We start from the raw sequence: 56,614 nt of genomic DNA on the forward strand, positions 1-56,614 counted from the left end.
AAATCGCCTACGCCGGTCAGGCCGGAAAAGGTGAGCGGATTTCCGCCCATCTTTGTGCCGAGTCTGGCGATTTCAGCAAGACCTCGGGTGATTAAGGCCGCTTTTGCATTATCTCCGTATCCCAATCCATCTGTAATCCCCGCTGCAAGAGCGATGATATTCTTTAACGCTCCCCCTATTTCAACACCGATCATATCCGGATTTGTATAGACGCGGAAATGCTGGTTCATGAATAAATCCTGAACCGCTTCTGCAGCCTTGATATTTTTTGAAGATGATGTAACAGTCGTCGGGTGTCTTAATCCGACTTCCTCAGCGTGGCTCGGCCCTGAAAGCACGACGATGTCTTTTCTGTACTCCTCAGGCAGCTCCTCTTCCATTAATTCTGAAATGCGGAGAAGCGAATCCGGCTCAATTCCCTTGCTGACATGAACAAAAATCGATTGTTTCGGGATGTACGGCAGAGCCTTTTTCAGCACTTCCCGAATGGCTTTTGTCGGAACTGCCACAATGATGAAGTCAGCTCCTTTTAAAGCCTCGCTTAAATCGGCTGTCCCGATGATAGAACTTGATAGCTCCACACCCGGCAGGTAATCTTTGTTTTCATGCAGTTCGTTGATTTGATCGATCAATTCGGCACGGTGTCCCCACATCATAACTTGATGTCCGTTATCAGCCAGCACTAAAGAAAGTGCAGTGCCCCAGCTTCCCGCTCCAAGCATTGCCACTTTTTTCATCTCTGTATCACACCTTTTTATTTTCTTGCTCTTGCAAATATTTTAATTGGCGTACCTTCAAATCCGAAAGCGTCCCGGATTCGGTTTTCTAAAAAGCGTTCATAAGAAAAATGCATCAGTTCCGGATCGTTGACAAAAACAACGAAGCTCGGCGGCTTAACAGCGACTTGAGTCGCATAATAAATTTTCAGACGGGAGCCGTTGTGCGTCGGAGTCGGATTCATGGCGACCGCATCCATGATGACATCATTTAAGACATTTGTCTGCACGCGGAGAGAGTGGTTTTCACTCGCTTTAATAATCGCAGGCATGAGTGTATGAATCCGCTTTGTCGTCAGTGCCGACATAAACAGCACCGGCGCATAATCGAGAAATTGGAAATGCTCCCGAATATTCTGTTCAAATTCTTTCATCGTGCGCTCGTCCTTATCAACGGCATCCCATTTGTTTACGATAATGACGACGGCTTTCCCGGCTTCATGGGCGTATCCGGCGATCCGCTTGTCCTGCTCAAGGATGCCTTCTTCTGCATTCAGCACAACGCCGACGACGTCTGAGCGGTCAATGGCTTTTAACGCCCGCAGCACACTGTATTTTTCTGTTGTTTCATATACTTTACCCTTTTTTCTCATTCCCGCCGTGTCAACGATTACAAATTCCTGCTGATTGTAAGTGAACGCCGTATCCACAGCGTCTCTAGTCGTTCCGGCTACGTTGCTCACGATAACCCGCTCTTCGCCGAGCATCGCATTGACAAGGGATGATTTTCCGACATTCGGGCGGCCGATCAGGCAGAATTGAACGACATCATCACTGTACTTCGTCTCCGGAATGTTTTTAAAATGCTCGGCACAAGCATCGAGCAAATCTCCCAATCCTAAACCGTGTGTACCCGAAATCGGATACGGTTCTCCAAAGCCGAGCGCATAAAAGTCATAGATGTTCGCTCTCATTTCGGTATTATCTAATTTATTAACGGCTAATACGACCGGTTTTTTCGTCCGGTACAGTATTTTTGCCACTTCTTCATCCGCAGACGTCACACCTTCGCGGCCGTTCACCATAAAGATGATCACATCAGCCTCGTCCATGGCGATTTCAGCCTGCTGGCGGATCTGTGTCAGAAACGGTTCGTCTCCGATATCAATTCCGCCCGTATCAATCAGGTTAAAATCATAATTCAGCCATTCCGCCGAACTGTATATCCGGTCCCGCGTCACTCCGGGGGTATCTTCTACTATTGAAATTCTTTCACCCGCAATCCGGTTAAAGATTGTGGATTTTCCCACATTCGGTCTTCCGACAATGGCTACGACAGGTTTACCCATAGTACCCTTCCTTTCAATCCAGCCGCTTACATTTTCACAAAAAATTGTTCAACCGGTTATTAAAAATCATCTTCGCTATGAAAAGAACCCTTCAAACAGAAGGGCTTAACTCATTTATTATATCAGTTTTCACTGAGATCACAATGTATTCTTCAAAATGTTTCGCATTCATGTAACAGTCTCCGTCTGTTTTCAAGACATTTTTGTCGCTCCTTTGCCCTGCTTTTTGCTTTTTTGGCTGATGCGCGCCGCAAGCTGTTCATATGTAGTCAGCCCGACGAGAAGAATCACTCCCGCCGAACAGCCTGAAAGCCATTTATAATCACCGACGGCTGCTGCACCCGCAATGTTGCGGATGACCGCAGCATACAATAACTCCCCCTGGCACATGCCGAGAACAAAAAGACAAAGCCTCTCAGGGAACCGCCCCTCAACAGAAAGCGTAATAACGGTAAGCAGTATAACCGCCGCCCATTCAGGTTTTATGATAAACCAAACAGGGTCATATAATGCAAAAAGAAAAATAAAGCCGTATGCCGCAGACGCCGTCAGATGAATCACAATATGACGGAGCCGTTTATGCATGCCGAGGCTTCCCGCATATACAAATGCCGCAGCAAAAAACATGACATATGCCGCGTTCAGCGTAAAATAAGCCGTTATCTGATGTATGCTTGCCATCATATTAGTCAAAATAAAGACTGATACGTAAAACCGGCTTTTTGTTTTGGCAAAAATAAAAGTCGCAAGTATCCATAAAAACCACATTGACCAGTAATAATAAAACGGTTCCATAATCGCTCCTCCTCTGACCAGTATGGAGCGGGAACGCATTTTTTAAACCAATTATGCCTGAAAGGAGCGGATAAGGATGGGAAAAGACAGACAGGAGAAAAAACTGAAAGCCTCCCGCCGGGTGGAATCTGATCGCGATGATTCGATTCACCATAAAGGAGCGACAAGCCTTGAACAAAACGGTGAATTCCGAAAAAGAAAATCGTAAAAAACAGAAAAAGGCATGCGAGTTCGCATGCCTTTTAACGTCTGCTGAAACGGGATGTGTCAATTCCCCGTTCAGAAAGCCAGTGATGTGTGTCACCTTTTATGACCAAAGGCGCCTTTTGCAATTGGGCAACCGATTGGCATCCGAGGGCGGTCATAATCATTTTCAGCTCTTGTAAAAGCGCCGTCATCTCGTCAAACAGCCCCTCTTCTCCTTTGGAGGTGAGAGCTTTCAGGAAAGTGCCTGCCATTCCCGCGCCAGAAGCGCCGAGGGCAATCGATTTGGCGACATCCAGGGCACTTTGCAGCCCGCCGGATGCGATAATTGATTGATCAGCGGAGAGCGAGTGGATTTCCGCTAAGCTTGCGGCAGTGGAAATTCCCCATGTATTAAAAAATTGAAGCGCCTTCTCTCTGCGCATATTTTCAATCTTAGAGAAATTTGTACCGCCGTATCCGCCGGCATCAACTGCTGCCGCGCCGGCATCAAATAACTGCCGTGCCGATTCCCTGCTCATTCCGAAGCCGACTTCTTTGACAAAAACGGGAACTCCCGCTTCCGCCGCAATCCGCTCAATACGGCCGAGAGCGCCGGTAAAGCTTCTGTCTCCCTCTGGCATGACGATCTCCTGAATCACATTTAAATGAATCTGGAGGGCATCTGCTTGAATCATATCAATTGCCCTTTTCGCCTGCTCGGCATCCGCCTCGCTGCCTAAATTGGCAAATATCAGCCCGTCCGGATTCTCTTTTCTGACGATCTCGTAAGAATACCGTTCGGAGGGATCTTTTAAAGCCGACATTTGCGAACCGACAGCCAGCGGCATGCCGGCTTTGCGCGCGGCTCTTGCCAGCGATCTGTTAATTTCGTATGTAAGCTGTCCGCCGCCGCCTGTCATCGCATTGATAAAAATCGGCGAACTGCTTGTGAGTCCGCCGATTTTCGTTGATATATCCACTTTTTCCAATGCTAGGTTCGGTAGGCTGACATGAACAAACGTAATATCATCAAGCCCCGTTTCCCGGTTTTGACCGGTAGACAGCGCATGATTTATATGTTCTCTTTTTCGTTCTGCTCGTGTCACGTTTTATCACCAATTTATTTTAATTTATTAAGCTTGTCTCCGATTAAATCGCCAAGCTGGAAGCCGGTGCTCGGCTCTTCTTTCGCCTGGTATTGACGGAAGTCCTCCTGATCGGCTTTCGGCGCTTCTTCAAGCTCACGCATGCTTAAGGAAATGCGCTCTTCGCTTTCGTTCACGTCAAGCACTTTCACTTTAACAGTCTGTCCTTCTTCAAGCACTTCATGCGGCGTTCCGATATGTTTATTGGAAATTTGCGAAATGTGCACAAGTCCTTCCACGCCCGGAAGAATTTCAACGAAGGCGCCGAAGCTTACAAGGCGCTGCACTTTTCCTTCAAGCACATCTCCCTGTTTTACCTTTTCGCCGATCTGGCTCCAAGGTCCCGGCAGCGTTTCTTTAATAGATAAAGAAATACGCTCATTATCGCGGTCTACGGACAGTACTTTCACTTTTACGTCCTGACCTTCCTCCACCACGTCAGACGGTTTTTCGACGTGTGAATGAGACAGCTGCGAAATATGAACAAGCCCGTCAATTCCGCCGATGTCGACAAATGCGCCGAAATCAGTCAGACGCTGCACTTTTCCTTCAAGCACGCTTCCAACCTCAAGCGTTTGGAGAAAATCATGCTTTTTGGCTGTCTGTTCTTTTTCCACTACAGCCCGGTGTGACAGAATCACCCGGTTTTTATCACGGTCGAGTTCAACGACGATAAGAGAGAGGGTTTTCCCTTTATAGTCAGTGAAATCCTCGACGAAATGAGCTTCGACAAGTGATGCGGGAATGAAGCCGCGAACGCCGATATCAACGACGAGACCGCCTTTCACCACATCTTTCACTTCAGCTTCAAACACTTCTTTTGTGTCGAATTTTTTTTCAAGGTCTTCCCAAGCGCGGTCAGCATCAACGGCACGTTTAGATAAAATCAAAGCATCGTCTTCCACTTTTGTTACTTTCAGGTCAAGCTCGTCGTCAACTTTTACGACATCCGATGCTTTCTCTACATGAAGACTTGATAATTCACTGATTGGAATGATTCCGGACTGTTTGACATTGACAATTTCGACATCTACATGCTTGTCCTCTACCTTTGTCACAATCCCTTTTACTACATCTCCAACCTCTGGCACTTGAACATCAATTTGATTCATTTCCTCTGTCATTTGAATAACCTCCTTGGTCCAAACCTACACAGCTTAATTAATACGGTTTGAAAGTTGAACATGTGAATGTCCGCTTTTCAGCCGAATATGTATTAAAGAATCATCCAAAAAAGATTTTGAATGATCAATAAAAAGTTTTATTAGTATTAACTTCTAATAAAAGGACTGGTTTGTCAAGCAATAACATCTTGTCTTTTGAAAAAAAATTAAAAAGCGCTCCGCCCGAAGTTAACGTGATTTCTGTTCGACGATCTCCAGAATTTTTCCTGCGACTTCGGCAATGCTGAGTGACGTCGTATCGATTTCAATCGCGTCTTCCGCTTTGCGCAGCGGGGAAACTTCCCTCTCTGAATCGAGTTTGTCGCGTCTGGCAATTTCTTCAATGAGCGTCTCGTAATTCACGTCATAGCCTTTTTTCTTATTCTCTTCATATCGGCGCTTCGCTCTTTCCTCTACGGACGCGAGCAGAAAAATTTTCACTTCGGCATCAGGCAGCACGTGAGTACCGATATCACGGCCGTCCATGACGACACCGCCTTTTTGTCCGAGCTGCTGCTGTCTTTTAACCATTTCTTCTCTGACGCCTTTATGCTTGGCGGCGATGGATACTTGGTTGCTGACTTCGTCTTTTCGGATTTCTTCTGTCACATCTTCTCCGTTTACGAGAACGATTTGTCCTTCCGGAGCGGATACAAGCTCAATTTCCGTACGCTTCAAAAGCTCTGTAAGCGCGGCTTCATCGGTTAAATCGGCATTCTGCTTGAGCGCCGTATATGTAATGGCACGATACATCGCCCCTGTATCAATGTACACATATGATTTTTTCTCAGCCACTATTTTAGCAACGGTGCTTTTTCCGGCAGCGGCCGGCCCGTCGATCGCAATTGATAATTTCTTGTCCATAATCTCTCTCCTTGCTCTTTACTCCTCTATGGATTGTATCATGAACTGCCGGAAAAGGGGCGAAAAAATTGAGCAGATTTACCGCTTTACCGTTTCAATCCATTCTTTTTTCTCCATTTTATCAACTCCCTCATATTTCACGGCTTTCGAAATATAAGGTTCAATAGGCTGATAATGAAGCAAAAACTGCACCGCGCCCAAAATGATAAGCTGAATGCAGACCAATTTGACCAGCAGACGTTCAAACGTTTTCATACACGCGCACCTCCATTAGGATTAGTATGGAAAAGTGCGCTGCTGTTTATTCCGACAGACTGTTTCTTCTCTGCTGCAGCTGCGCGCGCATACAATATTGGAGTAAAAGCTGCTGCGCTGCGGGGCCGATTTCTGTAAATTCAAGCGTCATTTTTTGTTTATCCGCCTTTTCATCATAAAAAATCCGCTGGGTAAGAGCCTCAGCCGTTATATCCGCCTCCTTTTCCTTGCCGGGAAGAGAAAATGAGACATACAGCTTTTCACCTGGTTCCGCGGAAATATGCTCAGGCATCACAACAGCGATTCCGCCGGCGCTGATATTAGAGGAAACAGTTTGGAAAGCGGTTTTTTTCGCTTCCATTTTGACAGATACATCCAATACTGCTTCTGCACGGACGTATCGGCGTCTTTGAATCCGCTTCATTTCCTTCTGAGGGGGGATGTCCAATCCGATCATCGGGATGGGTTCTTTTTTCTTTCCTTTGATTATGCTTTTAAATTGATACGGTACTTGGCCATTCCCCATAAATTCCGCTGTTATTTCCAATCCTTTATGCAAAAAGACCGTCCGTCCCGAATCCAGATCGACGGGATATGAGATATGGAGTTCGCCGTTTTCAACGCTTACTGCTTTGCTCCTCGCTTTTTTGGGCTCATTGTTCTCTATGTATTCAATCCAAATATAATCTCCGACAGCTATCATGGGCCTTCACTCTTTCATTATTTATGCTTTTATTAAAGCATGTAATGAAAAAAAGGAAAAGACTTTTAGTCCTTTCCTCCTTTATTTTTATAGGTCTTTATATATAGGCTCTGCACTTTTTAATTTTTCTATTTTTTCCTCTTTTCCGTCGTCCGCATTAATGAACATTTGATACGTGTCTTTCCCGATCGTCCCGAGCATTTCGTAGCAAAGCACTTCCTGACCGAGTTCATTCGTGATCAGCGCCTGCCGGGTCTCCCGCACTTCAACATTTTTATTCAGCTTCGCTTTCGCTTCATCAGCTGACAAAGCGGGAGCCGGAATCGTTCTCGTGCGGTGCGCCGCCAGGTAATCACGCGCGGAAAAACCGACGACTTCACCATCATCCAGCGCCACTTTCATTCGGATGGCTTCCGGATAAATGCGGACGTTTTTCTCCACGGGAATAAAAGAAAAGACGCCGATGTTATTATATTGCGCGCTTTCATCAATTTCGAGGCCTTTTGTTTCATATCCGTTTTTCTTTAAAAACGCGACGGCCCGGTTAGATGCTTCATTGAGGCTGATCTTTTGTTTCTTCACGCCCCGTTTTTGAATCAAATAGACAGGATGTCCCCCTTTTTGGGTAATATCCATATAGATAAAAGATTTGTGATCCGCGTCATTCATGCGGATACTGTATACATCCCGATTCGTCTTCCGGCCGCTTTTGACCACTTTAATGGAATAATTATGATCAGGCGCAAACCGTTCCGCGATTTTTACCGCTTCTTTTTCCGTAATTTGTTTTCCTTTCAGATGCGTAAACCCTTTTCGTTCTGTATTTGCGCTTGTAAACGTAGGGCTGGTACTGTCTTCAGAAAAAGCGCCTACATTTTTTTCGACTGTTTTAAAGCTGTCGACGATCGTATTATCGCTTTGTTTTTTGTCAGAGGCGAGCGCCATCTCAACATCCATCCACCGTAAATTTTTGCTCATGACGAGATGCTGAACGCTGCGGAGCTGGTTTTGAATGTTCTCGGCCTGTTTGTACAGGCTGTTCAGTGTTGTATATTCTTTCTTATCAAGCGGTTTTTGGTCTAAATCCCGGACGGATGTTTTATAGCTGAAATCTCCTATATTGGATAAAAACTCCTCCGTCTTATTAAAAGGCATGAGAGTCAGGGGCAGCTGGCTCACATTGTTATGTGCTTCAGATGTAATTCTCCATACATCAATGAGCGCCGGAGACAGAGATTTTTTACTGTTCATTGCAAGCGTCGTCCCGATTTTGTCGTGAAGCTGATCAACATGGTACGTCAGTTCATGAAAAGCCCTCTGATAATTATTTTCCGCGTGCAGAAGGACCGCATCTTTTTCCTGATGCTCTTTATATCCCCAGTATCCGGTTGCGGCGATCGCGACACCGAGAACAGCGATAATGATTCCTCTAATCATGTTAACACCTCATTTTGCGTACTTTTACTCACAGAAAATGTGCTTTCCGATTCTTTTAATCTGCGGACGTCCCCAAATCCATTTGCTTGTCGCCGTATCAGGATTGAAATAATAAAGCGCGTTTTCAGAAGGGTCCCATCCGTTGATCGCATCAAGAACCGCTTCTTTTGCTCTTTCATTCGGCTGCATGTATATTTGGCCGTCGGCAACGGCGGTAAACGCGAGCGGTTCGAAAATGACGCCGGCCACCGTATTCGGAAATAACGGGCTTTTAATACGGTTTAAAATAACCGCGGCGATGGCAACCTGTCCTTCAAACGGCTCACCGCGCGCTTCCCCGTACACAGCCTGCGCCAGAAGATTGATGTCGTTGTTTGAGAAACCGCCAGGCATATTGGCCGCTGTCGTATTTTGCTTTTGATTTGACTGACCGCCTGTATTGTTTTGCGGCTTTTGAGCAGGCTTATTCGTTCCCGCCGGCTTCTGCGCTCCGGCTCTCGGTTTTGTTTGGTTTTCCAATGGGACGTTGCCATAATGAGTGAACGTATTCCCTTTTTGGATCTGCTCCATTACATATTCACGGTAATATTTTGATTTTGAAATCAGCACCTGTTTGGTTTTCGCCCCGACGAGGCCGTCAACCGGCTTCATGCCGAATTTCTCCTGAAAATTTCTCACGGCCCAGTATGTGGTCCAGCCGTAAACACCATCGATTTTCCCGTTATAAAATCCGTTATATTGAAGACGGGCCTGCAATTCTATAACATCATCACCCGTCGCGCCTCTTTGAATCACTTGATTTGAAAACGCATGAATCGTTTCATGATGATCGAAGAAAGCGGCGGCGAAAGAAAATAGAATGAGACATGCCATAAAGGCTCCTTTGCACTTCATCTCTTCAAGCCTCCTACTGCAAAATTTAAAGTGTACCCGTATTGTCTGTCACGCGGATATTTTTATACACCGTTTCCTTCTTATCCCTCATCAAGGCATAAAAAAAGAAACCGCACGCGATGCGCGGTTTCTTCACACTTGGATCATATTGACGGAGCGTGCTTTTTTTGCCTTTCGCAGCCCGAACCACCATAAAAACAGCATAAACGGCAGCATATAATATACCCAATGATTGAGGGCGGTAAGAATAAAATCGTACGAACCGTGCAGACATGAAGGCACGGCCAGCGAAATCACAAGCCATTTGACACGGGCTTTTTTCTGCGAAAAGCGGGCTTTTCCGAGATAAAACCCCATAATCACTCCGATCAGCGCATGGCAGGAGACCGGCAGAAGCGCCCTTATGAAAGCATGCTCAACGCCGTGGCCGAATAAATACAGAATATTTTCAAGCGTGGCAAAGCCTAAAGACACACTGGCCCCGTAAACGATTCCGTCATAATGCTCATCAAAATGAGCATGCGGGTACACACTTATCATCAGAACGAACCATTTCACCGATTCTTCCAAAAATCCCGAAGACAAAAACGAAACGAAAAAGCTTCCTCCCCCCACATGCTCTTTTTCAAGAACATATTGGATAAACATGGTCGGAAACACAAGGACAACCCCGAGAAAAAAAGACCTCAGCACCATATGTACGGGTTCATTGTCATACTGATCTTTTAAATAAAAATAGCTTAACAGCGCAATGCCGGGAGCAATTCCTGCAGAGATGATTGCAAACATCAGGCAACCTCTTTCCTTTATATTCCTATATCTATGGTACCATGTTGTTCATATTTTTACATCTTTCAATTTTTTTAAAAAAGAGCATATGAATGATCATATGCTCTCTGCACCCAGCCGTTTTGATATTTCGTTTGCGATCAAGCCGCCGTGAAAACGGCCGTTCTCGATAAAAATTTCATTGGCGTTATTTCCAGCCGCAATGACTCCGGCGATAAAAACACCGTCAACATTTGTTTCCATCGTTTCTTCCAGGAAAAACGGCCGGCCTGATTCCGCATCAATCCGCACACCGATTTTTTCGAGGAAACCGTGATCGGGATGGTATCCCGTCATGGCAAATACGAAATCGTTTTTCAGCCGGACCGTCTCATTTCGGCCGGAGCGGAAAATGATTTCATCTTCCGTCACTTCTTCAAGACAAGCGCCGAATTCCATCCGGATTGTGCCGTTTCTGACAAGGGCCTCAAACTCAGGCAGAATCCATGGCTTGATGCTCGGGGAGTACTCATGTCCTCTGTAGAGCACCGTGACGCGCGCACCGGACTTCACGAGTTCCAAAGCCGCGTCCACACTTGAGTTTTTCCCGCCGATCACAGCAACATCTTTATCAAAATAAGGATGGCCTTCTTTAAAGTAATGAAATACCTTAGGAAGCCCTTCACCCGGTATGTTCATATAATTCGGATGATCATAATATCCTGTCGCAATGATACAAAACGGAGTGAGGTAGCGGTCTTTTGACGTTTCTACAAGAAAACGGCCGTCTTCCTGTTTCGTTACGCGCTCCACCGTTTCAAAGGCGTTTACGCGCAGCTCTTTTCTTCTGACAACCTCTCTGTAATAAGAGAGAGCCTGTATTCGGACCGGTTTTCTGTTTTCCGTAATAAAGGCAACATCGCCGATCTCCAATTTTTCACTTGAACTGAAAAAAGTTTGGTGGGTCGGATAGTTATAAATGCTGTTTACGACATTCCCTTTTTCGATCACAAGCGCGTTCACGCCAATTTGCTTCAGATGTATAGCCGCCGATAATCCGCAAGGACCTCCGCCTATTATAATTGCTTTTTCTTCTGTCATGTCCTTCAACTCCTGCGATTGGCATTTCCATCATAAGTTTCCACTCATATAAAAAATCTCCTATATTATCATAGGAGATTTTTTTTGTTTATGCAAACGATTGGTTTATATCCAGCCTCTGAAACGCGAAGCCTCAGCCATTTTCCGCACGCCGACCATGTAAGCCGCAAGCCTCATGTCAATCCGGCGGTTTTGGGACATTTCATAAATATTATTAAACGATTTTATCATCATATTTTCCAGTTTTTCCTCGACTTCTTCTTCACTCCAGTAGAAGCCCTGGTTGTTTTGAACCCATTCGAAATAAGAAACCGTTACACCGCCGGCGCTCGCCAGAACATCGGGAACCAGCAGCGTTCCTTTGTCTGTCAGGATTTTCGTTCCTTCCAGTGTCGTCGGTCCGTTTGCCGCTTCTACCACGATTTTCGCTTTGATGCGGTCAGCGTTTTCTTCTGTAATTTGGTTTTCGATCGCCGCCGGGACAAGTATATCACAGTCCAGCTCAAGCAGCTCCTGATTCGTAATGGTGTCATTGAAAAGCTTCGTCACCGTTCCGAAGCTGTCTCTGCGGTCAAGCAGATAATCAATATCAAGACCGTCCGGATCGTAAAGGCCTCCGTACGCGTCAGAAATTCCGACAACTTTCGCACCGGCGTCATGCATAAACTTGGCCAGATAGCTGCCCGCATTTCCGAAACCTTGTACGACGACGCGCGCGTTCTGAATATCGAGACCTTTTTTCTTGGCCGCTTCTTTTATGCAGATGGTGACGCCTTTTGCCGTCGCTGATTCCCTGCCGTGGGATCCGCCGAGTACAAGCGGTTTTCCCGTAATAAAGCCGGGTGAGTTAAATTCATCAATTCTTGAATATTCATCCATCATCCAAGCCATAATCTGTGAGTTTGTAAATACGTCAGGTGCCGGGACGTCTTTAGTCGGTCCGACAATCTGACTGATTGCTCTTACATATCCCCTGCTCAGCCTTTCAAGCTCTCTGAATGACATATTTCTCGGATCACAAACAATTCCGCCTTTACCACCGCCATAAGGAAGATCAATAATTCCGCATTTTAAACTCATCCAGATGGAAAGTGCTTTCACCTCTTTTTCAGTTACATTCGGGTGAAAACGAATGCCGCCTTTTGTCGGACCTACGGAATCATTGTGCTGCGCACGATAGCCTGTAAATATTTTCACAGACCCGTCATCCATCCGAACAGGAATTTTAACCGTTAATAATCTGAGCGGCTCTTTCAGCAGTTCATACACTTCTTCTGGATACCCCAATTTTTCCAGAGCTTTATGTATTACGGTTTGGGTTGATTTTAATACATCATGTTTGTCTTCTTCATTATGACCGGTGAATCGATCGGCTGCCATTTGAGTTAACCTCCTAAAATCTTCTGTTTCTCTCATGCTCCCTTTCAGTGACTAGTATACACCTTCAATATCTCCGTGCATAGAAGAAAGACAATGATTTTTCCATTATTTCGCTTAAAAAAAGACGGCCGCTGAAAACAGCTGCCGTTTCAAATCTTTTTTATGAAAAATGTTTCTGGATGGTCTCCACAGCATTGCCGTCCATGATGAGTTTTCCGTACTCATGGAGCCTGTAAATCGTAATCGTCGCCGGGTGTCCGTATTCAGCCAGCACCGCGATGACACCTTCGGCGGAACGGGAGCCGAGGTCTTCAAGGCTTACATAGTATTGGTTCTCATAGTGGTAGACGGTGCCGCCGGTAATCCCGATTCGGTGAAGGCTTCCGGCTAGCTGAATGATATCTTCAAACGAATGGAACTGATAAATAATATCCGGGCTTTCGTCAAGTTTGACCTGCATCTCGATATAATCATCGTCATATTCGTCATCTTCTGCATCCGCGTCATGATTTTTCGTTACAATCACAACCATACCTTGTGCCTGAAGAGAATATACTTCCACCGCGATCGGACCATTCGCTTCAAAGCCGAGCTCTGTATTTGCTTCATTCATCATATCTTTAAATAACTGGTGGACTTTAAACGAGTCCTTCCAGAGGTCTTCTTTTGTCAGTCCCCGATCAGTCAGATCGTCGAGGGTTAAAAAGATTTTAATCTTATTATAGTTCAGACGCTCAAGCCGCATAATGTTCCCTCCTGCCTCTTCTTGCACACAAATCATATAACACAGTATATGAATAAATGAGTCATAGGTTCTTAATTTGTTATCAGTTTACACCGTGTACAGCGGGAAGACAAGCAGAATGCCGTTTTTTATCACCGCGGCCGGGTTGTTTCAGGAAAACGGCTCATCCGGTCCGCACAGCGTAATCATATGCGTCTCCGGCTTCGCCCCGAGCCTCAGCGGAACTTTTGTCGTCCCGTAGCCGTTGCTGATCAGGTAATGCGCTTTTTTTACCGTTCCCGTCCCGCCCAATTCATACGGCCCGAACCGGCCGAAACGGATTTGGCCGCCATGCGTATGGCCGCTGAACACAGCGTCAATCCCGTCTGACTCCCTCATCTGCTCATGGATGTCAGGATTATGGCAAAGCAGGAGGTTTACTTTGTCAGCATCCGTATATCTGATTGCAGATTCGTAATCATCCATCATCATTCTGATATCATCCACCCCGCAGATCGTAACGGTTTCCCCTTTATAAGCAAACTGAACCGATTCATTTCTCAGCGGAATCACTTTGTATGCCCGTAAAAGTGAGAGCAATTTTTGCTGGCTGACCTCGTAATCATTATTTCCCCACACATAAATGACAGGCGCGAGAGCCGTCAGACGTTTGATGTTTTCTTCAATTCTGGCGTAAGGAACTCCGCCCTCCGCCAAATCACCGCCGAGCAAAACGGCATCCGGCTTATAAACTGCCGCTTCGCGGAGAAGCTTTTCATCAATTAAACGGCGGTGCACGTCAGATATAAAGAAGATGGTGAGCGGCTTCATCCCTTTCATTTTATCAAGCGTAAATGTATGTGTTTTCAAATGGCTGCCGTTTGCCGTTTTGTACATGACGGCCGCCATAACCGCAGCCGCTCCCGCCAATGTGCCGAGAATTCCCGCTGTAAGCTTCATAAACGCACTCTCCATTCTGTCATTGTCTTACATTAGACGGACAAACAAAAAAAGACGTTTCTATCCTTTCCGGAAAACGCCTCATTTTATTTGCTTTCAAAATAAAGATTGATATCATACCGATGTTTCATCAAGTAAAAAACAGATTCTCTCGCCCTCCATTTTTCAGGCTGGGGCCATAAATCCGTGCTTTTTTGGATAATTTCACATCTCAGTTTATGAAATTCACCCTCAGCTTTTTCTTCCTTTTTTTTAAAATAATAAGAAGTGCAATACGCAAAAGCGGAAGCCATAATCCAGCACAAATAAACCGTATGGCCTAATATTTCCTGCAGGATCAGCTGCGGAGAGGCTTGGGGGGCGTTAAAGCTTTTAAACATCAGCAGTATGCACATCAGGGAAAAACAAACGAGGGACGCCCACTGCCATCTTCGGCACTGTGCGGCATAATTTTCGTATTTTAATTTCCGTTTCACCAGCGCCTGAAGCATTTGTTTCGTCGGTCCGTCAGCAAATCGGTCTAATTGCTTCCATAAAGAATCCATGCGCTTCACACCTTGTCCGTTTTCATTGGTACACTATATGAAAAACGCGGTGAAAACATGCATTTATTTTAATCAGACAGCGGAATGTTCAGAACCTGGCCGGTGTACACGTCGTTTCCGTTTAATCCGTTGTAGCTGCGGATTTTTTCTTCGCCCGCCCGGCTTTTATAATATTTCATTGAAATGCGGTAAAGCGTTTCTTTCGGCTGTACAGTATGCTGTACGGTCCGCACTTTTTTCGGGACAGTCCCGGCTTGATCACTTGCGGCAGCCGGAGCCGCTTTTTCACGGACAGCCGGCGGAGACTGCTGTTTTGTCTCCGCGTATTCGGTGTCTGTCGGCTTTACTTGTTTTTCTGAGGACGTTTCCGTTTTTTCAGGTGTTTTTTCACTTGGTTTTTCTTTTGTTTTTTCAGATGCAGCCGCTTCTTTCTTATCTTTGTCGTCAGACTTTTTTTTCGGTTGTTCTAAAAGAGCGGTTTCTGACGTTTCTTTCTGAGCGCCTTTCGGAATAACGGCAGGCGCGCTTTCACTGTGGTCTATGAAGACATCTTCATAGTCCTTCGGGTCAAATCTGCTGCTGTTCGTCATATAAAGAAGACCGAAAAAGACACCGATTGTTACGATAATGAACAGGACGGTCAGAAAAGTGAACAGCGGCGTTTTTGTTTTGGTTTTTTCCTTCACCTGCTCTTCCTTTTTTTTACGCTCCTCTTTTACAGATTGTCTTGTCGGGAGGCTGTCTTCAAGATATTCAATTTGTTCATCCGCGGCCGCGGCAACCTGCTGCTCGGCACGCAGCTGAGCTTTTCTTCTTTCAACTCTTGACATTTCCGTCATAGAAACCCCTCCTAACATATTGAAAACGGATCTGACAGGCAAATACCGCATCAATAATAAAATGCGCTGTAACCGGAACGAATAAATTGCCGGTCCATTCATAGATAAGCCCCAGCAAAAGACTGATGCCCGCAACCATCATAAACAGAAGCCACTTCGCCAAGTATCTGAAATGAAGCACGGTAAAAATGAAGCTGGCGGCCCATAAGCCGATATGTGTCTGCAGAACGCCTCTGAACAAAATCTCTTCGCTGAACGAAATGAGAAGCGTCAAAAACAAAATGTGCAGAACCGGCCTGTTCTTAAAAAGCAATACATTAATGCCGCCGTCATCATATAAATGCGAAGGACACCATTTCATCACCGCCAGATCGGCAAAAATGACAAGGACGGCAAGAGTTACACCGTACCATATGATATTATCGTCACGTATATGCCACAGCTTTAAAAAATCGTGAATGTCGGTGAAAAAGAAAAAGCCGATAACAGCTGAAACCGCCAATATGAGCAATTGGGTGGCATACAGCTGTATCACAATCTCCCGGTCTGAGAGCTGCTGGATCAATTCGCTTTGCCGTCTCAGCTGAACTCACCCGCAGACTCTGAACCGAAAATCCGGCCTAATTCCAGCTTCCAATCTTCAAACCGTTCCATGTTTTTCCGTTCTCCTTTTTGCTCGTACGGAGCCAGATCAAGTCCGCAGCTGCTGCAGCATTGTCCGGTTTGGCCTTCAGGCTCATACGATTCATCAAAATAAGACAGCAGCGCTTTTCTTATACATTCTTTCCGCTCTAATAACGCCGAAAAACGGTTCATTTTACGCAGCTTCTTTTCCACGCGGTATGTCAGTTCTTCCTGCAGCTGCTCTTTTGTGGTTTTTCCTTGCAGATACAGATGGACGGCCGTTCGCGCCTGTGTTTCCTGGACGCCTTTATTGATCAGAACGTCCCGAAGCTTTCGCTCATCATCCGTACCGGCATCCCGTATGACGGCCAGAATGCCTTCCAGATCATAATCAGACAGGCTTTCTGTCTGAATAATCTGCTGCTGAAGCTCGGTATCGCCGGGCGCCCTCAGCAAAATACTGACACTCGGGCTGCCGTCGCGTCCCGCTCTGCCGATTTCCTGCATAAAGGCCTCAGCCGTTTGGGGAGGATAAAAGTGAATGACAAAGCGGATATCTGACTTATCCACACCCATGCCGAACGCATTGGTACAGCAGATGCAATCAAGCTGGTTATGGATAAATTGCTGCTGGATCAAGATTCTGTCCCCTGTATCCATTCCGCCGTGATAATAATCCGTCCGCTTTCCCGTTTTTTCATTCAGCTCAGCCGCAAGCTCTTCCGCCCATTTCCTGGTCGGACAATATATGATACCGGGGCCTTCAAGCTTTTCGGCAAGCTCCGTGAGCCTGTTTATTTTTTCGGCATTATCAGCCAAATGTTCTGCCGCCAGGAGAATATTCGGCCGGTTGACTGAATAAAGATGACGCACAGCATGCTCAAGTCCGAGCACATCCGTCACGTCTCTGAGCGTTTCTTTTGTCGCTGTTGCGGTCAGCGCCAATACAGGCGGCTTTCCGAGTGCCTGTCTGAAAGGCCCGAGCTTCGAATAATCAGGCCTGAAATCATGTCCCCATTCTGATATGCAATGAGCCTCATCAATAACAAATAAACTGACCGGAACGTTTTTCAAACGGTTCAGTACATAAGGTGAAGAAAGGGCTTCAGGAGACATATAGAGAAATTTATACCGGCTGATGTTGCTGAGAATAAAATGCCGCTCTGCGGAATTCAGCATGCTGTTTAATGCCGCAACCCGCTTTTCTCCTTTTGCTTTCAGCTGCTGCACCTGATCTTCCATTAATGAAAGAAGCGGTGAAATAATCAGCACCAGCCCGTCCATCATGTAACCCGGAAGCTGATAGCATAATGATTTCCCCCCGCCGGTCGGAAGCATGGCGATCGTATCCTTTTTTTGGAGAACGCTAGTCATAATCTCTTCCTGCCCTTTTTTAAAGGAATGCAAACCAAAATACCTGGATAAAGCTTTATGCAGCTCAGTCATGCTGATTCACCGTCTTTGCCAGCGCCAGCCTGATCTGGAAATAGCTGAAGCGCATCTGCATTCCTTCGCGAATCCGTTTAATTTTATTCGTTTGATGCTGTTTTGCAAATGCCGTTATCATACGCTGTTCCTCTTCAGAAAGATACTGTTCTATAAAAAATGCAGGCTGATGCAATGATATTTCTACGATATGGTCTTCGATTGTGGCGGTTTTTAAATTTCTGACCGCGGCGATCCGTTCAATCGGAAACCCTTTTTCCAACAGCTCGAAGGTTTTTCTGGCAGACTGTGTCAGCGCGCTTTCCGCCTGCAGATCGGACAACAGCTCGCGCAGAGCGGGATATGCACATTGCGGAAGCGATTGAATAACATAATGTACCGCTCCCCAAAACTGGACGGACACATACCATTCATCTTCGTTCAGCTGGAGAGCGAGCTGCTTATTCGTTTTGCCGATTCTGTTGAATGAAGTTAAAGAATAGACAAAAATAAGCGCCTGCCGTTCACTTACGCCATGCAGAAGCTGAAACAGCGCGTCATGCATTTGGACGGAAAGCTCTTTAGCATCTCTGTTTTTCCGCATGAACCGTTTGACCCATCTCAGCGTCTGCACATCGTTGGTAACCGGGATATATTGACTGCATTGATGCTCTTTGTTTGACAGGACTTGAATGAGCAGGGAAAGCCGCCTCCACAGGATGACGGCAGGCGTTTGATAATTTGCGCCGTGGCAGTGCTTCGGCCAAGGCCGCTCGGCAAACGCCCGTTCAAGCCTTTGAACGCCGCGCGCAGTCACTTTCCACGTTCCCTCTTCTTTTCCGGCTGTAATGTATGAGTTCTCGGTGAGTTTATGCAAAGAAGCCGCAATATCGCCGCGTTCACACTGTGAAGCCATGCCGAAATATTTAGCGATCTGAAATAAGCCGGCATCCTGAATGGTTTGAGACGACTTTTTTCCTTTTAATAAATGAAACACAGCACTCGGAGTCCGTTCGCCGTCTATTTTGTCCAGACAGTCGAGAACCACGGTATCAAAGTAGTTTATCGCCAATCTAAACACACCTACATTTCTTTTGTGACAAGTTTCGTTTTTTGGTTCTTTTTATTTTAACAGATTTTCATATAAATTTGACGTTTAAAGTCATCTTTTAGGGGGAAGTGCTAAAGAGAATCCCTTATGTGATAAGCATTCTCAATCATTTTTCTGTTGAAATTTGACACTAACATCATTACAATAAGTAAGAGGAATAGGTGTTATATTTAAAAATATATAAGGTAAACCATTTGTTCCAACACGAACAATCTGGGAGGTTTTATTCATGGCAAAGTACACAATTGTAGATAAAGATACGTGTATTGCATGCGGCGCCTGCGGAGCTGCGGCACCAGACATTTATGATTATGATGATGAAGGCATTGCGTTCGTTACGCTTGACGAAAATAAAGGTGTCGTCGAAGTTCCGGAAGTTCTGGAAGAAGATATGATTGACGCATTTGAAGGATGCCCTACTGATTCAATCAAAGTTGCGGATGAACCGTTCGAAGGCGATCCGCTGAAATACGAATAAAAAAGCCCTCCCCGTGAGAGGAGCTTTTTCGTCCTGAATAAGACTCCGGCTGTTATCGGCCGGAGTCTTATTTTTTTGCCGATCAGCACAAACAAAAAAAGCGCCCGGCTGTTCTTCACAGAGCGGACGCTTTAAGCCTTTATTGTGTTTGGATGCTGCGTTTTTGTTCAATCCAAGGTTTCAGCTTCGTAAAGATGAACGTAAAGACGATGGTGATGATAATGCCTTTTACAATGTTAAACGGCAGAATTCCTGCGACAACCGCCGTTTTCAACTGGCTGTTTGACAATGCCGGTGAATGTAAAAACCAAGTATACGCGGGCAGGATAAGAATATAGTTCAAAATACTCATCAGCACGGTCATCGCCGCGGTTCCGGCCAGCAGGCTCACTGCAAGCCCTTTTGCAGAATTAAGCTTTTTAAACATAAACGCCGTCGGCAGAATAAACAGCGTTCCCGCGATAAAATTGGCTGCCTGCCCGACAGGCACGCCGGCCATGCTTCCTTGAATGATATACTGCAGAATATTTTTAATCGCTTCAACCGCAATCCCCGCCGCAGGCCCGTAAACCAAAATGGCGATAATTGCAGGAACGTCACTGAAATCAATTTTCAAGTAATCCGGCAGCCCCGGAAACGGGAAATTTAACAGCATAAGCACAAACGCAATACTGCTAAGCATACTGATGACAACTAATTTTTTTACTTTCACAATGCTCTCTCCTTTTCGATCAAATCTCTCGAAAAGTGGAAAGGTTCTTTGCGCCCCAATAAAAAAACCGCTTTTGTTAAAAAGCGGGAGCTTACTAAGGCTTGGCAAAGAAACGTTTGATATAAGCATCAAAACGTCTGCTGAACCTCCATCTTCTCCCATCCAGACTATACTGTCGGCTCCGGAATCTCACCGGATCCTGCCGCCGAAGCAGCTCGCGGGCTTAGAGCGTGATGCTCATCACCGCCGGTAGGGAATTTCACCCTGCCCCGAAGATTGATCTTATGAATTTATTCACATTATATATGATCAAATTGTAATTGTATAGAGAACTGCTCAATTTTATATAAAATATTGATGAAGCCCATTTTAACTGAATTATCGGCTTCCTTTTCTCCTTTACTGCGTCAATACACATTGACACTCTATTAAGAATATGATAAATTATCAGATATTTAGTCAGCTAAACTAGGAGGAAATCTAACAATGTTTCGAGTTTTGGTCTCAGATAAGATGAGCAATGACGGCTTAAAGCCGCTGATGGAATCAGACTTTATAGAAATTGTTCAAAAAAACGTCGCGGATGCAGAAGATGAATTACATACCTTTGATGCCCTGTTAGTCCGCAGTGCCACAAAAGTAACCGAAGAATTGTTTAAAAAGATGACTTCTTTAAAAATCGTCGGCAGAGCCGGTGTCGGCGTAGACAACATCGACATTGATGAGGCCACAAAACATGGAGTTATCGTGATAAACGCGCCGAATGGAAACACCATTTCAACGGCAGAGCATACATTCGCGATGATTTCTTCATTAATGAGACACATCCCGCAAGCCAATATCTCAGTAAAATCAAGAGAATGGAACCGGACGGCTTTTGTCGGAGCGGAGCTCTACGGAAAGACTTTAGGCATTGTCGGTCTGGGCCGGATCGGAAGCGAGATTGCCCAGCGCGCCAGAGCGTTCGGTATGACGGTTCATGTATTCGATCCTTTCTTAACCGAAGAGAGAGCCGGCAAAATCGGCGTAAACAGCCGGACATTCGAAGAAGTGCTTGAAAGCGCAGATATCATTACCGTCCACACGCCTTTAACAAAGGAAACAAAGGGACTGCTTAACAAAGAAACCATTGCCAAAACGAAAAAAGGCGTCCGTCTTATCAACTGCGCAAGAGGCGGCATTATTGATGAAGCGGCGCTTTTGGAAGCGCTGGAAAGCGGCCATGTCGCAGGCGCTGCCCTTGACGTGTTTGAAGTGGAACCGCCAGTTGAATCAAAGCTTCCCGACCATCCGCTGGTGATCGCCACACCTCACTTAGGCGCTTCAACGAAAGAAGCACAGCTGAATGTCGCGGCACAGGTTTCTGAAGAAGTGCTGCAGTTTGCAAAAGGTCTGCCTGTCATGTCAGCGATCAACCTGCCTGCGATGACAAAAGATGAATTCAAAAAAATCCAGCCTTATCACCAAATTGCCGATAAAATCGGAAGTCTCGTGTCACAATGTATGAAGGAACCCGTCAAAGATGTTGCGATTCAATATGAAGGCACCATCGCCAAACTTGAAACATCATTTATTACAAAAAGCCTGCTGTCCGGTTTCTTAAAACCGCGTGTAGACTCAACGGTCAATGAAGTGAACGCCGGCGGTGTAGCAAAAGAACGCGGTATCAGCTTCAGCGAGAAGATTTCCTCAAATGAATCAGGATATGATAACTGCATCAGCGTAAAAGTAACCGGAGACCGGAGCACATTTACGTTAACGGCTACGTATATCCCTCACTTCGGTGAACGAATCGTTGAACTGAACGGCTTTAATATTGACTTAAATCCTGCCGGCCACCTCGTTTATATCCAGCACCAGGATACGACTGGTGTAATCGGACGCGTCGGACGCATCCTCGGCGATAACGATATCAATATCGCTACCATGCAGGTAGGCCGTAAAGAAAAAGGCGGAGAAGCCATTATGATGCTTTCTTTTGATAAACATTTAGATGATAAAGTCGTCAATGAGCTGACTTCAGTTCAGGATATTGTTTCCGTTAAACTGATTGACCTTCCGACCCATTAAACGTAAAAAAACCCAAAACATATGAATGTTTTGGGTTTTTTTACGTTTAATGGGTCGGAAGCGGATTAGGCGCGGCAGGCACAGCAATTGGTTTTGTCACATCATAATTACCGATTTTCTTTGCGTGTGCATGTGTGAACAGCACCTCAGAATAACCGAATTCCTTCGCGGTTAACAAAAGTCCTTCGATCATTAAAATGCCTTCCAGCGAATCTTCAACTTTATGTTTTTCAGACAATTGGATTCGCAGCTGCTCGCCGTCTTCCTTTTCCGATACCGATGCAATCGCATCTGCTTCTATAATGCTCGCGGTCTGTGAGCCTCCGTCTGTTGTCTTCATCCCGTCAATAGCCTGATATACTGAATAATAGGTTTGTTCAGACGGGATGAGATACTCTTGTCCCAGACTGTCGCTGTAAGAAAAATACGCCCGGTTCGTCTGTTTATGTACGGACATCTCAGCGGAAATGCCGTAAGATTTATAAAAATCCTGTCCGGCTCCGTTTTGAACCTTTTTCAATTTAATCCGCTCGTAAGGACTCCATGTCAAAGTCTCTTTCAGCATCTTTTTCAATAAGTCAGCATCGGCAGCTGATTCGATAGAAAGACGTCCGTTTACCTGCACAAGCAAATCCTTCTTATCCGCCGTTACCTGCACACCGTCCAAAAGGTTCGGCACAGAAAGGAAAGATTCGGGCACTTCTAAGTTTTCTGCATCAGATAATGCCTCTGAAACCGATTCGTCAGGCTTCTTTTTTTCAAAACTGACCGGAATGACGGCGGATGTATCTGAATCGGCAAACGCCAAAGTAATGTAATTGTTTTTGTTTTCGTTAGAAACGACAAACGTCTTCTGATCCGGCTTGACAGCAGCTGACTGACTGGCTTTTTCAGCTTGACCGCTGTCAGCTGTAAGATCACCGGCAGATTTGTTTGTCATCAGGTGAGGAGAAATAATCAGAGCGATGCACAATGCGCAGATGCCGGCTGCGGCGGGGCCGATCCAGCTTCGGGCCGGTTTTTTCCTGTACGGTTTACCCGTTTCAATATTCCGGTAAATGGCCTCGGGTGAACGATGATCTCTAACCGCCGGAAGTTGTCTTAACAACTCCTCTACTCTTTCTTCGTTCCAATATGACTTCATCATCCATTAGCTCCTCCCTCAAAAGCTCCATCTGTTTCCGAAGTATTTTGAGCCCTCTGTGTTGGGTCGTTTTGACTTTGCTTTCCGAGAAGCGGAGAGCGGCGGCTGTTTCCTGAATGGAATATCCCTGAATAAATCTCAAGATAATAACAGCTCTTTGATCAATGGTGCAATGATCAAGCGCGGTATAAATTTCCCGGACATTTTCATGCTGTACGGCGAGTTCGTCCGGAAGCAAATGCTGATCTCTGACATCTTGTGTATCCCAATCAAACGTACCCATAATACGCTGTCTGATCGTCTGCTGCTTGCGGAACCAGTCAATCGCCACATGGCGTGCGATGGACAACAGCCATGTTTTTTCACTGCTTCTTCCTTCAAATGTATGATAGGAATTCAAGACGCGGATATACACTTCCTGCGTCAAATCTTCAGCCTGCGACTTATCTTTTACCATATAAAATAAAAATTGATATAAATCTTGATGGTATGCATCGTATAATATCTGAAAGGTTTCTTCCATGGGAAACCCCTCCGTTCACTTTTTTGTCGTAAAAATGCGTTGAAAAGTTACATTACAACTATATTACGAGAAACTGGAATTTGGAAGGGAATTTATATTAACATATTCTTAAATTTTTAAAGGAGAAACAAACAAAAAACACCCGCAGAACATGCGTGGTGTTTCGTATGGAACAAGATTGTTCGTCAATTTCAGACGTCATCCTGCACTTTTGTCGGAATATAAAATGTAAACGTCGTCCCTTTGTCGATGCTGCTGTGAACCGCAATTGAGCCGCCGTGGGCTTCCACGATATTTTTTACGATGGCGAGTCCGAGTCCGGTCCCCGCCCTGCCTCTTGTTCTTGCTTTGTCCGCTTTATAAAAACGTTCAAAAATAAAAGGCAGATCCTCTTCCGGTATTCCCGAGCCGGAATCTTTGATATCGATTTTCAGTCCGTCTTTTACGGTCTGAGCCGCGATATGAACGCTTCCGCCTGACTCCGTATGGCGCAGCGCATTATCTATAAGGTTGGTAAACACCTGTTCCATTTTGTCTTCGTCAAAGACACACTCCGGCTGAGACACCGAGATGTCCTCTGTGAGCGAAACGCCTTTTTCCTTCGCTAGCCCGGAAAATTTGCGGGAGATCTTCTCCAGAAATTCATACAGGTTTACCGTTTCATAGCGCAGGCCCGTATGTCCGGATTCCATTCTGGCCAAATCCAGCAAATCATTGACAAGCCGGCCCATGCGAAGAGATTCATCATAAATGATCTGCGCGATTTCTTTTTTCTCCTCTTCGGTGCTTGCAATGTCGTCCACTATTGCTTCACTGTATCCCTGCAGCATAGAAATCGGGGTTCTGAGCTCATGACTGACATTGGCAATGAAGTCTTCACGCAATTTATCCAGCCTGCGCTCTTCGGTCATATCACGGAGCACGGCCACGGCGCCGCGGACGTGTGATTCCGCATAAAGAGGCGACATCAATAAAACCCATGACCTTCCTTGAAGCGTCATTTCAATCATTTGCTCTTTTTCCGTGTTCACTGCATTTTGAAATAGCTCTTTTGCTTCAGGGGGAAGGTTGTCTCCTTCTTTAATGTTCATGTTCTGCTCATAATACCATGCCTGCAGAAAACGTTCGGCCGGCGGGTTGGTCACCAAAATGGTGCCGTCGATATTAATGGTGATGACCCCGTCTGCCATACTGCTTAAAATATTGGACAGCTGTTCTTTTTCCTGATTTAGCGCGTTAATATGGAAATTGAGCTGCCGTCCCATCTGATTAAAGGCAATGGCCAGTTCCCCGATTTCATCTTGGGTCAGAATCGGAATTTTTGTATCAAACTTTCCTTTCGCCAAGTCTTGGGCGCCTTCCCGCATTTTCCGAAGAGGATATGTCACCCTGCTGGATAAAAAGAACGCGAAAAACGTTGTCAAGACGATGGCAATGCCCGCCGCAAGAAAAATATAGCGTGTCGTATGTTTCGTCGTATCTTTGACGGCAAGCAGCGATTGGGATAAAAAGACCATGCCTTTTTTGCCGTCTTTTTCATACGGCACTCCGACGATCAGCCGTTCGTTATCCGAACCGGCATTTTTGGGGACCGCGCGTTTGCTTACTTTATTGCGGTCTGTCAGCGCCTTGTGCAGATCCCGGTCATGTTTAATCTGCTCTAATGTAATAGAGGATAAATGATTATCGTCATTGGGCGAATACCAGACATGCTTATCATCCTGAATGATCGCGATGCTCGTTAAATTGTCCGCCAGTTCCCACGTGATGGATCTGGCAAGCGGCTGGTCTTCATGATTTTCTATTATGACCGCAATTTTATCGGCAAGCTGCGTTAAATCTTTTTCCGCTTCTTCAACATGGTAATTTTCTATAAATTCCAGAAGCAGCACCGTTAAAATAAATAAAACAATTAACACGAGTGAAAGAATGGTAAACCAAAGCTTTCCTACTACGCTTTTCCAAAACTTCATTCAGCGCCTACCTCAAATTTGTATCCGACTCCCCAGACGGTGACGATTTTTTTTGCCGCTCCCGGGGACACTTTGTTTAATTTTTCACGGAGCCGTTTGACATGAGTGTCCACCGTTCTGAGGTCTCCGAAAAATTCATACTGCCACACTTCTTTTAAAAGCTTTTCCCTGTCGTACACTTTGTCCGGTGTTTTCGCCAGGAAGTACAGCAGTTCATATTCCTTCGGCGTCAGGCTCACCTCCGTGCCGTCCGCAGTCACCCTGTGAGCATCGTGATCAATGGATAGATGCGAAAAGACGAGCACATTTTTTGTCGGGGTATTGGCTGTCAGATAAGATGTTTGGGAAGCCCTTCTTAAAAGCGCCTTTACCCGAAGCACCACTTCTCTCGGGCTGAAAGGCTTGACGATATAATCGTCCGTACCTGCTTCAAATCCCTGGACGCGGTTGGCTTCTTCCCCTTTTGCCGTCAGCATGATAATCGGGGTCGCTTTTTTTTCTCTGAGCTGCCGGCATACTTCTATTCCGTCCGTTCCCGGCATCATTAAATCCAAGAGCACCAGATCATAATCTGATGCCAGCCCCATTTTAATGGCCTCGTCTCCGTTTTCCGCTTCTTCAATCACATAGTTTTCCCGTTCAAGGTACATTCTTAAAAGGCGTCGAATTCTGGCTTCATCATCTACTACTAATATTTTAGTTTCATTTGTTTGATCCATCGTTTTCCCCCTGCTTTCCTTCTGTTACTTTCATTTTAACAAACTGTGCGGCAGCTTGAGAACTGTATCGGCTTTTTGCATCTATGCGTACGAATGAAGTCCGGCAAGCACAAGATTCACAAAAATTAAGTTAAACATAATAATGGCGAAGCCGATGACGGCAAGCCACGCGGACTTTTCGCCATGCCAGCCTCTTGACAGCCGCAAGTGCAAATACGCTGCGTAAAATAAAAAGGTGATCAGCGCCCATACTTCCTTCGGGTCCCAGCCCCAAAAACGCGTCCATGCAAGCTGCGCCCAAATCATCGCAAACACAAGCGCGCCGAGTGTGAATACCGGAAAACCGATGGAAACAGCGCGGTAGCCGACTTCATCGACCAAGTCCAGATTCACATTTTTGACGAGCGGGCTTATAAGAGCGCTGATTCTCTTTCTGAATATCAGCCTGAGCGCCCCGTATAAAACGAGACCTGCGCCAAACGACCAGATCACCGTATTGACCTTTCTGCCCGAAAAAATGGCCGGAAGCTCAATAAGCGGCTTCATTGCGCCTTCCGTAAGCAGTTCTCCGTCATGCGGACCGACAAGCGCAGGCATATCATATATCATCACGCTTTTAGCCTCTTTTTTATCCACCCAATTAAATTCTGCTTTGTAATCCGCCAGCCGGAATGCCGACGTGACGGCGATAAATGCCACGGTCGTCACGAGTATAAACATGATGACTTCAAGCCAGAACGTTTTTTTGCCCGGTCTGGATTGGTCGACATGCTTTAACAGGAAAATGACGCCGGCTACAAAACTGATCGCAAGAATCGCCTGCCCGAGCGCAGCCGTCGTGACGTGAATGTACAGCCAATTGCTCTGCAGTGACGGAATAAGCGGCGTGATGTCTGTCGGAAACATGCTTGCATATGCGATAAGCAAAAGCGCGATAGACAATGTGAACATGCCTAATGAAGGCAGTCTGTAAATAAAGTAAATAATAATAAAAGCGAGAACAAGCATCATGCCGAATGACGTCGTAAATTCAAACATATTGCTGACAGGCGCATGTCCGCTTGCCGACCATCTCGCAATGAAATAGCCGAGATGACAAAGAAATCCGAAAATGGTTAACGTGATTCCGATAGCCGACCAGCGGCCCTTACCGTCCTTCGCACCTTTTGTTCCCCGGATGGCGCCGCCGAAAACCGGGACGGCAATTAAATAAATCAAAAAGGCAGCATAAAGAAAATTTGCACTCAGCTCCGCCATGACACCACTCCTTTTTCACTAGGCCTGATTTTTGGCCAATTCTTTTTGATCGGCCGGCTCTTGAATCCCGGTCCCGCTAAGAACAAATTCGATATCCTTTTTCAGACCGAACCAGTTTTTGTTCGTATGTCCCGCCACAAGCACTTCATGATCACCTGTTTTGATCCAGATCCTTCTGTGCTGCCAGTACATCCCTTGAATGACGCCGATCATAAAGATCGCGCCGCCGACGGCAAGCACCCATAAGGTTAAGTCTTTTCTGACAGTGAGTCCTGTAATGTTTTTCGTTTCCACATGGTCGAATTTTAATTTGTACTTGTTACTTTCGGAACCTTCAACAGTCTGCTGAATCGCAACAAAACTTTTCTCCCCTTTCGGCTTGTCGGGAGCCGTGATTTTAAAGACAAAAGCCGGATTGTTAGGAACCTTCGTTTTCGTGCTCGGTTCTCCGTCCTTGTTAAAATAAAAATCAGGAAGATAACTGGCGATCTGCACTTTGTAACCGTTACCAAGATCGTAGTCCGTGTCGGGATCAAGAAGATTGATCTTCAGTTTGCCGAATGACTGTTTTGTTTTTTGGTCGATCAGCTGAAATACCATCTGATCGAGCTGGTTTTCTTTATAATCCACCTGATACACAGAATAGGAGTCAAAGCGCAGCGGTTCATTGACGCGGATATTGTTTTCTTTGACTCTTTTAAGCTTCGGCTTTTCACCGAATACAATGTCGCCTTCCCTCTTGTACAAAACCGCGTCCGTTGTGAAAGATTTGGCGACTTTGCCGTTTCCGGCTCTGTCAATGGCGTCGGCGAATACTTTTTTCTCAGTGTCTTTGTTATATGTCTGCATCGTGAACCGGTTGTTTTTTAAGTAATATTTGCCGTCAGTACCGGGGATCTGGGCGGTTTCGCCTTCACGGACCCAGAGCGTTTCATCGACATACATACCGGGTACAAATCTCAGCATGGCTCCGATCAGAAAAATGATCAGGCCGATATGATTGACATAGGGTCCCCACCTTGAAAAACGGCCTTTTTCCGCCAGGATGCTTCCCTCTTGTTCTCGCACTCTATAATGCTTTTTTTTCAATCGTGTTCTGAGGCCATCAGCCGTATCCCCGCTCAGCTCGGTTTCTGTCCGGCTGTATAGACGCTGCCTCTTCAAAAAGACCGGATTCCGCCGTACTCCTTGATTTTTCAGCGCCCTGTACAAAGGAATCACCCGATCCAGGCTGCAGATGACCAGTGATATGCCAATGGATGCGATCAGGAGCATATACCACCATGAGCCGTACAGGTGATGAAACCCCAGCAAATAATACAGTTGGCCGATTATGCCGTACTGCTGTTCATAATATGTATCCGGCTGGGCACCCGGCGGCAGATAAGCTTCCTGCGGAAAAACCGTGCCGAAAGCAGACGCCGCCAGAGTAATGACGATCAGCCATATTCCGACTTTTACGGAAGAAAAGAAGTTCCATACCTTATCTACGATTGTTTTGTTATATGTTTGCGAACGCCTTGCGCTGCCGTCGTACCGCATATCGGCAAGCGGTGATTTTTGTTCATCAAGCGGCTTCCCGCACGACTCGCACAAAACCGTCCCGGCTGGATTCACGTGCCCGCATTCACATTTGACCTTTTTCATGAAGACGCCTCCGGCTTAATTAAATTCATATAGTCATGAACCATGCGTTCTGTCATCGTGCCGGTCACCACTTTCACGACTTTTCCGTCGGGATTGATCAAAAATGTCGTCGGAATAGGTGATACGCCGTACGCGTCCAGCACTTGCCGGTCAGTATCGAGCGCAACCGGGAAATTGACGCCGTATGTTTTCATAAAATTATGTACTGCAATTTTTGATTCGCCGACATTTACCGCAACCACCTCGACACCGAGGTCTTTAAAATGCTTGTATTGATTCTCCATGTAGGGAAATTCCTGCTTGCACGGCTCACACCACGTTCCCCAGAAATTCAGAAAAACACCTTTCCCTTTTAACTGACTCAGTTCTATGAGTCTGCCCTCTGTATCTTTCAGCGCGAAATTCGGGGCTTTGGACCCCTCAGATATACGCTCTCCGTTTGTGTAAACGGCATTATAGATGGTATATCCGAGCGCGCAGAGTAAGATGAGAAGGATGCCGGTCCGAATGAATAAACGCCGCCGTTTTTTGTTCATTGTACACTGCTCCCCTCCCCTGTCTGCAAATCCATTCAATTATATCATCTACACGTTTTGTAATTTTTGAAGGTTATGTGAAAATTAGAAAGCGTTTTTACCGTGTTCAGCTAAAGCCCGCAGCCTTTTCACCTCATGCGGCGTCAATTCTCTTGCGTCTCCTGTGCGCAGACCTCTTAAATCTAAAAATGCGTATTCTTCACGTTTGAGTTTCAGCACGTCATGACCGATCGCCTCAAACATGCGGCGGACCTGTCTGTTTCGGCCTTCATGAATCGTCAGCTGAATAATGCTCGTCTGCTTTCTTTTGTCCAGGGAAAGCATTTTCGCTCTGGCCGGCGCTGTCTTGCCTTCTTCAAGCTGAATGCCGCGCTCAAGCTTTCTCAGAAGTTCCTTGGAAGGAATCCCCTTCACTTTGGCGACGTACGTCTTATCAATTTCGTATTTCGGATGCATGAGTTTGTTGGCAAACTCGCCGTCATTTGTCAGCAATAAAAGTCCGCTCGTATCATAATCAAGCCTGCCGATCGGATAAATGCGCTGCGGCACTTCTTTGAAAAAGTCGGTCACCACTTTCCGCCCTTTGTCGTCATCAGCTGCTGAGATCACTCCTCTCGGTTTATAAAGCAGAAAGTACACGGGTTCTTCCCGCTCCACCTTTAATCCGTTTACTTCAATCTGATCAGAACCGGTCACTTTTACGCCGAGCTCTGTTATTACTTTTCCATTCACCTTTACTTTTCCTTCTTTTATCAGCTCTTCTGCCTTTCTGCGTGATGCCACGCCGGCATGAGCAATAACTTTTTGCAGTCTTTCCATGTCGTTCACCTCAAGTATAATCTTACTTTTTTCCCCTTGAACAAACAAGCTTTTTCAAGGAGAGTTATTCTGATATATAAAAAGCGCCTGATTTCAGGCGCTTCCAAATAATAACGTAACTATGATGATTGATGCAACCACCCCGATCAGATCAGCAAGAAGACCAACCTTTAAAGCATCCCCCATTTTTTTGATGCCGACCGCCCCGAAATACACCGTCAGGACATACAGCGTCGTGTCAGTCGATCCCTGCATGACCGAGGCCAGTCTGCCGATAAATGAATCAGGCCCGTACACGGCGATCAGATCTGTCGTCATGCCGAGCGCCGCCGTCCCCGAAATCGGGCGGATCAGAGCAAGCGGCACGACTTCTGCGGGAATGCCGAGCGCTGTAAAGAAAGGCTTGCACAGCCCCATGACAAAATCCAGCGCGCCTGAGGCCCGGAATACGGTAATCGCCACCAGCATCCCGACCAAATACGGAATGATGGAAAACGCAATCTCAATTCCTTCTTTTCCGCCTTCAACGAATGATTCATACGTCGGCACTTTTTTGATCGTGCCGTATATCAATATACCGGCGATAATAATCGGAATCATGGCTAAAGACAGCCAATTCACCATTTCCATTCGCTTACCTCCCTTTTCTTTTGCGGCGGTACCAGAAGTAGCGGTCAATGAAAATCGCGCCGATTCCCGAAATTAAAGTCGCTAAGATGGTCGGCCCGACGATATCGGTCGGTGATTTCGCCGAATAAGCCATGCGCACGGCAATGACGGTTGTCGGTATCAATGTAATACTCGAAGTATTTACCGCCAAAAAGGTGATCATGGAACGGCTGGCCTCAGACTTACCTCCATTCAGCTTTTTCATCTGCTCCATGGCTTTAATACCGAGCGGTGTCGCCGCATTTCCCAGTCCGAAAAAGTTTGCCATGAGATTTGATAAGATGTATCCCATCGCCGGATGATCAGGGGGAATATCGGGAAACAGCTTAGAGATAAACGGGCGGCACATTCTGCTGAATATATCCAAAAGGCCGGACTGCTCGGCTATTTTCATCAGGCCGAGCCAGAAGACGAGGACGCTCATTAATCCGAACGAGATCGTAACCGCTTCTTTCGCTCCTTTAAAAACAGCTTCATTCACATCCTGCAAGGTACCGTTAAACATCGCAAAGACAAGTCCGATTACCGTCAGACATACCCAGATTAAATTGACCATGACGAACCGCCCGCCGCGCTCATAAACAGGCTCGTAAACGTCTCAATGAAATGCTTTTTCGGTTTTTTATGGCGCTCGTTTTCATAATAGACGGGAATCTTGGCGATCACTTTCCCATCATGCATAACAGTCATCCGGCCGACGACATCAGGAATGAGAGAGGCGTCCTTTTTCCAGGCTTTTTTCGGTTTTATTAAGGTTGTGCGGATTTTTACATCGTCGATTTCATCCTCTTTTAATAAATATTTGACATCCCGGGCAATAAAAGCGTGTTTTCCGTAAAACGTCTTTTTCAGCTTCGGGATGCCGCCTTTTTTAGCGACGACATAGGTTTTATAGTGCTCAAAGACATAATTAAACATATTCATATGGTCATCCCAGTCATCCGGATCATTTATGGTGACCGCGATGAGATCCGTTCCGTCTTTTGAAGCCGTCGAAACGAGCGTCCGTTTCGCGATTTTTGTGTAACCCGTTTTTCCGCCTGTGCTGTAACGGTAGAGCCCAGTCAGAAGCTTGTTTTTATTTTTCCATACCCGGTCCATCGTTTCCGCCTTATACACTTTTGTGCCTGAAACGGTCCGGTATTCCTTGATTTTCATCGCGTATTTAGTCAAAAGCGCCATGTCATACGCCGTAGAATATAAATTTTCATGGTCGTCCAGCCCGTGCGGATTTTGAAATTTTGTATTTTCCATCCCGATTTGCTCGGCTTTTTTGTTCATCATAAATACAAAACCGTCAAGGCTTCCGCCGACATATTCCGCTATTGCCGCAGCGGCGTCATTTCCTGATCTCAGCATAAGCCCGTAAACGAGATCTTTCAGCTTTACTTTTTGTCCCGGCTGAAGATAAATGGCTGAGCCTTCCGTTTTTACGGCATTCGGGGAAACCGTCACGGTCTCTTCCATCTTCCCTGATTCAATCGCCAGCACCGCCGTCATGATTTTCGTAATGCTTGCAATCCGCCGCTTATGATGTTCATCCTTGGCGAATAACACCCTGCCAGATGCTCCGTCGATAATAATCGCGCTTTTTGCGCTGACATGTATTTGGGCATGTGCCGTATTGCCGTCTGTAATGGAAAAAAGAATAACAAAAGTCAAAAGAAATACGGCAGCTTTTTTGAGAAAGCGCATGAATGCTCACGTCCTTGTTGTGGGTTTGTACAAGTTTATGCGCCTGTCCATGACTTATGAATACCAATTGCATCACTTTCACATAAAAAAACTCTCCCAAAAGGAAGAGTTTTTATCTGACTGATGCCATATTTGAGCCTGATGCTTCATATTGCGCCAATTCTTCCCGCATGCGCAGAAATTCACTGCTGAGCGAAAGCAGAAGGCTCCGCAGCGAGTCCGGCACTTGCTGGTAGAATTCAATCGCGCTTTGGCCTGTATAAGCGGCGCGGCTGTTTTCGTACCATGTATCCTTTTTCGGCATGAAAAACTCTTCCACGCACTGATGATACACTTTATACAGCGTTTTTTCCGCTCTCACCTCATGAAACGGCTCCTGCATTAAGAGCCGCCGGCAGGCTTCCTGGGCGCCTTCGCAAAAGACGGTCATCCTCCTCAGCACACTGAGCACGTCGCGGCAGTATGCCTCATCCGCCTCTCCTTGAGCCCGCATCTCCGGCAATGTTGTATGATTTAAATAGCTGCTGACCATCGTGACAACCTCGGCTAAAAATTCACCAGTTTCTTCAGTATGGGCCCTCACAATCGAATTTCCCATTTCCGTCCGTTTCCTTCCTCTCTTGTACGTCGTCATTTGCGTCATTCATCAATGGCCTTTCCCTACTATCGTATGATGAAAAACGGTTATTATTTAATATCCTCAAAAGTTTGGTTGAAGTTTTCAAAGAATAAATCGGCTTCCTCCTGGAGAACGTCCTCCTCCGCATTTTCAGGAAGCGGCGGGAGCTCCTCCAATGTTTTTAAGCCGAATTGTTCAAGAAATACCGGTGTCGTGCCGTATAAAATCGCCCGGCCGGGACCGTCGGCGCGGCCCACCTCACACAGCAACGCTTTTGACACGAGGCTGTGCAGAATCCGCTCAGACTTCACGCCCCGGATATCTTCAATTTCCGCCCGTGTGATCGGCTGCTTGTACGAAACGATCGCCAGCACTTCCAAAGAAGCCTGTGACAGCCCTTTTGACGGCACTTCGATTAGTTTTTTCAAATAAGGCACGAATTCTTTTTTCGTTCCAAGCATATACGTATCCGCATATTCGGTAAGCTCGATGCCTCTGTCGTCTTCCTTGTACTGAGCGGCCACTTCTTCCATGATTCCGGCCAGTTCCGCTTCTTCTATTTCAAGCACCGTCACCAATTGCTTTTTGGTCAGCCCTTCATCACCCGCCGCATACAGCAGGGCTTCCACAATCGCTTTCCAATTCACGATATCAAGCGCCATGAATGGATTCACTCCCCGTAATGTATATATCTGAAAAGTTTTCTTCCTGTTCAATGATAATCTGCTGATTTTTCATCAGTTCCAGGACTGCTAAAAACGTCACGACGAGATGGTCTTTTTGCCGAGAAGGAAAAAGCTCCGTGAAGTTTATTCTTCTCCCCGCCGTTTTTAAGCTTTTAACGATTTCGTTCATTCTGTCTTCAATCGGTATTTCCTGTCTTGTAATGGTCGTTTCTTTCGGCCGCGTGATTTTTTTACGCTGAAGCACCTTTTGAAACGCGCCGATCATGTCATAAACGGTCACCGACAGTTTCTGCTCGGTCTGTTTGATTTCTTTTGCATACTCACTTAAATCACTCGGCGGCTTTGTAAATGACTTTTGTCTTTCTTCTTCCCGCTCTTTTAAATCCTTCGCAGCGGTTTTATACTTTCTATACTCAATCAGCTTTTCAATCAGCTCGTCCCGAGGGTCTTCTTCTTCAAGCATTTCGTCTTCAAACAGCTCTTCCTCTTGTTTCGGAAGCAGCATTCTGCTTTTAATGCTGAGAAGCGTCGCCGCCATGACCAGATATTCACTGGCGACATCAAGTTCAAGCTCTTGCATTGTATGTACATATAATAAATATTGTTCAGTAATGGTTGCCACGGGTATGTCGTATATGTCGATTTCAAGACGGTTAATCAGATGAAGCAGCAGGTCCAGTGGGCCTTCAAACGTATCAATTTTCACTTGATATTCTACCATTATCTCACCATTTTCAGTATCACTCTCATTGCCGGAAAAACTGGCTACCCTTTAGTATAATCCACCGAAATGCTCTCGTCCAATACTTTTATACACGTCCTCCGTTATTTAGAAAATACTGAAAAAGAAGATATACGCCTATACCTTTAAAGGCGGATGCACATATGATAGCCGTGTAAACTTGAAACAAAGGGAGGCTGATTTCACATGAGCGGAGCTTGTTTCGGCGGAGGTTTTGCATTAATTGTCGTTCTGTTTATTTTGCTCGTTGTCGTAGGAGCATCTTACATCTGCTAGTTCCTCAGGCTTCAGACACCAAGCCGCTCTTTTTCCTTTTCATAGCGCTGTGGTACACTGGTTTTAGCATAAAAGGAGGAAGCGGCTTGTATCCTAAAGCTTATATCGGCTTTTTGGCCGAATTTCACGCATCAAGAGATTATTTTGAGTGTCATGAACTGTTAGAGGAACATTGGAAAGAAAGCCCGGCTGAAAAGCGGAGCATTCATTGGGTCGGCCTGATTCAGCTTGCCGTCGCTCTGTATCACCAGCGCAGGGGAAATGAAGCCGGGGCGAAACGGCTGATTGCCAACAGCTTACGTATTCTGCGGTCTGAAAAGCAGGCGGTCTGTTCTCTCGGGCTCAGCCATCCGAAGCTGATTGAGCTGATAGAAACGCTGTCAGACGATATAGAAGCGGGCCTGCCTTACAGAAGTGTTATGCTTCCGATTACAGATGAAGCCCTGAAAGAAGCATGTCTTGCCGAATGCCGCCAAAAGGGTTATACATGGGGGCAAGACGGCGTATCAGATACCTTTCTTATTCATAAACACCGCCTGCGGGACAGGACGGATGTCATTAAGGAACGCGAACGGGAAATGGAGAGAAGAAAAAAAAGCAGAGGCTGACGGTCAGCCCTGCTTTTTCTATATCAAAACAGCTCCCGAAACCGTGAAGATTCCGGGAGCATTTGTCAGTTATTATATGAGATATCCTGATCTTTTTGATGTTGACAGCGTTCAAAAAAGCTTTGCGTTAATTCATTCGGAACGAGTGCCTCCGTTTTGAACAGACGTTTTAAGGCGTCCATCATTTGCTTTCCGATTCCTTGATGGCGGTGAGAAGGATTCACGCTGATATGCCGGATTTCAACCTCTGAGTCCTTTTTTTCGACTCCGATCGCTCCGACGATATCTTCATCCTCTTTCCAAAGAAAGAGCTGGCGGCCAGTATCCGTTTCATAGTCCTTTATTGTCTGCTGAAGCTGCTTGAGATCTTTTTCATTCGGCATAAATGACAGAAGACCCATCGCAATCTTTTCAAACGATTTTTTATAACGAATTAACATAAAAACCCCTCTATATCCAAAATGTCCATTCATGTCCTATCAAACGGATACATAAAGGCGATCCGTTTTCTCACATTATATCATTTTCGCCGCGGTTTTAAACGCTTTTCAACAAATTATTCAAATGAGCGGTTTAAATTTGCCATTTCAATGGCAGATACTGCGCAATCTGCTCCCTTATTTCCAGCTTTTGTTCCGGCTCGTTCGATGGCCTGCTCAATGGTTTCAGTCGTCACGATGCCGAAGATAACCGGGACGCCCGTCGCCGTTCCCGCCTGGGCGATGCCTTTTGCCGCTTCATTGCAGACATAGTCATAATGCGTTGTCGCTCCTCTGATAACCGTGCCGAGCGTAATGACGGCATCGTATTTTTTCGTTTCCGCCATTTTCTTTGCCGCAAACGGGATTTCAAACGCTCCCGGCACCCAAGCGACGTCAATGTCGTTTGATTCTACACCGTGGCGAAGCAGCGTGTCTTCCGCTCCGCTTAACAGCTTGCTCGTTATAAATTCATTAAATCTGCCGACGACGATTCCGATTTTAAGTCCTGTTCCTACTAGGTTTCCTTGTATGATATTCATATGTTATCCATCCTTTTTTGTGAGATTTGTTTTTAGAAATGAAGCAGATGTCCAAGTTTTTTCATTTTGGTCTGTAAATACTGTTTGTTATGCTTACTCGCTTCCATTTGAAGCGGCACCCGTTCTGAAATGCTGAGACCGTATCCTTCGAGGCCGGCGATTTTCCGGGGGTTATTGGTTAAAAGTTTCATATGCTGAACCCCTAAGTCGCGGAGAATCTGGGCGCCGATGCCGTAGTTGCGCAGATCAGGCAGAAAGCCGAGCGCTTCGTTCGCTTCAACCGTGTCGTACCCTTGTTCCTGCAATCGGTACGCCTTCAGCTTATTGATTAAACCGATTCCTCTGCCTTCCTGGCGCAAATACAATAGAACGCCGCGGCCTTCTTCAGCAATTTGCGCAAGCGCGGCATGAAGCTGAGGTCCGCAATCACAGCGATGGGATGCAAACACATCGCCCGTCAGGCATTCTGAGTGCACTCTGACAAGAACGGGTTCGCTGTTAAACGGGACATCCCCCATGACAAAGGCGAGATGTTCTTTTCCGTCAACCTCGTTTGTATATCCGTAAACTCTAAACGTGCCGAAGTCAGTCGGCAGCGTAATATCAACTTCTCTGTTCACAAGTGTCGTAATGTTGTAACGGTACTCTATTAAGTCTTTTATCGTAATCATTTTCAGCTGGTGGCGTTCGGCGATTTCGGCTAACTCCGGCACTCTGGCCATTGTGCCGTCTTCATTCATAATTTCACAAATGACGCCCGCTCCCTGAGAACCGCAGGCTTTTGCAAGGTCAACGGCTGCTTCCGTATGGCCCGCCCGCTTCAGGACGCCTCCTTTTTTTGCGATTAAGGGGAAAATGTGGCCCGGACGCTGAAAATCGTCAGACACAGATTCCTCGTTCAACAGCGCCTGAATCGTAAAAGAACGTTCTTGAGCGCTGATGCCTGTTTTTGTCAGCCTGTGGTCAATACTGACCGTAAACGCGGTCTCATGTGAGTCCGTATTATGATCGACCATCGGGTGAAGATCCAGCCGGCCGGCGATGTCTTCAGACAGCGGCGTGCAGATCAGACCTCTCCCATGGGTCGCCATAAAATTCACCACTTCAGGCGTGGCATGCTCAGCCAGCGCTACGAAATCTCCTTCGTTTTCTCTGTCTTCATCATCGACAACAATGATGACTTCACCTTTTTTCAGCGCCTCTAACGCCTCTTCTATCGGATGAAACATATCGATCTTCCTTTCTAAAAGCCGTTCTCGCTTAAAAAGGCTTCCGTGATAGTTTGATTGCTTTTCTTTTGTTCTGTTTTGTGCAAAAAGCGGTATAAGTATTTGCCGATCATGTCACACTCAATATTTACGGTCGATCCGACTGTTTTCGTGTGAAAAATCGTTTCTGAGATGGTATGCGGAATGATGGATACCGTCACGCTTTCGTCTGATAGACCGAAAATCGTCAGGCTCACGCCGTCTACCGTAATTGAACCTTTCAATACGAGCGTTTTTGTCAATTCCGGCGAAAGTTTTAAATCGTAATAGACCGCGTTGCTTTTTTTCTCGATCCGCGTAATTTCCGCCGTTCCGTCCACATGCCCTGATACAAAGTGGCCGCCGAACCGTCCGTTGGCGGACATCGCTCTTTCCAGGTTTACTTTACTGCCTTTTGACAAGCCGTTCAGCGAAGTGGCTTTCACTGTTTCCGGCATAACATCAACCGTAAATTGATTGTCAGAAAATCCGGTTACGGTCAGGCAGATGCCGTTTACCGCAATGCTGTCGCCAAGTTTCACATCACTTGTCACTTTTGAAGCGGTGATGGTTAATGCCATGGAAAGGCCTGTCTTTTTGATTGCTTGGATCGTGCCTGTTTCTTCAACGATTCCTGTAAACATCGTCACCATCCTTTCCATCTTTAGGTATGGCCGTCAGTTTTATATCCGGCCCGATTTGGGTGATTTGTGTGAATTGCAAATGGGGGACATCTTTCATTGATTGAAAACCTTCACCGGAGATCAAGCTGGGAGCAAGCGTTCCTCCGATTAATTTAGGGGCGAAATAGAAATGAAGCTCTTGGAAACAGCCTTCCTTGACAAAACTTCCGTGTACGGATGCTCCGCCTTCCACATAAACGGACATTATTCCGTTTTCAGCGAGAATACTGAGCACCTCGGGGATGTGAATGCGGTCTGTTTCCAGCGGAAAAACTTTTATTCCGAGTGCGGTCAGCCGGTCTTTCTTTTGCACGTCTGCACCTTTGGCCGTAAATATCCATGTCGGCGCAGCGCCGTCAGTGAGCACATTTGCCGTTTCAGGAATGGTCAGCTTTGTATCGAGAATCACTCTGACCGGCTGCTTCACCGCATCAGGAAGCCTGCAGGTCAGGCTCGGATTATCGGCTTTGACTGTGCCTGCTCCGACAAGAATGCTTTGGTGCGATTTCCTGTATTGCTGGGCATCAAGCCTTGCCGCCTCTGATGTAATCCATTTGCTTTCACCGGTTTCGGTCGCTGTTTTCCCGTCAAGGCTCGCGGCCGCTTTCAAGGTGACATACGGAAGTCCGGTCCGCATGAAGTGAAGAAACATTTTATTCAGCTCTTCTGCCTGCTGCCTGAGAAGTCCGGTTTTCACTTCGATGCCCGCTGCTTCCAGCATTCCGATGCCTTTTCCGGCTACAAGCGGATTCGGATCTTTCACAGCAATGAACACCCTTTTTATCCCCGACTTTATTATCAGTTCGGCGCATGGCGGTGTTTTTCCGTAATGGCTGCAAGGCTCCAGCGTCACATACAAATCGGCGCCTTTTGCGTGTCTGCCGGCCATATTAATCGCGTGAACCTCGGCATGCGCTTCTCCGTATTGCAAATGGGCGCCCATTCCGACGATCTGTCCGTTTTTGACGACGACAGCGCCTACAAGAGGATTGGACTGTGTCTGTCCTTCACCGCGTCTGGCAAGTTCTATTGCCGTATTCATATAATATTCATCCATCGTTATCCCTCCCTTCTTCCACGCAATTTGGCGTCAAAAAAGCCCCGAATGTTTACACAGTTCGGGGCTTTGCCAGTTTTAATCCATAGGAAATAAGACTATACAGCAAGTTTATTTTTTGCATAGCTTCTCTCATCCTTCTCCCATCCAGACTTTCACTGTCGGCTTCAGCTTTTCACTGAATCCACCGTATACAGATGCATACGGGTCACGGGCTGTAAAGCGCAAAGCGCCTTATTACCGCCGGTCGGGATTTTCACCCAGCCCCGAAGGATACAATCAATATTTTTTTGTCCTTATCCGCTATTATAACATCCTTTGCGGCAGGCGCAATGAATTTGCACCTCATTATTCAGAAAAATAAAAAGCGCCCTTTTCCCATAAAAGGCGTCTTTATTTATTCGTTCACTTTGACGACCTTCAATAAGCCGTCAATCCGGTTTGATTTGCTGAAATACGCTTTAATCTTATCACCTTTTTTCACATCGGAGAGATCCTGCTTCAGCTTGTCGCCGTTAAAAATAATTTTTGTGCCGTTCGCTGCCGTACCGTGATACTCAGTTCCTTCGATTTTCGTAATTTTATATGTTTTGACTGTATATTCTTCTTTTTCCTGGGACAGGGTTTGTCCGATTGCAGTCGGCACGTCTTTCAGTTCAATATCGTTTATGACCATATAACCGCCCGCTAATAACAGCAGCAGTACAAGTAAAATGGCTGCTTTTGTTTTAATTCTTCCCATTTTTCTACCTCCAGCCCGTATCAATCTATTCATTACTATGTCATATTCCTTTTTTTCATGAATAGAAAACCGTTCTTCCCTGCGTGAGTTATTCATATAACGTTTCATAAAGGGAAGATGTTTCATGTATCTGTAAAACTTTCTATCTATTAAATAGATATACGAATTTATGTTCTGTTTTTGAGGGTGGAGAGATAAATTTATATAAAAAAAGCAGTTTTCTCATGAAGAAAACTGCCTGTACGGTTTATTTCGTCTTGCGAATTTCGTTAAACGGGAAGAAGACGAATTTTGATGTGCCCGCTATTTGTTTTTTCGTAAAAAGACCGAGGCCGTTGCGGCTGTCCATAGATTCTCTGCGGTTATCACCCATGACGAAATATTTGTCGTCCGGCACTTTCACCGGGCCGAAGTCTTCTGTCAGCCGGTCATAGCCGTCTTGCTTCGCCTTGTTCTTGTTTGCCGCTAAATACGGTTCGGACACTTTTTTGCCGTTGATATACAGCTGATCGTTTTTCATTTGCACCGTGTCGCCGGGAAGTCCGATAATCCGTTTGACATAGTGCTCATTTTCTCCGTTCAGCACGACGATCTGGCCGCGTTTGAAGTCGCTTATGTATTTGACCGTCATATTCACAAAGATTCTCTCGCGGTCATGCAGCGTCGGATCCATTGATCTTCCATCAACGAGATAAGGGGCAAATAAAAAGTTTCGGATGAGCAGTGCCAGAACGACAGCGATGATAATGGCTTTCGCCCAATCAAGTACGGTGCTTTTTTTAGAAGTTTTTTCTTTTTCTGATTTCAAGTGATTTCCTCCCATTAGCCATGGTCGTTTTTATTTTACCATGAATCCCTGCACAGAGGGCAAATAAGCCCCGCACCCCATCCATTTTTTTCATTTTATAAGCCGGATCTGCTGATTTTACGGTATTTCACGAAGCTTCCGATCCGCCAAATGCACAAATACACAAAAGCAAGCTCCATTGTTAAAACGGCGAATTCCGCCGCGTCAATGTTTTTGAAATATTGGCTGAGCGCGATACGGATCGCAATAATCGCGATAATGACATATTTAAAGTTTTTATTCCGCTTGGAGTAGACAAAGCCGTCTTCCCGGATTTCATAGGCGGTTTGCGACAGCATGATGACACCGAATACCGCGCCTAACAGTCCGGCGATGGCGAGCTCCCAAAGAGCGGGAAAATGAAACGGCTTTCCCGGGATATTCATGAGCTGGCTGATACTGAATGTGAAAATGACGGCGATAATCAAAAGCGGGAGAATGATGCCGAAGCCGCCGCCTTTAATCGGCCTGTTTCCCTTTTTCACCCTGAACCAAATCATAAGTGCGAGAATGATAATGACAAATAAAACGGTTGCCAATTGAACCAACGTTTCTACCTCTTTTCATTGTTGTAATCGGTCTTTTTCACTATACCAGAATGATCACCGATGTTCATATATGTATTTTTTCATGATTTACACATGAGAATTTTCATATACATAAAAAAACCCGCCTGAAAAAGGCGGGTTTTCCGTCATTATCCTTCTACACGGATTTCTTTCATTTTGTCTCCGTTAGACATGTTTTTCGCATGCTCTAAACCGCTTGTCACTTTTCCGAATACAGTATGAACGCCGTTTAAATGCGGCTGCGGTTCGTGTACGATGAAGAATTGGCTTGAACCCGTGTCTTTACCGGCATGCGCCATTGATAAAGAACCGGCTTCGTGTTTATGCGGATTGCCTTCTGTTTCACATTTGATCGTTTTTCCGCTTCCGCCCATGCCTGTCCCAGTCGGATCTCCGCCTTGGCTGACAAAGCCCGGAATCACGCGGTGGAAAATAACGCCGTCATAAAAGCCCGTATTCGCCAGATTTTCAAAGTTAGCGACTGTATTAGGCGCTTCATTCGGATAAAGTTCAAATTCGATTCTGCTGCCGTTTTCCATTTCGATGTAACCAGTTTTCATTCTCATTCCTACTTCCGTATTGTTTTTTGTCAAAGCCTTCTTCAATATGAATTTCAATTGTAAGCCGGCTTTCTTTTTGATATTCTTTTGAAGGAAGAGGCCTCTGCTCTTCTTTTCGCGGCTATTATACCACACCTTCAGCCGGAAAACGAATCTCCCCGCTTCCGCAGAAAGAAAATGAAACCAGAACAGCTTCACAGCCGTCTATGTATCGGAACTGCTTCACGCAGGTCCTCACAAACCGCTTCAAAACGGCATTTGTGAAAAGAAGGAGGTTAACCGCTTTGAAAAAAATGTGGATTGGATTGCTGGCGGCGGCCGTTGTATTGTGCACAATACCGAAAATCAGCCTGGCCGATGCCGCAGTCGGAGATGTCATCGTCACACTGGGGGCGGATCTGTCGAACGAAAACCGTCAGAAAGTGCTTGACGAATTAAATGTCCCTGATAACGCGACAAAAGTGACGGTCACAAATAAAGAAGAACATGAATATCTGGGAAAATATATATCGAACGCCCAAATCGGCACAAGAGCCATCTCTTCGTCATCCATCACGGTGGCTAAGAAAGGGTCCGGGCTTGACGTTAAGACCCATAATATCGATTCCATTACGGATGAAATGTACTTAAACGCCCTGATGACAGCAGGAGTGAAAGATGCGAAAGTATACGTGACGGCGCCGTTTGAGGTATCAGGCACCGCAGCATTAACGGGAATCATCAAGGCATATGAAGTCTCATCAGACAAAGCAATTTCAGAAGATGTAAAACAGGTCGCCAACCAAGAGCTTGTCACCACTTCAAATCTCGGGGATAAAATCGGGGATAAAAACGCCTCCGCACTTATCGCAAACATTAAAGATGATTTCGCGAAAAACGGTGTGCCCGATACAAAAGAAGGAATCGAGAAAAAGGTCGATGATGCGGCTTCAAACCTTAATATTACACTGACTGACGCTCAAAAAGACCAGCTTGTTTCATTGTTTAATAAAATGAAAAATGCAAAGATTGATTGGGGCCAAGTCGGCAGCCAGCTCGATAAGGCAAAAGACAAAATCACGAAGTTCATTCAATCCGATGAAGGCAAAAGCTTTATTCAAAAAGTTATTGATTTCTTCGCTTCGATTTGGAATGCGATCGTGTCTGTATTTACAGGAGACAGCGGATCAAGTTCTGACAGCTGAACGCAAAAAGAGACCGGACGCCATTGTTCCGGTCTCTTTTTCATTTATTGTTTGACCCCCGTCTTAAACGGCAGATCCAGTTTTACAATGTCTTCATAAGTTTCTCTTCTAATGACAAGATGCGCTTCGCCGTCTTCCACAAAAACGACGGCGGGACGCGGAATGCGGTTGTAGTTGTTAGCCATGCTGTACCCGTATGCTCCCGTGCAGAAAACGGCGAGAAGATCGCCTTCTTTCACTTCCGGAAGGTCTATATCCCAAATGAGCATATCCCCGCTTTCACAGCACTTACCCGCGATGGATACCGTTTTGTCGTGGTGTTCTCCGATTCTGTTTGCCGATACGGCTTCATATTTCGCCTGATACAGCGCAGGACGGATATTATCGCTCATGCCCCCGTCAACCGCTGCATATTTACGGGTGCCGGGCACTTCTTTTTGCGAACCGATGGTATAAAGCGTCGTTCCGGCGTCTCCGACGAGCGAGCGTCCCGGTTCAATCCAGATCTCCGGAATGTCAAAAGCGTGCAGCTCTGCGTTTTCTTTTACCGCTTCGATAATTTTTTCCACATAAACGGCGGGATGAAGGGGTTCATCCTCTTCCGTGTAGCGGATGCCGAAGCCGCCCCCTAAATTCAGCACTTCAGAGACAAAGCCGAATGATTCTCTCCATTCATTCAGTTTTGCGAAGATTTTTTCTGCGGCCAGCACAAAGCCCGCCGTATCAAAAATTTGCGATCCGATGTGGCAGTGAACGCCGAGAAGCCGGATATGGTCTGACTGCAATACTTGTTCAATCGCCTTTTCTATTTGCCCGTTATGCAGATCAAAACCGAATTTGGAATCTTCCTGTCCCGTCGTAATATAATCATGCGTATGCGCCTCTACCCCCGGAGTGATCCGCAGAAGCACATCCATTGTGCGCCCTGATTTGCGGCACAGTTCCGCGAGTAAGGATATTTCATAAAAATTATCAACGACGATGCAGCCGATTTGATGATCGAGCGCCATTTTCAACTCTTCTTTGCTTTTGTTGTTGCCGTGAAAATGAATCCTGTCAGCCGGAAAACCAGCCGCAACCGCCGTAAACAGCTCTCCGCCGGATACAACGTCCAATGAGAGCCCCTCCTGCTCAGCAAGCTGTATCATCGCAACGGAAGAAAACGCCTTGCTCGCGTACGCGACCTGCGCCTTTAAATCCGCGTCAATGAATGCCTGTTTAAAGCTTTTAGCGCGCTCACGTATTAAAGCCACATCGTAAACATAAAGAGGCGTGCCGTAATGCTCCGCTAAATACAGCGCGTCCACACCTCCGATTTCCAAATGACCTAGTTTGTTTTGTCTGCTTGTGCCATGTAAGAACAATGCTCATTCCCTCTTTCTGATCCGCCTATGGGTGAAAAGGACAGCTTCTTTTGAGCTGTCCTTATACAAGTCCCGTATAAGTTAAGACATACAATATCATAATCTTCTGTCGGTTTCAATGCGATTATGAACCGCTTGGCTGTCTTTGACGGTCTTTCGGGTGAACAATGCTCGGTCTGACTTTCGCTCCCGGCACTGTCGTCCGGACGAGCACCTGCCACAGCGCCTTGCCGTTAAACGGTAAAAACGGCCATAAATACGGCGTATGAAACGAGCGGATATTCGCCATTATGATCAGCAGCAATGTAAAGCCTATCACAAAGCCTTTCACTTGGAAAATGGCCACGAGCACCATTAAGATGAGGCGTATCATTTTATTGGCGAGGCTGAGCTCATAGCTCGGCGTGGTAAATGATCCGATGGCGGCGATCGATACGTACAGAATCACTTCTGCTGAAAACAGCCCCACCGCTATGGCGATTTGACCGATCAGCACCGCCGCAATCAGACCCATGGCGGTGGATAAAGCGGTCGGCGTATGGATCGCGGCCATCCTGAGAAACTCAATCCCCAAATCGGCCAAAAAGATTTGCAGAATGATCGGGATATGCGTATTTTTATTTAAACCGATAAAATCCAATCTTTCAGGCAGAAGAGACGGTTCAAGAACAAAGAGGAACCAGATCGGAAGCAGAACCGTTGAAGCGATAATACCGAAAAACCTGATCCATCTTAAAAATGTTCCCACTGAAGGCGCCTGCCTGTATTCTTCCGCATGCTGAACATGGTGAAAAATCGTTGTCGGCGTTATGATCACGCTCGGTGACGTATCAACGACAATGATGACGTGCCCTTCCAAAATGTGATTGGCGGCCACATCCGGCCGCTCCGTGTATCTGACCATCGGAAACGGGTTGTAGCCCTGTTTGACGATAAATTCTTCCACCGTTTTATCAGACATCGTCAATCCGTCAATGTCAATCGCATTCACTTCGTTTTCGACGATGCTGACAAGGTCCGGGTCCGCGATGTCTTCTATATACACAATGGCAAGATCGGTCTTAGAGCGCTCGCCGACTTTCGTAATTTTGACGCGGAGCCTTTCGTCCCTGATTCTTCTTCTGATCAATGCTGTATTAATGACAATATTTTCGATAAAACCGTCTCTTGCCCCGCGGACGACCTTTTCCGTATCCGGTTCTTCAGGTGTGCGTCCGGGGTAACTTCTGACGTCAACGATAAAGGCGAAGCCCGCGTCTTCAACGATAACGGCCACAAGTCCGGAAAGCACTTGATCTGTTGCTTCGTCGAGCGTTTTGACTTTTTGGACCTGCTGATTGACAAGCCTGTTTTCAACAACGTCAATCGCTTCATCCGCATTCTCGTCATAATTATTAACGTCGACGAGCTGTTCCATTAAATGAATGATAAACAAAGTATCGGTTAATCCGTTGACAAAGTAAATCTGGACTTCCCGGTCTAATACTCGAACTTTGCGGACGCCGACATCATAGCTCGTTCCCATACCGACGCGGTCTTTAAAAAATTGTTCATTTTTTCTAGGATCCCGGTATACCTTGATCATATTTTCCGGTTTTTCCGGCATGGCTTTCGCTCCTTTCTAAAATGAATTCGACCGCCTTCATCGTAATCGGCGAGCCTTTGGATATGTCATCTTTTCTCCCCATCTTTCCTATGTCGCCGATGCCCACAATGAGGGGAACGTCCAATTTATCCAGACAATACACCGTATCTCCGTTCATTCTGTGCTCGTCCATTTCTCTCATTCCGGTTTTATCGACGCCGTACTCCGTCACTTCTCCATCACGGTCAATGGAGACATCGACTTTCGTCCATTCAGCCTGATGGGTCTTAGAAGCGACCGCAATCACCCCCAGCACTTCAATGTCCTGATGTGAGGCGACATATTTCAGCGCCGTTTCGCCCGGCCCTTCCCCTTGCAGGCCTGAATCGTCAAACATGACAAACACCGGGTCATTCGGCGCGGCTTTAATCAGCTGAACAAGTTCGGGGCCGCTTCTGGTTGACGGATTGCCCTTTGATTGGGAAATACACCGTCCGCCTGCTTTTTCCGCGGCATATTCAATTGTTTTGGCGGCGTATACGTCCCCGTCTGTCACAAGAATGACCTTCCGTTTCGTCATCAGGCATTATCCTTTCGGTTTAAAAATAATGGCTACAAGAAATGCGAATAAAATCGCTGAAGATATACCGGCGGAAGTAAGTTCAAAAATCCCCATGGCGATCCCGATAAATCCATGCTCGTGAGCTTGATGCATGGCGCCGTGCAATAAGCTGTGACCGAAGCTGACGATGGGAACCGTCGCGCCCGCACCTGCAAATTCGATAAATTTGTCATATATTCCGAACCCATCCAACAAGGCGCCGATGACGACAAAAGTTGTCATCACATGGGCGGGTGTCAGTTTAAAAATGTCAAGCAGCAGCTGACCGATAATGCATATGATTCCCCCGCAAACAAAAGCCAACAGATATTCCATTTATGATGCACCTCCCGCCCGCTCAAATACCACACCGTGCGCGATGGTCGGAATGGTTTCTTTCTGCTGGATCATTGTCGGACTTAAAAGCGCTCCTGTCGCGACAACGAGCACCCTGTTCAGAGCCCCTGATTTTAATTGATTAAAAATATGTGTGTACGTAACAAGCGCGGAGCAGGCGCAGCCGCTTCCGCCCGCAAACACCTGCTGGTCCGGCGTATAGATGAGAAGACCGCAGTCATCGTGTTTCGTTCCGACGGGATAGCCTTCTTCTTTGAGCAAATCTTTCACGATCGGCGAGCCGACGCCTGAAAGGTCTCCCGTTAAAATCAGATCATAATCATCCGCCGTGCGGTTTAAGTCCTGCAGGTGCTGTTTGATTGTGTCGGCGGCAGCTGGCGCCATGGCGGATCCCATATCGAACGGATCTGTTATTCCGAGGTCGCTTACTTTTCCCACTGTTGCGCTTGTAATCTTGATATCAGAAGGGTTTTGGCTGATGATGACCGCCCCGCCCCCCGTGACCGTCGAAGTGGCGGTATCCGGTTTTTGCCCGCCATATTCCGTCGGATTGCGAAATTGCCGTTCTGCGGTCGCGTTATGGCTGCTCGTGGCTGCGATCGCCCGGTTCGCAAAACCGCCGTCAATGAGCGCGGATGCGACGGCAATCGTTTCCATTGATGTCGAACAGGCGCCGAACAGACAGAGGAACGGGATTTTCAGATGTCTGGCGACGTAGTTGGCGGTCACATTTTGATTTAAAAGATCCCCCGCGAGTAACAAATCAATATCGCTCTTTTTCAAATTCTGTTTTTGCAAAGCTGAGTTGATGGCATCTTCCATTAACTGACGTTCCGCCATTTCCCAGTTTTTCTGATTGCAATGCATTTCATCGTATGTCTTATCAAACAGCGAACCGAGCGGGCCGTCTTTTTCTTTCGGTCCGGCTGCCGTCCCCGCCGCATTTACAAATAACGGGTTTTCAAACACCCAGGTTTGCTTTCCGGTTAATTTCATTTTTTCTCCTCCTACGAAAACAGTTTTTCACAAGCAAACCGTATCAGGCCTACGATATAGGCTGCCACGACGCCGAATACAATGACGTTTCCCGCCAATTTAAACATGTTTGTCGCTACTCCGAGCACGAGTCCTTCACTTCTGTGTTCCAGAGCCGCGCTTGTCATACTGTTTGCAAAACCCGTCACCGGCACGGCTGAACCCGCTCCGGCAAACTGCCCGAGTCTGTCATAAATGCCGAATCCGGTCAAAAGAGCGGAAATTAAAATAAGAGTGGCGGCCGTCGGGTTGCCCGCTGTTTTTTCATTAAAATTAAAAAAGTGGATGTAAAAGTCTTGAAGAGCCTGCCCGATCAGACAGATCAAACCGCCGATCAGAAAGGCTTTGACGCAATTCCAAACATATGGCGGTTTCGGCTGATAGTCTTTCACTTTTGTTTTGTAATTTTCTTTTAAGTTTGTCACGTCGGTTCCTCCTTATGAATGATGGATAAAATACAGCCAATGAAATAAAGAGCCGGCTATTTTGCCGAACACAATGGCCATCAGCAATATGATGATTTTGCTGCCGAAGCCGATCCGTTTGGCAAGAATGGGAAGCACATTCAGCACTTCTGTAAGCGCTGCGGCCAGCATGCCGATAAACATGCCGGCCAAAAGCCCGACCGGAACGGCCAGCCATTCAGATAAAAAAAAATGATTTATATTTAAGGTTTCCCAGCCGCCGAACACAGCTCCTGAAATAACAGCTCCTTCGTAGGCCTGTACAAAGCGCATTGTTTTTGTCAGCTGCATAAGGCGGGGGACGATTCCCATAACGGTTAAAAAAGCCACAAAGCCCGCGCCCACGGTCAGCCCTCCGCCAAGCCCGACAAATATAACGAAAAGAATGCTAACGATCATGCAGATCTTTCATCGTCTCTTCATTTTCGTGCATTGCGACATAATGATCGAGATCAATCTGATAATTAAACATCTCGACTTCCAGCGGGCTTGGCTCTTCATTCAGGCGTTTTTTGAAGATGTGATTAAAAAAGACGATCATACCGAGACCGAGGCCGATGCTGTATGGAATCTGAAGCAGATACGGGTATTCATTCCGTTCGCCCGTTATGATTTCATATAAGGCGATATGAACTTCTCTCATACTGACATCTTCATGAAAATTCATAATGGCAAGACATGAACCGATAAAAAGCAGGAGCCAGACACCGACGAATAAAACGGCTGACAGCTGCTTTTTCTGGTAATGGATTTCCACTATCGTTTCAGCGCCGCCGACGGTCTGTACATCAAGCGCGGGAAAAGCGGTATGAATGGTTTTCAGCACTTTTATGATGTCCAGCACGACGATATTTTTGTCTTTTTTCGTGACCTTATACAGCGGCAGTGCCGACAGTTTTTTTTTCAGCTTTTGCTGTCCCGCAATCTGCGCGGCGTCGCCGACTGTGATGATATCTCCGGTATGAGCCTTCACGCGGTGGCGAAGTCTGAGAAATATTCGTCTTTCCATCTTGCATCACCATCTTTCGGGTGGTTATATATGTAGTATGTGGTTCACTTTTGTTCTCATTCATCAGCGGCAAAAGACCATAAATTACCACCGGTGCACAAATAAAAAAAGCCGGCCCGTAAAAGGTCAGCTTTCCGTATGATCCATCTGCACTTTAATCTGCTTTAATATTTTTTTCTCCAGCCTCGATACCTGAACTTGGGAAATCCCGAGCCGTTCGGCTACTTCCGACTGTGTCTGATCTTTATAATATCTCAGATAGACAATGAGTTTTTCCCGTTCTTCCAAATCACTGATCGCTTCCTTGAGGGCGATTTTGTCAAACCACTTCTCTTCTGAATGATCAGCGATCTGATCAAGCAGGGTGATCGGGTCTCCGTCATTTTCATACACGGTCTCATGAATGGATGAAGGCGCCCGCACCGCTTCCTGCGCAAGCACCACATCCTCCGCATCAATTTCTAAATGATCCGCAATTTCCTGAACGGTCGGCACTCTTCCGTATGTTTTTGACAGTTCATCTTTCGCCCGGCGTATTTTATTGCCGAGCTCTTTTAAAGATCTTGATACTTTGACGGTTCCGTCATCGCGGATGAAGCGCTGGATTTCTCCGATAATCATCGGCACGGCATAAGTTGAAAAACGGACATCATAGGACAAATCGAATTTATCAACGGATTTTAATAATCCGATACAGCCGATCTGAAACAGATCGTCCGGCTCATAGCCTCTGTTTAAAAACCTTTGAACGACGGACCACACAAGACGCATGTTTTTTTCTATGAGGAGGTCTCTTGCCTGCTGGTCGCCCTCTTGGCTCTTTTTGATTAATTCTTTGACTTCATGGTCCTTGAGCTGCGCGTTTTTGCTGTTTTTCTTAACCTCCACATCCATAACAAATCTCCTTAATTACAAAGCGCTTTGCTTTTTGATAGGTGTTTTGTTAAGCGTATCGTCGTTCCCATCTCCGGCGAAGAATCAATCGTGACATCATCCATGAAGTTTTCCATAATGGTAAAGCCCATACCGGAGCGCTCAAGCTCGGGTTTTGTCGTAAAGAGCGGCTGGCGCGCTTCCTCAAGATCCGTGATCCCGAGGCCTTCGTCACGTATGGTCAGATAGACGACATGATCCTCCAGCGTAACGGAGATGTACACCTTTCCGTCGCAGTTTTCTTCATAGCCGTGGATGATTGCGTTTGTTACCGCTTCTGATACGACGGTCTTGATTTCCGTAAGCTCATCCATCGTCGGGTCGAGCTGCGCGATAAAAGAAGCAACTGTTACGCGCGCAAACGATTCGTTCTGACTGAGGGCTGAAAATTCAAGATGCATCTCGTTTTTCATGATGCCACCCCCAACGTTAAAAGCGCTTTTTGTTCCGATTGTTCGAACCTGATGATTTTAAACAGGCCGGACATGTCAAACAGGCGTCTCACCGCGGGCGAAATCGCGCACACGACCATTTCTCCGCCGAGCTGTTTAATTTGTTTATAACGCCCTAAAATCACGCCGAGGCCGGAGCTGTCCATGAAGGTAAGATCTTCAAGGTTCAGCACAATGTGACGGATGCCGTCAGCCTCCAGCGATTCAGTAACCCTTTGTTTTAATGATTCTGCCGTATGATGGTCGAGTTCACCTGTTAATCGAATACAAAGCACGGATTCTTTGACATGAAAGTCAATTCCAAGGCTCATGCTCATTCCTCCTTGATATGATCGGATAATGAGTGTTTCGATTTTTGGGAAAGCAATTCCTTCACTATGACAAAACTAGTGCCCGTTCGCCACGATTATTTAAATTTTGTCCAATCTCCCATCGTCCGCTTCAGAAAAGTGAGAAAACCCGCTTTTTCCATGTCGTCTTTTGCCGTGACCGGGCTTTCAACGAGCACCTTTCCATCTTTTTTCAGAACGAGGCTGCCGAGCACCTCTCCTTTTTTAACCGGAGCCGTTACATTGCCGTTGATTTTCACTTCTTTTTTTACTTTGTCCATGTTCTCTCCCTTTTTGGCCAGAAGAGAGATCGGCTCAGATGTGGTCAGCTTGATCAGTTTCTGTTTTCCTTTTTTCACTTTTACCGTTCCGACGATTTGATTCCGTTTGTACAGCGGGTGTGTTTTGAACTGGCTGAAGGCGTAATCAAGCATTTTGGTCACTTGGGCGTTTCTTTCTTTCGGGGTGCTGGCTCCGAAAACGACAGCGATGACCCTCATATTTCCTTTTTTAGCGGTGGCGGTTAAACAATACTTCGCTTCGCCTGTAAAGCCCGTCTTCACGCCGTCTACACCCGGATAAAATTTGATCAGCCGGTTTGTATTGACGAGCCAGAACTTTTTGTCTGTATTTTCTCTTAAATAATCCTCATACGTTCCCGTAAATTGAGTGATTTTATCGTACTTTAATAATTCCTTCGCCATTTTCGCCATGTCATAAGCAGAGCTGTAATGGTCTTTTTCAGGCAGTCCCGTCGGGTTTTTGAAGGAGGTATCTTTCAATCCCAATTCTTTTGCTTTTTTGTTCATCCGGCTGACGAAATCCTCTTCTGAACCGGCGATATACTCCGCCATTGCGACAGATGCGTCATTTCCGGAAGCTATCGCAATTCCTTTGAGCATTTCTTTTACCGTCATTTCTTCTCCGGGTTCAAGGAAAATCTGTGATCCGCCCATAGACGCGGCGTGTTCACTCGTCTTGACTTTATCGCTCATCTTTATTTTCCCTTTGTCAAGCGCTTCCATGATTAAAAGCATGGTCATGATTTTTGTCATGCTTGCCGGCGCCAGACGCTCCCGGCTGTTCTTGTTATAAAGAATGCTTCCCGTATCGCGTTCAATCAGCACGGCGCTTTTGGCTTCATGAGCGAGCTCCGATGTATGTTTTCCGTCCGGCTTTGCAAAAGCGGACGGTGCTGATGCCGTTAATAAAATGCCAATCAACAAAGTGGATATAAGACGTTTCATCTCCAAAGCCCTCCATTTCATAATCCTTTTTATTTTTTCCAAATCCGGTGGTTTTATACGCCTCATCTGGAAAATGTTTCGTGTTGAGGGCACAAAAAAACAGCTGCTTCCGAAGAAACAGCTGACTTATGCTGACTTATTTTTGAGATCGTGCGACTACGGCTTTGACAAGCTTCAAAAAGCCGCCTTTTACTTTTTCCGTCATTTCCATTACTTCTTCATGGGATAACGGCTGGTCAAGAATACCCGCCGCCGCGTTGGAAATGCATGAGATGCCGAGCACGCGCATCCCCGCGTGGTTGGCGACGATGACTTCCGGCACGGTCGACATGCCGACAGCGTCAGACCCCATCGTTCTTAAAAACCGAACCTCAGCAGGCGTTTCGTAAGACGGCCCCGTAACAGCTGTATACACACCTTTTTGAACAGGAATGCCCAGCTCATCGGCCGTTTTTTCAGCCAAGCTTGACAGCTCTTTGTCATAGGCTTCTGACATGTCCGGGAATCTCGCTCCGAATTCAGCTTCGTTCGGCCCGATTAACGGGTTGGTGCCTGTAAAGTTGATATGGTCTGTAATAATCATCAGATCGCCGGCGCGGAATTCAGTGTTGATACCGCCGGCTGCATTCGTCACGACGAGAGATTCAACGCCGAGCGCTTTCATCACGCGGACTGGGAATGTGACCTGATCCATTGAGTAGCCTTCATAGTAATGAAAGCGGCCCTGCATCGCGATGACCTGCACGCCTTCAAGCGTTCCCATCACAAGCTGGCCGGCATGGCCTTCTACCGTTGAGACCGGAAAATCAGGGATCGTTTCATATGTAAGCTTGACAGCTCCCTCAATTTCATCGGCCAATACGCCGAGCCCTGATCCTAAAATCAGACCGATCTTTGGTGTTTCTTTCACGTGTTCTTTAATAAATGCAGCAGCACGTTCGATCTTTTGTTTCAAAAAAAAGTCCCCCTACTGTAATCTTGATAAAAAGCTTTTTCCATATTCCGGCTTTTCCGTTTTGAAATTATCCGCAATGGTTGCGCCGATATCGGCAAATGTATCCGCAAGCGGCAGCTGTTCAGTGTGTTTGTGCTTTTTGCTGTAAACAAGAAGCGGCACATACTCCCGCGTGTGATCCGTGCCGTGATGGACAGGATCATTGCCGTGATCCGCAGTGATGATCAGCAGATCGTCTTCTTTCATTTTTTCAAACACTTCCGGAAGCCTCGCGTCGAATTCCTCGAGCGCTTTTCCGTACCCTTCCGGATCGCGGCGGTGTCCGTACAGCGCGTCAAAATCAACGAGGTTGGCAAAGCTCAGGCCCGTAAACTCTTCACCGAGCGTTTCAATCACTTTGTCCATGCCATCCATATTAGATACCGTGCGGCGGGAAGATGTAATGCCTTCTCCGTCATAAATATCAGAAATTTTGCCGATGGAAATGACGTCTAATCCGCTGTCTTTCATTCCGTTCATTACCGTGCGGCCGAACGGTTTGAGCGCATAATCATGACGGTTCGGCGTGCGTTTGAAGCTGCCCGGTTCTCCGACGAACGGTCTTGCGATAATCCGGCCGACCATGTACTTCGGATCAAGCGTCAGTTCTCTGGCCGTTTCACAGATGCTGTACAGCTCTTCCAGCGGAACGACATCTTCGTGAGCCGCAATCTGCAGCACGGAATCTGCTGATGTATAAACGATCAGCGCACCCGTTTCCATATGTTCTTTTCCGAGCTCGTCCAGAATCGCCGTGCCTGAAGCCGGCTTATTTCCGATGATTTTCCGTCCTGAACGCCGCTCAAGTTCCTGAAGAAGTTCATCCGGAAATCCTTCCGGGAACACTTTAAACGGTTTTTCAATGTAGAGGCCCATAATCTCCCAGTGCCCCGTCATCGTATCTTTCCCGTTTGACGCCTCCTGCATTTTTCCGTAGTACGCAAGAGGGTGCTCCGTTTTTTCCACGCCCTTAATGTCTCCGATCAGTCCGAGACCGAGCTGCGCCATATGGGGCATATGTAAGCCGTTCATGTGCTCTGCGATGTGTCCGAGCGTATTTGCGCCTATATCATTAAAATCGGCAGCGTCCGGCGCTTCACCGATTCCGACAGAATCCATTACGATCAAAAATACCCGGTTATATTTGTATTCAGACATCATAAAAGCCTCCTTTTCTTCCATCTGTCCATTGTAGCTTACAGAGGTCAGACAACTCAAGTATAAACCGTTTACATTCTTGTTGACAATGCCGATTCAAATAATTAGAACCTTCTCTGTATTCCGCCAATCCGGCAAAAAAAGCCGCGGCCCCTCCGGCAGCGGCTCCTAAGCGCGCGGATGATACTGTTTGTACACGTCCTTCAGCCTTGTTTTCGTCACATGCGTATAAATTTGCGTCGTGGAAATATCGGCATGTCCGAGCATCTCCTGCACGGCGCGCAGATCCGCGCCGTTTTCAAGCAGGTGCGTTGCAAAAGAGTGCCGGAGCGTATGCGGTGTCAGCTCTTTTTTAATCCCCGCTTCAAGGGCGATTTTTTTCAGGTTTTTCCAGAACCCCTGACGGCTGATCTGCCTGCCGTGATGATTCAGAAAAAGCGCTTCGGTTACGTTTTTCTTTAATAATTTCCCTCTGGCTTTTTCAATGTATGCTTCTATCGCATGGGAAGCGGCTTCACCAATCGGCACAATCCGCTCTTTCCGCCCTTTTCCGAAGCAGCGGACGAATCCCATCGTCAAATGGACGTCGGATAATTTCAGCTCGATCATCTCGCTGACCCGGATGCCGGTTGCGTACAGCAGTTCAAGCATGGCTTTATCCCTGAGACCGAACGGGCTGTCAAGCTTAGGCGTGTCCAATAACCGCTCAACTTCGTGAAGCGCCAATACTTTCGGAAGCGTCCGCTCTGTTTTTTGTGTTTCAATATGTACCGAAGGATCTTTATCCGCGGCTTTTTCCCTTAACAGAAATTGATGAAAAGACCGGATCGACGCCAAATGCCTGGCAGACGTCTTGCCGGATTTCCCGGAGTCCTTTATATGCTTTAAATATTGAATAATATGAAGACGGGTCACATCATTCCATGAAGTGATCTGAAGGGTTTCAGTTAAGAAGAGAGAATAACTTTTCAGATCACGCTCATAGGACATCATCGTATTTTGGGACAGCCCTCTTTCAA

At 46.4% G+C, this 56,614-nt stretch carries 65 protein-coding genes and 2 riboswitches (2 of these 67 only partly in view); of the genes, 6 read left to right on the forward strand and 59 right to left on the reverse strand.

What is annotated here, in order from left to right; all coding sequences use genetic code 11:
* The 3 genes from OWN49_RS14480 to OWN49_RS14490 all read right to left on the reverse strand — a co-directional run.
* A protein-coding gene (locus tag OWN49_RS14480) for an NAD(P)H-dependent glycerol-3-phosphate dehydrogenase (protein WP_003153434.1) crosses the window boundary here: on the reverse strand, positions 1-737 show its 5' portion. The gene continues 301 nt to the left of window position 1, outside the view; 737 of the gene's 1,038 nt are visible here — the first part of the coding sequence; its start codon is at positions 735-737; the stop codon falls past the left edge of the window.
* A 17-nt stretch (positions 738-754) separates the two neighbouring features.
* A complete protein-coding gene (gene der / locus OWN49_RS14485) occupies positions 755-2,065 on the reverse strand; it encodes a ribosome biogenesis GTPase Der (RefSeq protein ID WP_003153433.1) in 1,311 nt (436 codons plus the stop codon).
* Positions 2,066-2,257: 192 nt separating this feature from the next.
* Positions 2,258-2,860, reverse strand: a complete 603-nt coding sequence (locus OWN49_RS14490) for a YphA family membrane protein (RefSeq protein WP_017418044.1) — start codon at positions 2,858-2,860, stop codon at positions 2,258-2,260.
* A gap of 76 nt (positions 2,861-2,936) precedes the next feature.
* Here OWN49_RS14490 and OWN49_RS14495 point away from each other — a divergent pair, with 76 nt between their 5' ends.
* Positions 2,937-3,068: a YpzI family protein gene (locus OWN49_RS14495; protein WP_003153429.1), complete on the forward strand. Its 132-nt coding sequence runs from the start codon at positions 2,937-2,939 to the stop codon at positions 3,066-3,068.
* A 34-nt stretch (positions 3,069-3,102) separates the two neighbouring features.
* On the opposite strand, the gene fni is transcribed toward OWN49_RS14495, so the two are convergent.
* The 17 genes from fni to OWN49_RS14580 form a co-directional block, all read right to left on the reverse strand.
* The gene (fni, locus tag OWN49_RS14500; protein WP_015388064.1) at positions 3,103-4,152 is read right to left on the reverse strand and encodes a type 2 isopentenyl-diphosphate Delta-isomerase; all 1,050 of its coding nucleotides are present in this window, start codon (positions 4,150-4,152) and stop codon (positions 3,103-3,105) included.
* 14 nt (positions 4,153-4,166) lie between these two features.
* Positions 4,167-5,315, reverse strand: a complete 1,149-nt coding sequence (gene rpsA / locus OWN49_RS14505) for a 30S ribosomal protein S1 (RefSeq protein ID WP_003153426.1) — start codon at positions 5,313-5,315, stop codon at positions 4,167-4,169.
* Between the two features lie 228 nt (positions 5,316-5,543).
* A complete protein-coding gene (gene cmk / locus OWN49_RS14510) occupies positions 5,544-6,218 on the reverse strand; it encodes a (d)CMP kinase (protein WP_014305316.1) in 675 nt (224 codons plus the stop codon).
* 78 nt (positions 6,219-6,296) lie between these two features.
* On the reverse strand, positions 6,297-6,473 hold the full coding sequence (locus OWN49_RS14515) for a YpfB family protein (protein WP_003153420.1): 177 nt from the start codon (positions 6,471-6,473) through the stop codon (positions 6,297-6,299).
* Positions 6,474-6,519: 46 nt separating this feature from the next.
* Entirely contained in the window at positions 6,520-7,176 is a 657-nt protein-coding gene (locus OWN49_RS14520; protein ID WP_077722530.1) for a flagellar brake protein, read from the reverse strand.
* 87 nt (positions 7,177-7,263) lie between these two features.
* Entirely contained in the window at positions 7,264-8,613 is a 1,350-nt protein-coding gene (gene ypeB / locus OWN49_RS14525) for a germination protein YpeB (protein WP_014305318.1), read from the reverse strand.
* Between the two features lie 24 nt (positions 8,614-8,637).
* On the reverse strand, positions 8,638-9,507 hold the full coding sequence (sleB, locus tag OWN49_RS14530; RefSeq protein WP_014305319.1) for a spore cortex-lytic enzyme: 870 nt from the start codon (positions 9,505-9,507) through the stop codon (positions 8,638-8,640).
* A gap of 132 nt (positions 9,508-9,639) precedes the next feature.
* Positions 9,640-10,296: a glutamic-type intramembrane protease PrsW gene (gene prsW, locus OWN49_RS14535; protein ID WP_003153415.1), complete on the reverse strand. Its 657-nt coding sequence runs from the start codon at positions 10,294-10,296 to the stop codon at positions 9,640-9,642.
* Between the two features lie 96 nt (positions 10,297-10,392).
* Positions 10,393-11,376, reverse strand: a complete 984-nt coding sequence (locus tag OWN49_RS14540) for a YpdA family putative bacillithiol disulfide reductase (RefSeq protein WP_077722531.1) — start codon at positions 11,374-11,376, stop codon at positions 10,393-10,395.
* 105 nt (positions 11,377-11,481) lie between these two features.
* Positions 11,482-12,756: an NAD-specific glutamate dehydrogenase gene (gudB, locus tag OWN49_RS14545; protein ID WP_003153413.1), complete on the reverse strand. Its 1,275-nt coding sequence runs from the start codon at positions 12,754-12,756 to the stop codon at positions 11,482-11,484.
* A gap of 160 nt (positions 12,757-12,916) precedes the next feature.
* The gene (locus tag OWN49_RS14550) at positions 12,917-13,501 is read right to left on the reverse strand and encodes a genetic competence negative regulator (RefSeq protein WP_003153412.1); all 585 of its coding nucleotides are present in this window, start codon (positions 13,499-13,501) and stop codon (positions 12,917-12,919) included.
* Positions 13,502-13,651: 150 nt separating this feature from the next.
* On the reverse strand, positions 13,652-14,440 hold the full coding sequence (locus OWN49_RS14555; RefSeq protein ID WP_017418049.1) for a metallophosphoesterase: 789 nt from the start codon (positions 14,438-14,440) through the stop codon (positions 13,652-13,654).
* Between the two features lie 86 nt (positions 14,441-14,526).
* Positions 14,527-14,985, reverse strand: coding sequence for a YpbF family protein (locus OWN49_RS14560; RefSeq protein WP_077722532.1), 459 nt, complete (start codon positions 14,983-14,985; stop codon positions 14,527-14,529).
* Positions 14,986-15,053: 68 nt separating this feature from the next.
* Positions 15,054-15,824 (reverse strand): LysM peptidoglycan-binding domain-containing protein, encoded by a 771-nt coding sequence (locus OWN49_RS14565; RefSeq protein ID WP_015388058.1) that lies wholly within the window; start codon positions 15,822-15,824, stop codon positions 15,054-15,056.
* Positions 15,802-16,389 carry a CPBP family intramembrane glutamic endopeptidase gene (locus OWN49_RS14570; protein ID WP_071391678.1) on the reverse strand — a complete coding sequence of 196 codons (588 nt, stop codon included), beginning with the start codon at positions 16,387-16,389 and terminating at the stop codon, positions 15,802-15,804. Before OWN49_RS14570 ends, OWN49_RS14565 begins: the two co-directional genes overlap by 23 nt.
* Positions 16,390-16,403: 14 nt before the next feature.
* A complete protein-coding gene (locus OWN49_RS14575) occupies positions 16,404-17,894 on the reverse strand; it encodes a RecQ family ATP-dependent DNA helicase (protein WP_014305324.1) in 1,491 nt (496 codons plus the stop codon).
* Positions 17,887-18,945 (reverse strand): helix-turn-helix domain-containing protein, encoded by a 1,059-nt coding sequence (locus OWN49_RS14580; protein ID WP_156734856.1) that lies wholly within the window; start codon positions 18,943-18,945, stop codon positions 17,887-17,889. Before OWN49_RS14580 ends, OWN49_RS14575 begins: the two co-directional genes overlap by 8 nt.
* Before the next feature lie 268 nt (positions 18,946-19,213).
* Between OWN49_RS14580 and OWN49_RS14585 the strand changes: the two genes are divergently transcribed.
* Positions 19,214-19,462 (forward strand): ferredoxin, encoded by a 249-nt coding sequence (locus tag OWN49_RS14585; protein ID WP_003153403.1) that lies wholly within the window; start codon positions 19,214-19,216, stop codon positions 19,460-19,462.
* A gap of 139 nt (positions 19,463-19,601) precedes the next feature.
* On the opposite strand, the gene OWN49_RS14590 is transcribed toward OWN49_RS14585, so the two are convergent.
* On the reverse strand, positions 19,602-20,174 hold the full coding sequence (locus tag OWN49_RS14590) for an ECF transporter S component (protein WP_003153402.1): 573 nt from the start codon (positions 20,172-20,174) through the stop codon (positions 19,602-19,604).
* Between the two features lie 146 nt (positions 20,175-20,320).
* A riboswitch (FMN riboswitch) is annotated at positions 20,321-20,455 on the reverse strand.
* 205 nt (positions 20,456-20,660) lie between these two features.
* Between OWN49_RS14590 and serA the strand changes: the two genes are divergently transcribed.
* Positions 20,661-22,244, forward strand: a complete 1,584-nt coding sequence (gene serA / locus OWN49_RS14595) for a phosphoglycerate dehydrogenase (protein ID WP_176283406.1) — start codon at positions 20,661-20,663, stop codon at positions 22,242-22,244.
* Positions 22,245-22,290: 46 nt separating this feature from the next.
* On the opposite strand, the gene OWN49_RS14600 is transcribed toward serA, so the two are convergent.
* From OWN49_RS14600 to OWN49_RS14665, 14 genes are all read right to left on the reverse strand, one after another.
* A complete protein-coding gene (locus OWN49_RS14600; RefSeq protein ID WP_077722536.1) occupies positions 22,291-23,352 on the reverse strand; it encodes a sugar dehydratase in 1,062 nt (353 codons plus the stop codon).
* Positions 23,327-23,911, reverse strand: coding sequence for an RNA polymerase sigma factor SigX (sigX, locus tag OWN49_RS14605; RefSeq protein WP_003153399.1), 585 nt, complete (start codon positions 23,909-23,911; stop codon positions 23,327-23,329). The genes OWN49_RS14600 and sigX overlap by 26 nt, the downstream gene beginning before the upstream one ends.
* A 191-nt stretch (positions 23,912-24,102) precedes the next feature.
* Complete coding sequence (locus tag OWN49_RS14610) at positions 24,103-25,884, reverse strand: ATP-binding protein (RefSeq protein WP_077722537.1); 1,782 nt, start codon at positions 25,882-25,884, stop codon at positions 24,103-24,105.
* Positions 25,881-26,603, reverse strand: a complete 723-nt coding sequence (gene resD, locus OWN49_RS14615) for a DNA-binding response regulator ResD (protein ID WP_003153397.1) — start codon at positions 26,601-26,603, stop codon at positions 25,881-25,883. Before resD ends, OWN49_RS14610 begins: the two co-directional genes overlap by 4 nt.
* 81 nt (positions 26,604-26,684) lie before the next feature.
* Complete coding sequence (ccsB, locus tag OWN49_RS14620) at positions 26,685-27,860, reverse strand: c-type cytochrome biogenesis protein CcsB (protein ID WP_003153395.1); 1,176 nt, start codon at positions 27,858-27,860, stop codon at positions 26,685-26,687.
* A gap of 18 nt (positions 27,861-27,878) precedes the next feature.
* The gene (gene resB, locus OWN49_RS14625) at positions 27,879-29,507 is read right to left on the reverse strand and encodes a cytochrome c biogenesis protein ResB (RefSeq protein ID WP_176283407.1); all 1,629 of its coding nucleotides are present in this window, start codon (positions 29,505-29,507) and stop codon (positions 27,879-27,881) included.
* The gene (resA, locus tag OWN49_RS14630) at positions 29,504-30,043 is read right to left on the reverse strand and encodes a thiol-disulfide oxidoreductase ResA (RefSeq protein ID WP_003153391.1); all 540 of its coding nucleotides are present in this window, start codon (positions 30,041-30,043) and stop codon (positions 29,504-29,506) included. Before resA ends, resB begins: the two co-directional genes overlap by 4 nt.
* Positions 30,044-30,127: 84 nt before the next feature.
* Positions 30,128-30,862, reverse strand: coding sequence for a 23S rRNA pseudouridine(2605) synthase RluB (rluB, locus tag OWN49_RS14635; protein ID WP_015388055.1), 735 nt, complete (start codon positions 30,860-30,862; stop codon positions 30,128-30,130).
* Between the two features lie 93 nt (positions 30,863-30,955).
* Complete coding sequence (gene spmB, locus OWN49_RS14640; protein ID WP_003153387.1) at positions 30,956-31,492, reverse strand: spore maturation protein SpmB; 537 nt, start codon at positions 31,490-31,492, stop codon at positions 30,956-30,958.
* 4 nt (positions 31,493-31,496) lie between these two features.
* Complete coding sequence (locus tag OWN49_RS14645; RefSeq protein WP_003153385.1) at positions 31,497-32,087, reverse strand: nucleoside recognition domain-containing protein; 591 nt, start codon at positions 32,085-32,087, stop codon at positions 31,497-31,499.
* Positions 32,075-33,226: a D-alanyl-D-alanine carboxypeptidase family protein gene (locus OWN49_RS14650; RefSeq protein WP_003153383.1), complete on the reverse strand. Its 1,152-nt coding sequence runs from the start codon at positions 33,224-33,226 to the stop codon at positions 32,075-32,077. Before OWN49_RS14650 ends, OWN49_RS14645 begins: the two co-directional genes overlap by 13 nt.
* Positions 33,227-33,338: 112 nt before the next feature.
* Entirely contained in the window at positions 33,339-33,824 is a 486-nt protein-coding gene (locus OWN49_RS14655; protein ID WP_003153380.1) for a DUF3907 family protein, read from the reverse strand.
* Positions 33,825-33,913: 89 nt separating this feature from the next.
* Positions 33,914-34,507, reverse strand: coding sequence for an SMC-Scp complex subunit ScpB (gene scpB, locus OWN49_RS14660; RefSeq protein ID WP_007409428.1), 594 nt, complete (start codon positions 34,505-34,507; stop codon positions 33,914-33,916).
* Complete coding sequence (locus OWN49_RS14665; RefSeq protein WP_007409427.1) at positions 34,497-35,252, reverse strand: segregation/condensation protein A; 756 nt, start codon at positions 35,250-35,252, stop codon at positions 34,497-34,499. The genes scpB and OWN49_RS14665 overlap by 11 nt, the downstream gene beginning before the upstream one ends.
* Before the next feature lie 207 nt (positions 35,253-35,459).
* Between OWN49_RS14665 and OWN49_RS14670 the strand changes: the two genes are divergently transcribed.
* Together OWN49_RS14670 and OWN49_RS14675 are read left to right on the forward strand one after the other, a co-directional pair.
* Entirely contained in the window at positions 35,460-35,549 is a 90-nt protein-coding gene (locus OWN49_RS14670) for a YjcZ family sporulation protein (RefSeq protein WP_003153376.1), read from the forward strand.
* Positions 35,550-35,635: 86 nt separating this feature from the next.
* On the forward strand, positions 35,636-36,157 hold the full coding sequence (locus tag OWN49_RS14675; RefSeq protein ID WP_077722539.1) for a DUF309 domain-containing protein: 522 nt from the start codon (positions 35,636-35,638) through the stop codon (positions 36,155-36,157).
* A gap of 65 nt (positions 36,158-36,222) precedes the next feature.
* Here the strand turns inward: OWN49_RS14675 and ribT are convergent, their stop codons facing one another.
* The 9 genes from ribT to OWN49_RS14720 all read right to left on the reverse strand — a co-directional run bounded on the left by ribT (position 36,223) and on the right by OWN49_RS14720 (position 42,883).
* Positions 36,223-36,597 (reverse strand): GNAT family N-acetyltransferase RibT, encoded by a 375-nt coding sequence (ribT, locus tag OWN49_RS14680; RefSeq protein WP_003153373.1) that lies wholly within the window; start codon positions 36,595-36,597, stop codon positions 36,223-36,225.
* Between the two features lie 116 nt (positions 36,598-36,713).
* Positions 36,714-37,178, reverse strand: coding sequence for a 6,7-dimethyl-8-ribityllumazine synthase (gene ribH / locus OWN49_RS14685; protein WP_003153372.1), 465 nt, complete (start codon positions 37,176-37,178; stop codon positions 36,714-36,716).
* Between the two features lie 32 nt (positions 37,179-37,210).
* Positions 37,211-38,407, reverse strand: a complete 1,197-nt coding sequence (locus OWN49_RS14690; RefSeq protein ID WP_077722540.1) for a bifunctional 3,4-dihydroxy-2-butanone-4-phosphate synthase/GTP cyclohydrolase II — start codon at positions 38,405-38,407, stop codon at positions 37,211-37,213.
* Positions 38,408-38,421: 14 nt separating this feature from the next.
* Positions 38,422-39,069, reverse strand: coding sequence for a riboflavin synthase (gene ribE, locus OWN49_RS14695; protein WP_077722541.1), 648 nt, complete (start codon positions 39,067-39,069; stop codon positions 38,422-38,424).
* Entirely contained in the window at positions 39,050-40,165 is a 1,116-nt protein-coding gene (gene ribD, locus OWN49_RS14700) for a bifunctional diaminohydroxyphosphoribosylaminopyrimidine deaminase/5-amino-6-(5-phosphoribosylamino)uracil reductase RibD (protein WP_077722542.1), read from the reverse strand. The genes ribE and ribD overlap by 20 nt, the downstream gene beginning before the upstream one ends.
* Positions 40,166-40,296: 131 nt before the next feature.
* Positions 40,297-40,443, reverse strand: a riboswitch (FMN riboswitch).
* A 119-nt stretch (positions 40,444-40,562) separates the two neighbouring features.
* Positions 40,563-40,907 carry a hypothetical protein gene (locus OWN49_RS14705; RefSeq protein WP_003153366.1) on the reverse strand — a complete coding sequence of 115 codons (345 nt, stop codon included), beginning with the start codon at positions 40,905-40,907 and terminating at the stop codon, positions 40,563-40,565.
* A gap of 247 nt (positions 40,908-41,154) precedes the next feature.
* Positions 41,155-41,730 (reverse strand): signal peptidase I, encoded by a 576-nt coding sequence (gene lepB / locus OWN49_RS14710; RefSeq protein WP_077722543.1) that lies wholly within the window; start codon positions 41,728-41,730, stop codon positions 41,155-41,157.
* 80 nt (positions 41,731-41,810) lie between these two features.
* Positions 41,811-42,302 (reverse strand): CcdC protein domain-containing protein, encoded by a 492-nt coding sequence (locus OWN49_RS14715; protein ID WP_070082052.1) that lies wholly within the window; start codon positions 42,300-42,302, stop codon positions 41,811-41,813.
* Positions 42,303-42,451: 149 nt separating this feature from the next.
* Positions 42,452-42,883, reverse strand: a complete 432-nt coding sequence (locus OWN49_RS14720; protein WP_003153363.1) for a peptidylprolyl isomerase — start codon at positions 42,881-42,883, stop codon at positions 42,452-42,454.
* 284 nt (positions 42,884-43,167) lie between these two features.
* On the opposite strand from OWN49_RS14720, the gene OWN49_RS14725 reads away from it, so the two are divergent.
* Positions 43,168-44,067, forward strand: a complete 900-nt coding sequence (locus tag OWN49_RS14725) for a DUF1002 domain-containing protein (protein WP_077722544.1) — start codon at positions 43,168-43,170, stop codon at positions 44,065-44,067.
* 44 nt (positions 44,068-44,111) lie between these two features.
* On the opposite strand, the gene lysA is transcribed toward OWN49_RS14725, so the two are convergent.
* The 15 genes from lysA to xerD all read right to left on the reverse strand — a co-directional run.
* Entirely contained in the window at positions 44,112-45,431 is a 1,320-nt protein-coding gene (lysA, locus tag OWN49_RS14730; RefSeq protein ID WP_077722545.1) for a diaminopimelate decarboxylase, read from the reverse strand.
* A 124-nt stretch (positions 45,432-45,555) separates the two neighbouring features.
* Positions 45,556-47,037, reverse strand: a complete 1,482-nt coding sequence (locus OWN49_RS14735) for a spore germination protein (protein WP_003153360.1) — start codon at positions 47,035-47,037, stop codon at positions 45,556-45,558.
* Positions 46,991-47,599, reverse strand: a complete 609-nt coding sequence (locus OWN49_RS14740) for a stage V sporulation protein AE (RefSeq protein ID WP_102422741.1) — start codon at positions 47,597-47,599, stop codon at positions 46,991-46,993. Before OWN49_RS14740 ends, OWN49_RS14735 begins: the two co-directional genes overlap by 47 nt.
* 3 nt (positions 47,600-47,602) lie before the next feature.
* Positions 47,603-47,953 carry a stage V sporulation protein AE gene (spoVAE, locus tag OWN49_RS14745; protein WP_003153356.1) on the reverse strand — a complete coding sequence of 117 codons (351 nt, stop codon included), beginning with the start codon at positions 47,951-47,953 and terminating at the stop codon, positions 47,603-47,605.
* Positions 47,954-48,970: a stage V sporulation protein AD gene (gene spoVAD / locus OWN49_RS14750; protein WP_025649812.1), complete on the reverse strand. Its 1,017-nt coding sequence runs from the start codon at positions 48,968-48,970 to the stop codon at positions 47,954-47,956. It lies immediately after the preceding gene.
* An 11-nt stretch (positions 48,971-48,981) separates the two neighbouring features.
* Entirely contained in the window at positions 48,982-49,434 is a 453-nt protein-coding gene (gene spoVAC / locus OWN49_RS14755; RefSeq protein WP_003153353.1) for a stage V sporulation protein AC, read from the reverse strand.
* A 12-nt stretch (positions 49,435-49,446) separates the two neighbouring features.
* Complete coding sequence (locus OWN49_RS14760) at positions 49,447-49,872, reverse strand: stage V sporulation protein AB (protein WP_014472080.1); 426 nt, start codon at positions 49,870-49,872, stop codon at positions 49,447-49,449.
* The gene (locus OWN49_RS14765) at positions 49,862-50,482 is read right to left on the reverse strand and encodes a stage V sporulation protein AA (RefSeq protein ID WP_070082055.1); all 621 of its coding nucleotides are present in this window, start codon (positions 50,480-50,482) and stop codon (positions 49,862-49,864) included. The genes OWN49_RS14760 and OWN49_RS14765 overlap by 11 nt, the downstream gene beginning before the upstream one ends.
* Positions 50,483-50,608: 126 nt before the next feature.
* Positions 50,609-51,376 carry an RNA polymerase sporulation sigma factor SigF gene (gene sigF / locus OWN49_RS14770; protein ID WP_003153348.1) on the reverse strand — a complete coding sequence of 256 codons (768 nt, stop codon included), beginning with the start codon at positions 51,374-51,376 and terminating at the stop codon, positions 50,609-50,611.
* Between the two features lie 11 nt (positions 51,377-51,387).
* Complete coding sequence (spoIIAB, locus tag OWN49_RS14775) at positions 51,388-51,828, reverse strand: anti-sigma F factor (RefSeq protein WP_003153347.1); 441 nt, start codon at positions 51,826-51,828, stop codon at positions 51,388-51,390.
* On the reverse strand, positions 51,825-52,178 hold the full coding sequence (gene spoIIAA / locus OWN49_RS14780; protein ID WP_065180567.1) for an anti-sigma F factor antagonist: 354 nt from the start codon (positions 52,176-52,178) through the stop codon (positions 51,825-51,827). The genes spoIIAB and spoIIAA overlap by 4 nt, the downstream gene beginning before the upstream one ends.
* Before the next feature lie 95 nt (positions 52,179-52,273).
* Entirely contained in the window at positions 52,274-53,443 is a 1,170-nt protein-coding gene (locus OWN49_RS14785; protein WP_077722546.1) for a D-alanyl-D-alanine carboxypeptidase family protein, read from the reverse strand.
* Between the two features lie 136 nt (positions 53,444-53,579).
* Positions 53,580-54,398, reverse strand: coding sequence for a purine-nucleoside phosphorylase (locus OWN49_RS14790; RefSeq protein ID WP_003153340.1), 819 nt, complete (start codon positions 54,396-54,398; stop codon positions 53,580-53,582).
* A 12-nt stretch (positions 54,399-54,410) separates the two neighbouring features.
* Positions 54,411-55,595, reverse strand: a complete 1,185-nt coding sequence (deoB, locus tag OWN49_RS14795) for a phosphopentomutase (RefSeq protein ID WP_003153338.1) — start codon at positions 55,593-55,595, stop codon at positions 54,411-54,413.
* Positions 55,596-55,763: 168 nt separating this feature from the next.
* Positions 55,764-56,614, reverse strand: partial view of a site-specific tyrosine recombinase XerD gene (xerD, locus tag OWN49_RS14800; RefSeq protein WP_012117897.1) — the 3' portion only. Its footprint extends 40 nt past the window's final position; 851 of the gene's 891 nt are visible here — the last part of the coding sequence; the start codon falls outside the window, past its right edge; the stop codon is at positions 55,764-55,766.

It is taken from the genome of Bacillus sp. NEAU-242-2 (assembly GCF_027853835.1).
Taxonomy (GTDB): domain Bacteria; phylum Bacillota; class Bacilli; order Bacillales; family Bacillaceae; genus Bacillus; species Bacillus velezensis.

Bases quoted from the DNA above. Each gene is read 5' to 3' on its own strand.
- OWN49_RS14515 (WP_003153420.1), bottom strand. From the start codon at position 6,473: ATGAAAACGTTTGAACGTCTGCTGGTCAAATTGGTCTGCATTCAGCTT.
- OWN49_RS14650 (WP_003153383.1), bottom strand. From the start codon at position 33,226: ATGCGCTTTCTCAAAAAAGCTGCCGTATTTCTTTTGACTTTTGTTATT.
- OWN49_RS14540 (WP_077722531.1), bottom strand. From the start codon at position 11,376: ATGACAGAAGAAAAAGCAATTATAATAGGCGGAGGTCCTTGCGGATTA.
- OWN49_RS14670 (WP_003153376.1), top strand. From the start codon at position 35,460: ATGAGCGGAGCTTGTTTCGGCGGAGGTTTTGCATTAATTGTCGTTCTG.
- resD (WP_003153397.1), bottom strand. From the start codon at position 26,603: ATGGATCAAACAAATGAAACTAAAATATTAGTAGTAGATGATGAAGCC.
- cmk (WP_014305316.1), bottom strand. From the start codon at position 6,218: ATGGACAAGAAATTATCAATTGCGATCGACGGGCCGGCCGCTGCCGGA.
- sigF (WP_003153348.1), bottom strand. From the start codon at position 51,376: ATGGATGTGGAGGTTAAGAAAAACAGCAAAAACGCGCAGCTCAAGGAC.
- sleB (WP_014305319.1), bottom strand. From the start codon at position 9,507: ATGAAGTGCAAAGGAGCCTTTATGGCATGTCTCATTCTATTTTCTTTC.
- OWN49_RS14665 (WP_007409427.1), bottom strand. From the start codon at position 35,252: ATGGTAGAATATCAAGTGAAAATTGATACGTTTGAAGGCCCACTGGAC.
- OWN49_RS14550 (WP_003153412.1), bottom strand. From the start codon at position 13,501: ATGCGGCTTGAGCGTCTGAACTATAATAAGATTAAAATCTTTTTAACC.
- spoIIAA (WP_065180567.1), bottom strand. From the start codon at position 52,178: ATGAGCCTTGGAATTGACTTTCATGTCAAAGAATCCGTGCTTTGTATT.
- scpB (WP_007409428.1), bottom strand. From the start codon at position 34,507: ATGGCGCTTGATATCGTGAATTGGAAAGCGATTGTGGAAGCCCTGCTG.
- OWN49_RS14495 (WP_003153429.1), top strand. From the start codon at position 2,937: ATGGGAAAAGACAGACAGGAGAAAAAACTGAAAGCCTCCCGCCGGGTG.
- lepB (WP_077722543.1), bottom strand. From the start codon at position 41,730: ATGGGAGGAAATCACTTGAAATCAGAAAAAGAAAAAACTTCTAAAAAA.
- deoB (WP_003153338.1), bottom strand. From the start codon at position 55,595: ATGTCTGAATACAAATATAACCGGGTATTTTTGATCGTAATGGATTCT.
- OWN49_RS14575 (WP_014305324.1), bottom strand. From the start codon at position 17,894: ATGACTGAGCTGCATAAAGCTTTATCCAGGTATTTTGGTTTGCATTCC.
- ribD (WP_077722542.1), bottom strand. From the start codon at position 40,165: ATGGATGAATATTATATGAATACGGCAATAGAACTTGCCAGACGCGGT.
- OWN49_RS14655 (WP_003153380.1), bottom strand. From the start codon at position 33,824: ATGGGAAATTCGATTGTGAGGGCCCATACTGAAGAAACTGGTGAATTT.
- ypeB (WP_014305318.1), bottom strand. From the start codon at position 8,613: ATGATTAGAGGAATCATTATCGCTGTTCTCGGTGTCGCGATCGCCGCA.
- resA (WP_003153391.1), bottom strand. From the start codon at position 30,043: ATGAACAAAAAACGGCGGCGTTTATTCATTCGGACCGGCATCCTTCTC.
- OWN49_RS14565 (WP_015388058.1), bottom strand. From the start codon at position 15,824: ATGACGGAAATGTCAAGAGTTGAAAGAAGAAAAGCTCAGCTGCGTGCC.
- ribT (WP_003153373.1), bottom strand. From the start codon at position 36,597: ATGTTAATTCGTTATAAAAAATCGTTTGAAAAGATTGCGATGGGTCTT.
- gudB (WP_003153413.1), bottom strand. From the start codon at position 12,756: ATGGCAGCCGATCGATTCACCGGTCATAATGAAGAAGACAAACATGAT.
- OWN49_RS14645 (WP_003153385.1), bottom strand. From the start codon at position 32,087: ATGGTCAATTTAATCTGGGTATGTCTGACGGTAATCGGACTTGTCTTT.
- OWN49_RS14735 (WP_003153360.1), bottom strand. From the start codon at position 47,037: ATGCCGGAAAAACCGGAAAATATGATCAAGGTATACCGGGATCCTAGA.
- spmB (WP_003153387.1), bottom strand. From the start codon at position 31,492: ATGGAAATGGTGAATTGGCTGTCTTTAGCCATGATTCCGATTATTATC.
- resB (WP_176283407.1), bottom strand. From the start codon at position 29,507: ATGAAAAAGGTCAAATGTGAATGCGGGCACGTGAATCCAGCCGGGACG.
- sigX (WP_003153399.1), bottom strand. From the start codon at position 23,911: ATGGAAGAAACCTTTCAGATATTATACGATGCATACCATCAAGATTTA.
- OWN49_RS14520 (WP_077722530.1), bottom strand. From the start codon at position 7,176: ATGATAGCTGTCGGAGATTATATTTGGATTGAATACATAGAGAACAAT.
- OWN49_RS14585 (WP_003153403.1), top strand. From the start codon at position 19,214: ATGGCAAAGTACACAATTGTAGATAAAGATACGTGTATTGCATGCGGC.
- OWN49_RS14785 (WP_077722546.1), bottom strand. From the start codon at position 53,443: ATGAAACGTCTTATATCCACTTTGTTGATTGGCATTTTATTAACGGCA.
- spoIIAB (WP_003153347.1), bottom strand. From the start codon at position 51,828: ATGAAAAACGAGATGCATCTTGAATTTTCAGCCCTCAGTCAGAACGAA.
- serA (WP_176283406.1), top strand. From the start codon at position 20,661: ATGTTTCGAGTTTTGGTCTCAGATAAGATGAGCAATGACGGCTTAAAG.
- OWN49_RS14765 (WP_070082055.1), bottom strand. From the start codon at position 50,482: ATGGAAAGACGAATATTTCTCAGACTTCGCCACCGCGTGAAGGCTCAT.
- OWN49_RS14720 (WP_003153363.1), bottom strand. From the start codon at position 42,883: ATGAAAACTGGTTACATCGAAATGGAAAACGGCAGCAGAATCGAATTT.
- rluB (WP_015388055.1), bottom strand. From the start codon at position 30,862: ATGGAAAGACTGCAAAAAGTTATTGCTCATGCCGGCGTGGCATCACGC.
- OWN49_RS14690 (WP_077722540.1), bottom strand. From the start codon at position 38,407: ATGTTTCATCCGATAGAAGAGGCGTTAGAGGCGCTGAAAAAAGGTGAA.
- der (WP_003153433.1), bottom strand. From the start codon at position 2,065: ATGGGTAAACCTGTCGTAGCCATTGTCGGAAGACCGAATGTGGGAAAA.
- OWN49_RS14560 (WP_077722532.1), bottom strand. From the start codon at position 14,985: ATGGATTCTTTATGGAAGCAATTAGACCGATTTGCTGACGGACCGACG.
- rpsA (WP_003153426.1), bottom strand. From the start codon at position 5,315: ATGACAGAGGAAATGAATCAAATTGATGTTCAAGTGCCAGAGGTTGGA.
- spoVAD (WP_025649812.1), bottom strand. From the start codon at position 48,970: ATGAAATTAACCGGAAAGCAAACCTGGGTGTTTGAAAACCCGTTATTT.
- OWN49_RS14490 (WP_017418044.1), bottom strand. From the start codon at position 2,860: ATGGAACCGTTTTATTATTACTGGTCAATGTGGTTTTTATGGATACTT.
- ribH (WP_003153372.1), bottom strand. From the start codon at position 37,178: ATGAATATCATACAAGGAAACCTAGTAGGAACAGGACTTAAAATCGGA.
- OWN49_RS14705 (WP_003153366.1), bottom strand. From the start codon at position 40,907: ATGGGAAGAATTAAAACAAAAGCAGCCATTTTACTTGTACTGCTGCTG.
- ribE (WP_077722541.1), bottom strand. From the start codon at position 39,069: ATGTTTACAGGAATCGTTGAAGAAACAGGCACGATCCAAGCAATCAAA.
- spoVAE (WP_003153356.1), bottom strand. From the start codon at position 47,953: ATGGAATATCTGTTGGCTTTTGTTTGCGGGGGAATCATATGCATTATC.
- OWN49_RS14760 (WP_014472080.1), bottom strand. From the start codon at position 49,872: ATGATCGTTAGCATTCTTTTCGTTATATTTGTCGGGCTTGGCGGAGGG.
- OWN49_RS14555 (WP_017418049.1), bottom strand. From the start codon at position 14,440: ATGAAGCTTACAGCGGGAATTCTCGGCACATTGGCGGGAGCGGCTGCG.
- ccsB (WP_003153395.1), bottom strand. From the start codon at position 27,860: ATGGCGGAGCTGAGTGCAAATTTTCTTTATGCTGCCTTTTTGATTTAT.
- OWN49_RS14610 (WP_077722537.1), bottom strand. From the start codon at position 25,884: ATGAAGTTTTGGAAAAGCGTAGTAGGAAAGCTTTGGTTTACCATTCTT.
- prsW (WP_003153415.1), bottom strand. From the start codon at position 10,296: ATGTTTGCAATCATCTCTGCAGGAATTGCTCCCGGCATTGCGCTGTTA.